The organism is Arthrobacter sp. Soil764 (assembly GCF_001428075.1).
Taxonomy (GTDB): Bacteria; Actinomycetota; Actinomycetes; order Actinomycetales; family Micrococcaceae; genus Arthrobacter.
This window is the reverse complement of the sequence record NZ_LMSI01000019.1, coordinates 115344-172745: the sequence shown is the minus strand read 5'-3', so window position 1 is coordinate 172745 and position 57402 is coordinate 115344. Positions and strand designations below refer to the sequence as shown.

Here is a 57402-nt window from a genome sequence, read left to right as displayed (position 1 = left end):
CGAGGCGGACCGTGAGGAGCAAAAGCTGCAGACAAGCATCCGGAAGCCTGCTGACGCGAAAGCCTATGCCAAGCGCACCGACGCCGAAGGCCAGAAGGCGGCGGACATCAGCGCGGCCGAGGCTTTGGCGCGGCGTACCGAGCTTGAGGCCCAGGCCAACGCCCGGCGCACGGAACTGCAGGCCCAGGCGAATGCCACCGCCGCTGCCGCCGCGGCCGGCGCAACCAAGGTCACCGGCGAGGCCGAAGCCGCAGCAACCAGGGCCAAGGGCGACGCCGCGGCGTCCGCCATCAAGGCCAAGGCGCTGGCCGAGGCGGACGGCATCAAGGCCCGGGCCGAGGCCCTGGGCACCAACCAGGACGCGGTCATCTCCCAGCAGCTTGCCGAGAACATGCCCGCGATCATCGCCGCGGCAGCTGAGCCCTTCTCCCACGTGGGCAACATGACCGTCCTCAACGGCGGCGAGGGCGTCAACAAGATGCTGGGCGGCATCCTGGCGCAGGCGGGCGACTACCTGCCGGCCCTCGCGTCCGCGCTCCGAAAAGGCGAGGACGTCAAGCACCCACCCAAGGCACCAGGTGCGTAGGGCTGCCGGTGCACAGGGACGTTGACCGGAGCCTGACCGGGAAGATCGGCCGGGTGACTGGCCGCATCGGCCCGGGCACCATCGGCGAAGTCATGCTGCCCTACCTGGGCGGCATCATGGCGTTCCACGCCCACCCGTACGACAAAACCAGTGAGTTCCCGGCGGGCACTGAGGTGCTGGTGATCTACTTCGAGCCGCCGCAAACGGTGTACGTGGACGAGCTTCCGGACGTGCTCAAGCACCAGGAGTAGACCCTTCCCCGGACCTCCCGGGAGGGAGCTACCGGCCGCCCTCCATTTTGCGGCTGCGCTGCTCCTGAGCCATCGGCCCATAGGGATAAACGCCCGTCTCCGGCTGGCTGGCCCGGGTGAGCCGGTCGACTTCAACGGCATCGAGCTGCAGGTCAGCGGCGGCGAGGTTGTCGGCGAGCTGTTCCTTGGTCCGCGCCCCCAGGATCACGGACGTCACGGCAGGGCGGTCCGCCAGCCAGGCCAGGGCCACTTGGGACGGGCTTACGCCGTGGGCGTCCGCGATGTCCTGGACAGCGTCGATGACAGCCCACGTCCGCGGGTTCTCGTTGCGCGCCTTCCAGGCCTCCATGCCACGTTCGGGGTTTTCGCCCAGGCGTGTTGCGCCGGAAGGGCGCTGGTCGCGCTTGTACTTGCCGGACAGCCAGCCGCCGCCCAGGGGCGACCATGGCAGCAGGCCGATTCCGGCGTCAAGCGCCGCCGGGACAATCTCGAATTCGATGTCCCGGACCAGCAGGCTGTACTGGGGCTGCAGGCTGACGGGCGGGTTCCACCCCTTGTTGCATGCCACGTGCACGGCTTTGGTGAGTTGCCAACCCAGGAAGTTCGAGAAGCCGTAGTAGGCGATCTTCCCGCGGGTCACCGCGTCATCCAGGAAACGGAGCGTTTCCTCCAGGGGTGTGATCGGGTCCCACGCGTGCATCTGGTACAGGTCGATCTGTTCCACGCCAAGACGGCGGAGGGAATCATCAAGGGCACGCGTCAGGCGCCGGCGGGACGTTCCGACGTCGTTCGGTGCCGTCCCCATGGGAAAGCGCCCCTTGGTGGCGATCACCGCTTTGTCCCTCACCTCGGGCCGGCTGGCCAGCCAGCGGCCGATGATTTCTTCAGAGGCTCCAGCGCTGTAGACGTCAGCGGTGTCAATGAAGTTCCCGCCGGCTTCGAAGTAGCTGTCCAGGATAGCGTGGGAAGCTTCCTCCGTCGCCTCCGCGCCGAACGTCATGGTGCCCAGCGCATAGCTGGTGACGACAGCGCCGCTGTGGCCCAGGGTTCGATACTGCATGGTTGTCCTCGCAATCAGGGGTGGATAGGCGGAAAGCTGCGCGCGGCCGCGTCCTTGGTGCTGGTGCGGATCCGGTACAGGCTGGTGGTTGCGGTGATGTACAGGTCGTGGCCGTCCAACCCACCAAAGCACAGGTTCGAAACGGTCTCGGGCACGGCAACGGAGTCCAGAAGCTCAAAGGACGGTGAGTAGATCCTTATGGACGGGCCCGCGGAAGTCCAGATCCTGCCCTCGACGTCGACCCGCAGTCCGTCGGCCGGAAAACCCTCTTCCAACTCCAGCACCCCTGTCCTGCTGCTGCAGCGGCCCTCATGCACGCTGTAGGTGGCGATCCGCAGGGGTACGCCATAACGGGAGCCGGCGGTATCGGCGACATAGAGGAGGGATTCGTCAGGCGAGAAGGCGAGCCCGTTGGGGTGCACCAGGTCGGTAACTTCCGCCGTCATTGATCCCGTGGCGGGCTCGTAGCGGAACACATGGCAGCCGCCGTACTCCTGCTCACCTTCGTGGCCTTCCTTTGTCCCCGGAAGGATTCCGTACGGCGGGTCGGTGAACCAGATGCTGCCGTCACGGGCAATGACCACGTCGTTGGGTGAATTCAGCCTGCGGCCCTGGAAGGAATCCACCAGCCCGGTTACTGTTCCTTCGCGGTCGCGCTCCACCCGACGGAGGCAGTGGCTGCACTGGACCACGCTGCCGTCGGCATCCAGGGTGCGGCCGTTGGTGAATTCGACGCCAACTGCGTATTCCCGGGTGGCACCGGTGGCCGGGTCAAACTCGAGGATGCGGTTGTTGGGGATGTCACTCCATCGCACTGTCTGCGACGACGGTACCCACAACGGTCCCTCGGCCCATACGGAGCCCGTGAACAAGCACTCCAGCGGGCCAGTCGTCAGATCCATGCGTCCGAACTTACCCTAGGCCGGGTTTTGGGTCTGCGTGACGCGCAGGCTGCCGTACCTTTCCATCCGATACATCAGCTGCCGGTAGACGAACTGCTGGAGGGGCAACGTCCACAACGGGCCAAGCCGTTCCTTGTCGAGCCGGAAGGCGTATGCAACCATGAGGACCCCGCCACAGTAGGTGCTTCAGGCGTACAGCTGCTTTCGGCCAGGAACTACCAGGGCCCTCGACGTCGGGACTAATGACCCACGCGCAGGCTTTGGTTAAGATCAAGGTTCCACGCTCAATCATTGACGGGTATGGCGTATTTAAGGGCATGGCGGCCCGTCGTGCCGGCAGAGCGCCACGGAGGCAGAGAGGCCATCATGGACATCACACAGCTCGCCGGATATTCGCTTGACCCTTTTCCCCTTTATGAACGGATGCGGGCAACAGCCCCGGTCTTTCAGGATGACCGATCGGGGAGCTGGCACGTTTTCCGGTACGACGATGTCCAGCGCGTGCTGTCCGAGCACGCAACCTTCTCGTCCCGCATGGGCGGTGATGATCCATCCGGTTCCGGACAGCTCTTCGCCGCAAGCCTCATCACCACCGATCCCCCACGGCACCGCCAGTTGCGCTCCCTGGTCACTCAGGCGTTCACGCCAAAAGCCGTTGACGCGCTGGCTCCACGCATCGCCGAACTCACGGACGAGCTTGTGGAAGGGATCGCTGCCCGTGGCGGGGCAGACCTGATCAAGGAACTGGCATATCCGTTGCCGGTCATCGTGATTTCCGAGCTCATGGGCATCCCGGCGGAGGACCGCGAGCGTTTCAAACAATGGTCGGACGTGATCGTCAGCCAGACCCGGACTGGGCCTGCAGGCGGCGGAGATGATGCCACCGCCGCAGAGATGATCGGGTACTTCCTGGCCCTCATCGACCAGCGCCGGAGCAGGCCCGGCGAGGACCTGATCAGCACCTTGCTGGCCGCCGAAATAGACGGCCAAAAACTGACGGTGCCTGAACTGCTCGGCTTCTGCAGTCTGCTGCTCGTCGCCGGCAATGAGACCACCACCAACCTGATCGGCAACGCCGTTTTATGTTTGGCAGAGTCGCCTGGCACACTCGAGCGTGTCCTTGAAGAGCCCGCCCTGCTGCCCCAGACCCTCGAAGAGGTGCTGCGCTTCCGGTCGCCGGTCCAGTCGATGTACCGGGTAAGCGTGGCGGAGACAGTCCTGGGTGAGCAGCGTATCCCGGCAGGGGCACCGATCGTGGCCTGGATCGGCTCCGCCAACCGGGACGGGCAGCAATTCCAGCGGCCGGCTGAGTTCGACATTGACCGCAGCCCGAACCGGCATCTGGCCTTTGGGCACGGAATCCACTTTTGCCTCGGCGCGCCACTGGCCCGGCTGGAGGCCAGGATTACCCTGGAGGCGCTGCTGGCCCGCTTGCCCGGGCTTTCCCTGGCACCCGAAGCGCAGCTGGAACGAATGGAGAGCACCATTGTTTACGGGCTGAAGGCACTTCCCGTCAGGTGGCAGCCCGCCTGACCGGCAGATGGGGCCCCGCCTATTCCGGAGTGTCCGTTTTGGCGGCATAGTCGGCGGCCTGGGCCTGCACCTGGCGCATATAGGCATCGGACTGGTTGTAGGAGTGGACGGCGTCTGTCCAACCCCGCGCGGTTGTCAGGTTCCGGCCGTGGCCGCACAAATACGTGGCGGCGCTGAGGGCAGCGTCGTCAATGTTGGAGGGATCCGCGGTTCCGTCGCCGTTGCCGTCCCTTCCTGCAAGCCGCCACGTGGACGGAATGAACTGCATCGGCCCCACGGCGTGGTCCCAAAGGGCGTCATCGTCCAACGCACCCCCATCGGTGTCCGCGATGGCAGCGAATCCATCGCCGTTGAGGCTTGGACCCACGATGGGGCCGCTCGCCTGCCCGTCGGCGCCAAGCCTGCCGCCGCCATAAGTTCCGTGGGCTGATTCGACGAAGCCCACCGCGGCAAGCGTATTCCAGCCAATTCCGCACCCCGGGGTGGAACGATTGGCCGTGTCTGCGGCAGCAACGTAGGCCCGCAGCGCGCGGGCAGGGATCCCTGTCTGTGCCGTGGACCGCATCAGCCACTCGGCGTCCGGGCTCCGCGTTACGTTCACGGCGGTATCCATGCCGGTGGGCCGGGCCTCGAAGACCACCCGGGCCTGCGGCGGTGCGGAGAAGGCGATCCGGGCGTCCGCACCGGGCTGCCGCAGGAACCAGAAGGAGAATGCCGTGCTGACGCAAACCACGAACAGGCCAAAGACCGCAAAGCGTTTTACACGGAGCACTGACTAATCAAACCATCAAGCTTCCACGCCCGGTGACCGGAACGGTTTCCAACACCCCATCTGGCGTCCGCGGACATGATTAATTCCACGGCACCTGGAATCGTTAGCATCAGGCATGGGCAGAAAGAACTACCTCATCGAGGGCGGCTCCGGAACCGGCAAGACCGCGGTCTGCAACGAATTGCGGCGGCGGGGCTATCAGGCCATCAATGGTGACCGCGAACTGGCCTATCAAGGCGATCCGGAATCCGGTGAACCGTTGGCCGGCATTACAGGCGTCTCCGTGCACCACCACCACATCTGGCGGGTGGACAAGGTGAAGGCCCTGATCGCGGACCAACGGGAGGGGTTGACGTTCTTCTGTGGCGGCTCCAGAAACCTCTCGAAGTTCATTGGCCTGTTTGACGCGGTATTCGTTCTTGAGGTGGACCTCGCCACGCTGCATCAACGGCTTGACGGGCGCCCGGAGGATGAATGGGGAAGACGCCAAGAGGAACGGGAGTTGATCGAGCGCCTGCATCTGACACGGGAAGAAATCCCACCAGGCGGCATCACCATCGACGCCACCGAGCCGCTTGAGCGCGTCGTGGACGACATCCTGCGTCAGGTTGACATGGGACGGTCGGCATGATTTCCGGTGGACACCGGCCGCGCGGTCAGCGCACCACCATGCGGTGGCCCGCATCCAGCCGCTGGGTCCAGCCGCGGGAATCGAGATGTTCCAGCAGCGGAATGGCAATCCGTCGTGTCGTGTCGAGTGCCTGGCGCGCCTGGCTTGTGGTGAAGGGCTGGTCCAGGCGGGCCAGGGTGCGCATCGCCAGGGCTGGCGCCGTGGGCAGCAGCACCACGCCGTCGCGCAGCCGCAGCAGCCGTCCCGTGCGTTCGGCGGCGGCCAGTTCCCGGGCGCCGAGGCCCAGGGCAGCCAGCTCGTCGGCTTCCGGGGCATGGAACGCGTCCGCCCTGAGTCTGCGCTCCAATTCGGCGATGGCCGGCTCCACGGGGCCAAGGTTTCCCTGGCTGCCTGGCAGCCGGATATGGCCGCTGTCCTGTTCAAGGGTTGCCCCACGGATGACCTGGGGAAGAAGCCGTTCCTCGGGCAGCCTCAGCAGGTCCCGCGCCGCGCCCATGGAAAGGCCCGGGGCCAGGGGGTCGCGCTCCTGCAGCGTCTCGACCGCAGCCCGCAACCGCTGCTGCCATGCCTCAAGGACAGGGGCATGCACCCACCAATCCCCCAAAGCCCGTACCCCCGACGGCGTCTCCGCGTCCTGCCCGGACAGCAGACCGAGCCTGCGCAGATGCTGCACCTGGACGGCTCCGCGGGCTGCTACTTCTCCCAGCACATCTCCGGCGGGGTCCATGGCTGCAAGACGCTTCGCCCAGCGGGCGCCATCACCGCGCCGCTCCAAGGCAGGAGGGTCGGCATCGAGGACACGTGCCCCACCCAGCACTGCGCGGCTTCCGGGGTCACGCAGCACCATCCGGTCTCCGAGGACAAGCGGCAGGGGTCTGTCAAGGACGAGCCGGGCGTAATCGGTTCCGAAGGGTCGCAGCCGGGCAGGCACGGAGGCCGTGCCAACATGCACAGTGAGTTGTTCCGGCACCTCTGAATAGGCGACGCCGGTGGTCCGCTGGATGCCGACCACGCCGGTGGCCGGCCATGCATCGGGAGTAAGCAGCGCATCCCCGCGCCGGATATCCGTTGGGGCAACGTCCCGCAGGTTCAACGCAACCCGGCTGACCGGCTCCACTGAGGCGTGGAAGGTATCCCGGCTTTGCAGGCCGCGGACTGTGACGGTGCGGGAACCGGCGTGGCCCAGCAGCTCCAGCCGGTCACCCTGGACGACCGTTCCTGCTGCCAGCGTTCCGGTCACCACCGTGCCGGAACCGGTGATCGTGAACGAGCGGTCCACCCACAACCGGACCCGCCCATCGATGGCGGGACGCGGCACGCTGGCCAGGACGCCGTCGAGCGCTGAACGCAGGTCGGCCAGGCCGGTACCGTCGATGGCGGAGACGGCAACCGCCGGCGCGTCCCTCAGTCCGGTCCCGGCCAACTCCACGCGGGTCCGTGCCAGCACGTCGGCCACCCGTTGGCTGGACGCCCGGTCCGCGCGGCTCAGGACCAGCACGCCGTGTTCAATCCCAAGCGCAGCGACGGCGTCCCGGTGATCGCTTGACTGGGCCTGCCAGCCCTCATCGGCGGCTACGACAAAGCAGACCACCGGCGCCGGTCCGATTCCGGCAAGCATGTTGCCGAGGAACCGTTCGTGGCCCGGTACGTCAACGAACGCAACATCCTGTCCGGACGGCAGGGTTGTCCAGGCATAGCCCAGGTCAATGGTCAGCCCGCGGCGCCGTTCTTCCTCCCAACGGTCCGGCTCCATGCCGGTGAGGGCGCGGACCAGGGTGCTTTTACCGGAATCGACATGTCCGGCGGTGGCAACGACGTGCACTGATCAGCCTGCCCTGCCTGCAGCCGCGCCCTCACGGGTTGCCAATGCTTGCCGTACCGCATCGAGAATCGTGTCGTCGTCCGCTGCCGGCACGCAGCGCAGGTCGATCAGGCAGGAACCGTCATTGACGCGCGGCAGCACGGCGGGGTCGCCTGTGCGCAGTCGGCCTGCAATTTTCTCAGGGAGCCGGAGGGCCCATCCGGGCAGGGGAACTCCGGGGGCACCCCCGCCGCCCACCCTCCCATCATGGGCCACAACGGGCACATCGAGGGCCTGCGCCAGCCGCTCCGTACGTTGGCGCAACTGTTCGACGTCGGCGTGCAGGGCCTGGACAACCGGCGGCGCTGCGCCCGCGACGGTCGCCTCCAGGGCGGCGAGGGCAAGTTTGTCGGCGCGGACCGCACGGGCGAGCGGGTGGCGGGCCAAGCGCGTGATGATCTCCTTGCGGCCAAGCAGCAGGCCCGCCTGGGGGCCGCCCAGCAGTTTGTCACCGCTGGCTATGACGACGTCGGCCCCGCTCGCCAGGGCGGACGCAACATCCGGCTCGTCCGGCAGGTAAGGATCGGGAGCCAGCAGCCCGCTGCCCAGGTCAGCCACGAGTGGTACCCCGTGTGCCACCGTAAGCCGGCTCAGTTCGTCGAGCGGAACGGCGGACGTGAATCCGTCCACGCGGAAGTTGCTGGGGTGGACCTTGAGTACGCAGCCGGTGTCCGGTCCCAGGGCGCCGGCGTAATCATGCAGGTGTGTCCGGTTGGTGGTGCCCACCTCGTGCAGCCTGGCACCGGTCGACTCCATTAGATCGGTCAACCGAAAGCCGGCACCGATCTCCACGAGTTCGCCGCGGCTCACCACCACCTCCCGGCCGGCGGCCAGGGCTGTGGTGGCCAACACCAGCGCCGCAGCTCCGTTGTTGACCACCAGGGCGTCCTCGGCGGCGGGACAGGCGGCGAGCAATGCAGCCCGGGCGCCGGCGCCGCGTCGGGAGCGGCTGCCGTCTGCCAGGTCCAGCTCCACGTCGACGTAGCCGCTGGCCGTGACCAGTGCGTCAACGGCGCCTGCAGAAAGGGGCGCACGCCCCAGGTTCGTGTGGACGATGACGCCGGTGGCGTTGAGCACCGGCCGCAGGGTCGTGGCGGTCCGTGAGGCCAGCGCGGCGAGCAGGGCTGGTTCCACATCGCCGGAAGGGAGATCGCCGCACCGGGCCTGCTCCTGGACGTGCCGGACCAGTTCGCGGATGACGCGCTCGTGCAGCCTTGTCCGGGCCTCGTGAACGGCCGGTAGTGCCAGCAGGTCGTTCGTGCGGGGAATCAGGCGCCGGGGATCGACCTGGTCCACAGCCCTCCTCATGTCGCGGCATTCACTGCCGAAAGTTGGCGGTGGCGGACGGGAATCGAACCCGCCAGGCCGAGATGCTCAGCCGCACCGGTTTTGAAGACCGGGGGGCCCACCAGGACCCGGACGCCACCGCGCCTCAATATAGCAGGTTGTCCTGCGGGGTAGGCTGGGCGGGTGAATGAGGCTCAGATGTCAGTTCAGCAACTCGATCATGCTGCCGCCGGGGCGCTCCGGCTCACCGACTATGCCCACGGCGGGGGCTGTGCCTGCAAAATTCCGCCCGGCGAGCTCGAAGATGCGGTCCGCGGGCTGATCGGCCACCAGGGCGCAGAGGTCCTGGTTGGCCTTGACAGCGGAGACGACGCGGCGGCCGTCCTGGTGCGCGACGATCTGGCGGTCCTTACCACCGCCGACTTCTTCACTCCCGTCGTCAACGATGCGTTTGACTGGGGCCGCATCGCCGCCGCCAATGCCCTCTCGGACATCTACGCGATGGGCGGCCGGCCGGTCACCGCGATCAACCTCGTTGGCTGGCCCCGCGGAGTCCTGCCGCTGGAGTTGATGACGGAGGTGCTCCGCGGCGGCCTGGCCGTCGCTTCTGAAGCAGGGTGCCCCGTGCTCGGTGGGCACTCCATCGACGATCCGGAGCCAAAGTACGGCATGGCCGTAACCGGTGTCGCCCACCCCGACCACCTGCTCCGCAATGATGCCGCCCAGCCGGGGATGCCCATCACGCTGACCAAGCCACTCGGCGTCGGGCTTCTCAACAACCGGCACAAGCAGACCGGCGAGGTGTTCGCCGAAGCCGTAGAGACGATGGCGTCGCTGAACCGCGACGCAGCCGAGGCCGCGGTGGCTGCCGGCGTCCGGGCAGCGACAGACGTGACGGGTTTTGGCCTGCTGGGACACCTGTACAAAATGGTCCGTGCCTCGGAAGTGGGCGCCGTGATCGACCGCTCAGCGGTACCGCTGATCGAAGGGGCCCGTGAGGCGCTGCGGGATGGCTTCGTCTCCGGCGGGACCCGCCGCAACCTCGACTGGGTGCGGCCGCACGTGGAGGCCGGTCCCGGCGTTACCGAGGACGATCTGCTGGTCCTGGCGGATGCCCAGACGTCCGGCGGCCTGCTGGTGGTCGGCGAACTGCCCGGTCACCCCGTGATTGGCCACACCACCGCGGGTCAGGGCATCCAGGTCCGCTGAAGCCCGGCAGCGCGCTCAGCCGGCAGTAGTGATCGCATCGCCGGTGACGCCCGCGGCACGGCGGGCCGCGAGCCGGTTCTTTTGCGGTTCTATGGTGTAGCGGGGATCCCTGGCAGAGGCGAGCCCCGCTTCGAATACCCCGAAGCGGGTCAGGGCCGACGCCGAGAGCAACGCCAGGCCCGAAGCCGCCGCCACCACACGGTTACGTCCGCCCAGCAGTGTCCCCAAGCCACCGGCCACAGCCAGCCGCTCGCTCCACTTCAGCATGGCACCTGCCTTGCCCTGGTGGAGGGGCTCGGCTGCTATCGGATCCATCCGGCGTTCCATCACCTTCATGGCAGCGACGTCACCCAGGACGCCCAGCACGGCGAGTTTGCGTGCAGGCCCGGTCTCCCGGACCGGTGTGGTGACCATGGCGAGCCCGGCAGATGCGAGGCAGGCCGAACTCACGAAGACAAATGGCAGTTCCTCGTGCGCGGCATTCCATGTAGGTGTGGCGGTGTCGCCAAGCAGGACCGCCGTGTAGGCCGCCAGCGGCCCGGCGAAGACCGCAGCTTCGAATCCGGCCGGTCCCTCAACGGCCTGCAGCACCTTCCGCAACACACCCAGCGGAAGCCGCGTTCCGCTCATCCGGTCGATTTCCGCCACGGCAGTAACGGCGGTGCCGGCGCTGAACGCACTGAGAATCCAGGAGCCCACGCTCATGGGCGAGGTCACCTTGAAGGTCCGCAACATGTGCAGGAAACGCTCCGGCCTGCCCAGGTCCTTCACCAAGGCAACGGCACCGGCGCTCACCGCAGTCAACGCGCTGAGCCGGGCATTGCGGCAGAGGATCGGCCGTCCGGTCAGTTGACCGCCGAGGCCGAGCAGGGCGGACCCTGCAGCAACGCCGCCCAGGAACAGGTAGATGGCGACGTCATCGCCCCATGGCGCCGGCTTGACCACCGGGCGGCCGTAGTAGGAGGTGAAGTCCGGCTCCGGCACCATGGGCATTTCGCGGGAGCCGTCACTGTTGTCCCGACGGCGGCCCGTGCCGCGCTTGACGCCCTGCCGGCGGCGGCGGGCAGGCTCGGATGGCCGGAAGCTGTCGAACTCTGAGAGGGTCACGCACGTCCTCCCAGGAAAGCCAGGGCAGCTGCCGCTGCCATGCCCGCTACTGCCATGCCGGCCCGGCGGTACATCCGGGGCAGATCGGCAGTGGGCACCCGGGGGTCCGGCGGCAGTCCATAGACTTCGGGTTCGTCCAGCAGCAGGAAGACAGATCCGGTACCGCCGACGCCGTCGTTCTCGTTGGCGCCGTAGAGCCTCGCTTCGGTCATGCCCTGCGCATGCAGCGTGGCGACGCGTTCCCGGGCCGTGTCCACCATGTCGTCGTGGTCGCCGAACTTGATGGACGTCGTCGGGCATGCCTTGGCGCAGGCAGGCGTCTCGTCTGCCACCAGCCGGTCGTAGCACAGCGTGCACTTTTGGGCGATGCCCTCGTTTGGCACCGTGGGATGCTTTGCGTGCTGTTCTTCCCTGCTGGTGGCGACCTTGACTGTGCCGTTGCTGCGGCGCTCGATCACGCCGAAGGGGCAGCCGGCCACGCAGGTTCCACAGCCGTTGCAGACATCGTCCTGGACCACCACGGTGCCGAATTCGGTGCGGAACAGCGCCCCGGTGGGGCAGACGTCCAGGCATCCGGCGTGGGTGCAATGCTTACAGACGTCAGAGGACATCAGCCACCGGAAGTCTGCCGTATCCGGCGGCGTGGTGTCCGCGTCCGCCAAATCAGTCCCTGCGAGTGCCGCCTGGGGCGGACCGATGCGCGGCATGCCCAGGCTGACCAAGGCCCGGCCTGATTCCCGCGCCTCCTCGATGCGTTCCTGGCCCTGCTCAATGAACGCCACATGCCGCCAGGTGCTGGCACCCAGGGACCCAGTGTTGTCGTAGGAGGACCCAAGCAATTCCAGGTTGCCGTCCTGCGGGTTATGGTTCCACTCCTTGCAGGCAACTTCACACGCCTTGCAGCCAATGCAGATTGAGGTGTCGGTGAAGAACCCCTTGCGCGGGTGGTTGTGCTCCCAATGGGCATCGGCGGTAGGGTCGGTCGGTCCGGTCAGTTGGCCCATCTAGTCCTCCATCGTCGGATCGGTGACGGCGCGGTTACCGGTCTCGGTGGTCAGTCCGGCGCGCGCCTGGTACTCGGCAACCAAGGCAAGCAGTTGCTCGCCCCGGGGCCGGCGGCCCGGCCGGATGTCGCAGGAGGCCACCTTGGATTCCTGGATCTGGACGTTTGGGTCCAGAGTCACACCCAGCAAATCGTTGGCCGCATCGCCACTGACCACGGCATTGCTGCCGACACCCCAGTGGTAGGGCAGCCCGATCTGGTGCACGGTGTGCCCGCCGACGGCCAGGGGCCTCATCCGGTCGGTTACAAGCACCTTCGCCTCGATGGCGGAGCGGGGCGAAATGATGGTGGCCCACCCGTAGGGCTCAAGTCCGCGCTCAGCGGCCAGTTCGGGCGAGACCTCGCAGAACATTTCGGGTTGCAGCTCCGACAGATACGGCAGCCAGCGGCTCATCCCGCCCGCTGTATGGTGCTCGGTGAGGCGGTAGGTGGTGAAGACGTACGGGTACACATCCGCGCCAGGGGTTCCGGCACTCGGCGCACTGAGGTTATCCGCGCGTGGGAACACCAGCCGCGCCGGACTCTGCTGTTGCGGGTACAGCGCGTTGGCCACTGGCGATTCCTGAGCCTCGTAGTGGGTGGGCAGGGGCCCGTCCATGAGTCCCTTCGGCGCGAACAGCCAGCCCTTGCCGTCAGCCTGCATGATGAAGGGATCATCACCGCTGAGTGCGGCTGCACCACCAACGGAGGGGTCCGGGTGGCTGCCTGGTGCCCGGTCCAGCGGGAAGTCGGGCACGTCGTCCCCGATCCATTTACCCTGCTCCTGGTCCCACCAGATGTACTTCTTCCGCTCGCTCCAGGGTTTACCTGCGGGGTCGGCCGACGCCCGGTTGTAGAGGATCCTGCGGTTGGCCGGCCAAGCCCAGCCCCATTCCGACGCCGCCGGCCCCTGTTCCTGGCCCGGCTTGCGGTTTGCGGCGTGGTTAAAGCCGTCGGCGTAGACCCCGGTGTAGATCCAGCAGCCGGCCGACGTGGAACCGTCAGCGCGGAGTTCGGTGTATGCGGAGAGCGGTTCTCCGGCGTCCGGGCCCGCCAGGTGACGGCCGTTGATTTCGGCAAGCACCGCCTCGGCATCCGGATCCCCGTGCTCGTCCACGGGATAGTCCCACGTCAGGTCCAGCAGCGGACGGTCGCGCTCGTCCTGTGAATCGGCCAGCTTCTCACGGATCCGTTGGCCCAGCTCGAAGAAGAACTGCAGTTCGCTTTGGCACTCCCCCGGCGGTGCCACCGCCTGGTGCCGCCACTGCAGCAGCCGCTGGGTTTGCGTGAACGAGCCCGCTTTCTCCACATGCGTTGCTGCCGGAAGGAAGAACACCTCAGTCTCGATGTCCTCTGTGCGCAGCTCGCCGGATTCGATTTCCGGACCGTCCTTCCACCAGGTTGCCGACTCGATGAGATTCAGGTCCCGCACCACGAGCCACTTCAAATGCGACATGCCCAGCCGTTGCATGCGGCCATGGGCAGAGCCCACAGCAGGGTTCTGTCCGAGCAGGAAGTAGCCCTCCACCTCGTCCTCGAGCATGCCCATGACCGTCTCGTAGGTACCGTGGGCACCGGTGAGCCTGGGCAGGTAGTCGTAGGCCCAATCGTTGTCCTCGTTGGCGGCGTCGCCCCACCAGGCCTTGAGCAGGCTGATGGTGTAGGCGTCGGCATCAGCCCAGTAGCCCTTTTGTTGTTTCGACCCCACAGCTTCCAGGTATTCGCCAAGGCTGTCATGGCGGCCGGCACTGGGCATCGGAAGGTATCCGGGCAGCAGGTTGAACAGAGTGGGGATGTCGGTGGAGCCCTGGATACTCGCGTGGCCCCGCAGGGCCATGATTCCGCCGCCGGGGCGTCCCATATTTCCCAGCAGAAGCTGCAGGATGGCTGCAGCCCGGATGAACTGGGCACCCAGGGAGTGCTGGGTCCATCCGACAGCGTAGGCGAAACAGGTAGTCCGGTCGCGTCCCGAGTTTTCAGTAATGGCACGGGCCAGGTACTCGAAGTCAGCGACGTCGATACCGCACATGTCCCTGACCATCTCCGCCGTGTAGCGGGCGTAGTGCCGCTTTACGATCTGGAAAACCGTCCGGGGGTCCTGCAGCGAATCGTCACGCTGTACTTCGGCATGCTCCAAGGGCGGGCCGCCGCTGCCGTAGGCGTGGCCGGCAGCACGGGCCGTGGCATCCTCGCCGTGTTCCGAGCCGGGCCCGGGATCATCAATCGTGCCGTCCTCTGCTTCCGCGTAAGACCAGGACGACGTGTCGTACGCCCTCTTCTCCGGATCGAAGCCGGAGAAGAGGCCGCCCAGGTCCTCGGCATCGCGGTAGTCGTCGTGAACCAGGGTGGCTGCGTTGGTGTACGCGCCGACGTACTCCTTGAACCAGAGGTCGTTGGTAATGACGTAGTTAATCAGGGCGCCCAGGAGCACAACATCAGAGCCTGCACGGATGGGAATGTGCTTATCCGAAACCGCCGACGTGCGCGTGAACCGCGGATCGATGTGGATAACCTTCGCGCCACGGGCCTTCGCTTCCGCCACCCACTGGTACCCCACCGGGTGGCACTCGGCCATGTTGGAACCCTGAATGATGATGCAGTCAGCGTTAGCCATGTCCTGCAGTGATTGCGTTGCACCACCGCGTCCAAACGAGGCTCCCAAACTGGGAACCGTGGCGGAGTGTCATATGCGGGCCTGGTTCTCGGTCTGCACCGCCCCTGCAGCTGTGAAGAGTTTCTTGATCAGGTAGTTTTCTTCGTTGTCCAGGGTGGCCCCGCCCAGCGAGGCTATGCCCATGGTGCGGCGCAGAAGCCTCCCTTGGTCGTCTTCCTGCTGCCACGTCCTGCGGCGGGTTTCGATGAAGCGGTCCGCCACCATCTCAACTGCCGTCGCCAGGTCCAGACGTTCCCACTCAGTGGAGCGCGGTGCGCGGTAAAGCACCTTTGTTTGCCGGCCCGGCGAATTGACCAACTGCTCGCTGGCAGAGCCCTTGGGGCACAGGCGACCGCGTGAGATGGGTGAATCCGGATCTCCCTCGATCTGGATGACTTTTTCGTCCTTGACGTAAACCCGCTGCCCGCAGCCGACGGCACAATACGGGCAGACGCTTTGCACAACGCGGTCTGCGGTGGCCGTCCGTGGAGCTATTGCCTGCGTTCGGGGCGAGGTGACAGATGGACCACGCCCCAGTAGGTCGCCCGTGGTCAGTTGACGGACGACCGGCCATTGAAGAAAACTTCGCGGTGCCATTTCAGGAGCATAACCCAAAGGACAGCGGCAGCGACAGAACAAAGCAGGGCGCGTCTTCCCCCGCTTCGCCGTCCAGTTGCAACGCCCTCACGAAGCCTGCGGGCGATCCCGGGCGGCAAGGACGGCGAGGTCACGGATCAGGCGCTGCACCTCATGCTCGCGCCCCCGGGACGGCGAAGTTTGATAACCGACAGTGGTTGTTACCAAATTCTGTTGGGGCGGTGCGGGTACAGGAGATACTCCCTTTCCCGGCGCCGCAGCACGGGCTTCCTTGGGTGTCAGCGGCTTGCTTGTGCTCATGGCCCCCCTTGACCTGCTTTTTCGGGGAACATCCCCGACGTAATGCGTGTACGGACACTCTAAAAAGCACTACGGGCAGACGGAAGGTATTTCGTCCAGCATCGGGACTTATTGCTTCAATCTTGAGGTTGGGCTTATTGTCGACCGTCGACCAGCGCTCGGCAGGGCCTTCCGGCGGGCAGAGCCCGCACGGCGGGAACCTGAGGAATGACGTTATTCGAAGAGCTCGATGCGTGGTTCGCCCTGGACGCCGCTGCGGTGCATGGCGTCACGCAGATCGCTTCTACCGAGGAACGCCCTTGCGGTTTCCACGGTGTCGAAATGATGAATGACGAGGACGTTGTTCGGATCATCGACCACGCGGTGGACCGATTCCTGGGTAACCCCGCCGTCTTTCTGCATGTCGCCGACCGAGTCGTAGACTTTGCGCCACGCGTCGTAGTCGGCAACACGGTGAAGGATGTGGGCAACGGTCATGGCGCTTCTCCTTTGAAGCGTGCCGCACCGTTGGCCTGGGCCCGGTGCTCCCCTGGCGGACGGCACCTCTGCCCTGACGGTGCATGCACATTTTTCTGCGGCGGCCCGGGATTGGTCCCACCATTGGCCGTGTTACTCCGGTCCGGGGGTGCTGTCAATGGCGGACCGTTGCCTTAGCCCCCGGGGCGTGTTCAGATGGAAATGTGGGATGGAAAGACAGGCCACCTGAACTTGCCTTCGCCTTGTGCATGCTGGTTGCCCTTGGCGGAGCCGCGGGGTGCTCTTAGGAATACAAGGAGCCCGTTGACAGTCCCACAACCGGCCCGGCGCCGTCGGCGGTGTCGCCTGTTCCTTACATTGACCCGCTGATCCTGGAGCGCGAGGTTAGGAACTACGCCGAGCTGGATGGGCTCCTTGGGGCGGCCCCGGGGCCCGTGGTCCTTCTTGAGGAAGGACCCCTGGACGGCCCAGCGAGGGGCTTTGGGGCGATGCCGGTTCCGGGCGACACGTCATGGACAGGCGCAGTGGGCGGAGTACTCGTAACCGGTTGAGGCCTAACTCGGCCGCAGAGCCGGTCAACTTCTGGACTCTTCGGCCCGGAATAGAATCTGACTATGCTCAGTTATGATCAGTGTCAGTCTCTTGCATCGGCACCATCCGGCGTAACCGGAGCCCCATCAGAAGAAGGTTTACGCAATGTCCTCATTCATCCGAGCAGTTGTTCTGGTCACCGGTGCAAACGGCGGCATCGGAACCCGCTTCGTCCGCGACGCCCTCGAGAGGGGCGCGAGCAAGGTCTACGCCACCGCCCGTAACCCCCGCGACTGGGAGGACGACCGCATCGTCCCGCTTGCACTGGACGTCACCGACCCCTCTTCCATCCAGGCCGCCGTCCAGGCAGCCGGCGATGTGACGGTGTTGATCAACAATGCCGGAGCCGGCGTGGTAACTCCGGGCATCCTTAGCCACACCGACGCGGAAATCCGGAACAACGTCGAGACAAACTTCCTCGGACCGCTGTTCCTCGCCCGAGCATTCGCGCCGATCCTTTCCGCAAAGGCCAACGCCGTGATCATCGACATCCACTCGGCAATGAGCTGGTACGCGGTGGGCGGCATTTACAGCGCAACCAAGGCCGCGCTCTGGTCCGCAACCAACTCGCTGCGCCTGGAACTCGCACCCAAGGGGGTCCATGTGGTGGGCGTCCATGTTGGATACGTCGATACGGCCATGGCCGCTCACGCCACTGATCCCAAAATGGATCCGGCCGACTTGGTACGGACCGTCATGGATGCGGTTGAAGCCGGCGAGTACGAGGTTCTTGCCGACGAAACCTCCGTGCAGCTCAAGGCGGGACTTAGCGCCCCCATCGAGGCAATGTACCCACAGCTGGCGAACCACAGGGCCTAAGACTTCCGGATATCGCTGCACCAACGCCAGCAACTAATCAACAGCTTGACCCAAAAGGAGCGGTAAGGCATGCGCGCATTCATCATCAACAAGTACAGGGAGCCGCTGCGCGAAGCGGACATCGCTGAGCCGATCGTCGGAGACCGGGATGTCCTGGTCCGTGTGGAGGCGGCGGGCTTAAACCAGTTGGACGACAAGATCCGGGCAGGCGAGTTCAAGCAGGTCCTCCCTTATAAGCTCCCGCTGGTCCTCGGCCACGATCTCGCCGGTACCGTCATCCGCACCGGATCCAAGGTGCGGGATTTCAAGCCTGGCGATGAGGTCTATGCCCGCCCCTCCACGGACCGGATCGGCACTTTCGCCCAGCGCATCGCCGTCGCTGAGGATGACCTGGCGCTGAAACCCGCCACCGCCAGCATGGAGGAGGCCGGCTCACTGCCGCTCGTTGCGCTCACGGCCTGGCAGGCCCTGGTCGAGCAGGGCAACGTGCAGCCCGGGCAGAAAGTGCTCATTCATGCCGGAGCCGGCGGAGTGGGGTCGATCGCCATCCAACTCGCAAAGTACCTTGGCGCAACCGTCGCAACCACCGCCAGCGGCTCCAACGCCGACTTCGTCCGCGGTCTCGGAGCGGACATCGTGATCGACTACCGCAACCAAGACTTCGAACAGCTCCTGACCGGCTACGACCTCGCGCTGGACAGCATCGGCGGGGAGAACCTCGAGAAGTCACTCCGCATCCTCAAGCCCGGAGGCAAGGCCATCGGGATCTCCGGACCACCGGACCCCGCGTTTGCCCGCAAAGCCGGCCTGAACCCCGTGCTGCGGCTGGCGGTCGCCGTGCTCAGCGGCAAGGTTCGGCGGCAGGTCAGGAAGCTCGGCGTCAGCTATGAGTTCCTTTTCATGCGGGCCAGCGGCGACCAGCTGCGCAGGATCAGCGCCCTGGTTGATGCCGGCGTACTGCGCCCCGTGGTTGGCGAAGTCTTCGATTTCAACCACACGCCCCAGGCACTCGAATCCCTCGGCAAGGGCGGAATCCGCGGCAAAGCCGTGATCACCATCGCCGGCTGACCGCCGTCGACCATTCACCCAGACACATCAGGAGAAAACCGCCATGGACAGCACCGGCACCCCGCACGACTCAACCGTCACCTCGTACGTTAAAGCACCTGCCAAAACCATTACTGCAGACGGCAACACCTACTCCTACCGGGAGTTGGGACCAAAGGGCGGCATCCCTGTCGTGTTCTTCGTGCACCTCGCGGCAACGATGGACAACTGGGATCCACGAATCATCGATCCCATTGCCCGGTACCGCCACGTCATCACCTTTGACCAACCCGGTGTCGGCGCCTCGAGCGGGCGGGTTCCGGACAGCATCGAGGCAATGGCCGACGACGCCTACAGCTTTCTCACGGCGCTTCGCTTGAGCAGGATCGACGTCTTTTCGTTTTCGATGGGTGGCATGATCGCCCAGGACCTGGCCCTCAAGCATCCCCACCTGGTCCGCAGGCTTGTGCTGGCGGGGACGGGCCCACGCGGCGGCAAGGATATGGACAAGGTGGTGTTCACCACCTACTGGGACATCTTCCGAGCCACCCTGACGCGGTCAGACCCCAAGGAGTTCCTGTTCTTCAACCGCAACGCCACCGGCAAGGCCGCCGCGAGGGCTTTCATTAACCGGCTGAAGGAACGCACCGAGGACCGTGACAAGCCGGTCAGCACCAGCGCATTCCAGACCCAGCTGAAGGCAATCCAAAAGTTTGGCCGCTCCGCGCCGTCGGACCTGTCCGCGCTTGCCCTTCCCACCCTTATCGCCAACGGTGACAACGACCGCATGGTGCCATCCGTCCTCTCCAATGACCTTCACCGCCGGATCGAAGGATCCGAGCTGATCATCTACCCCGACTCCGGCCATGGCGGCATCTTCCAGCACCATGCTGCATTCGCCCGTACCGCCGTCGAATTCCTTGGCAACTGATCCAGCGCACCCGCGCCCTATACTCCTAACTGAGCCCGGTCAGTTAATCGCCCAAGGAGTCCCCATGCCTGTCGCTTCCCGGTCCACCGGGCGGCGCGAGCGGAACAAGCAGCAGAAGCTGGACCGCATCACCGCCGCAGCCAGTGAACTGTTCTCCGAACATGGCGTGGAGGAAGTGACAACCCAGCAGATCGCCGACAAGGCCGATATCGGCACCGGCACCCTGTTCCTCTACGCGAAGTCCAAAGGCGAGCTCCTTCTGCTGGTCCAGAATGCCCACTACGCCGAAGCGCTGGAGCGGGGCCGCGCCGCCGCTGAAACCATTCCGGATCAACTCGATGCCGTGATGGCCATCCTGCAGCCGATCGTGGAGTGCAACCGGTTCCAGGTGGAGAACGGGCGCACCTACCTGAAGGAGATGGTCTTCGGCGATTCCATGGAGCCACGCCATCGGGAAGCCCTGCACATCGTCGCGCAAACTGAGGAGGCCATCGCTGCCGTCCTGGCACGCAGGGGCAGGCTCAGCGCTGCTGACGCTGCCACCACAGCCCACATCGTCTCGGCGATCATGTTCCTCGGCATGGCGGGAAGCCCCGATCCCGCCACCCGTATCGAGGACATCGTGCAGGACATCAGGACCCAGGTCCGGCTGCTTGTTCCCGGAGACGCAGGACAGTCCTGAGCCGGTTCTGTGGTGGAGCCCTTCGGTGGGCAAATCCCTTGGTTCTTTGTTGAACCCCTCCAAAACAGGGTCGCCGAAGGAGAACTAGCGTCTGCTCTGAGGGATATTCCAAGCAGACGTGAAGGACCACTTGAAGATGAACCAGGCAGACTTTTCCACCGATGCGGCCTCCGGGACCGTCACAGGGTATGAGATCCTCGAGACCGCCCGCGTGCAGGTCCTCGAGGACGGCGTCGGCCTGAGCCAGACACAGCTCAAAGAGGTCCTCCGCCTTCCGGACGAAGCGCTTCCCGCGGCGCTGGAACTGGCGCACCAGGTCCGGCTCCGGCACTGCGGCGAGGACGTGGAGGTGGAAGGCATCATCTCCATCAAGACCGGTGGCTGCCCCGAGGATTGCCACTTCTGCAGCCAGTCGGGCCTCTTCGACTCCCCCGTCCGCGGTGTCTGGCTGGATATCCCGGAACTGGTCAAGGCCGCCAAGGAAACAGCTGCCACCGGAGCCACCGAGTTCTGCATCGTCGCAGCCGTCCGCGGACCCGACATCAAGCTGATGAACCAGATCAAGTTCGCCATCGAACGCATCACAGCAGAGGTGGACATCAACATCGCGTGCTCGCTGGGCATGCTCACCCAGCGCCAGGTGGACCAGCTCAAGGACTGGGGTGTCCACCGCTACAACCACAACCTGGAAACAGCGCGCAGCTACTTCCCGGAAGTGGTCACCACCCACACCTATGAGGAACGGCTGGAGACCTGCGCCATGGTCAAGGAAGCGGGCATGGAACTGTGCTGCGGCGCCCTGATCGGCATGGGCGAAAGCCTGGAGCAGCGGGCCGAACTCGCCGCCCAGCTCGCGGCACTGGAGCCCCACGAGGTACCGCTCAACTTCCTCAATCCCCGGCCCGGAACACCACTGGAAAACCAGGGCATCATGGACGGCAAGGATGCCCTCCGCGCCACCGCCGCCTTCCGCCTGGCCATGCCCCGCACCGTGCTGAGGTACGCGGGCGGCCGCGAGCTCACCTTGGGTGACCTCGGGACCCGCGATGGCCTGCTCGGCGGAATCAACGCCGTCATCGTGGGCAATTACCTCACCACGCTGGGCCGCCCTGCCACCGCAGACCTGAACCTGCTCGTGGACCTCAACATGCCCATCAAGGAACTCCAGAAGACGCTGTGATCCCCAACCGCTCCCTAACCTCGCAAGCTCGGCCAGGGAACCCTGCGGTCGTGGCCCCAGGCGTGACGAGGTCAGCCGCGGGAAACTTTTGCGGGCACTGCGGCGAGGCGTACGACGGCGGCGACGGGCCGCCGTCGTACGTTCACCACCGCTGCGGCGAGCGCCTGACGATGGAGCCGCCGCGCTACTGCGCGGCCTGCGGGCGCCGGATGAAGGTACAGGTGACACCGCTGGGCTGGACGGCGGAGTGCTCCCGCCACGGAGTGCGTACGTCATGAGCGGCGTGGGCCTGATGCAGGGGACCATCTTGGGTTTTGGCGGTCGGCCCCTGGCACAGCAGCGGCGAGTGAAGAAATAGCCTTGGCCGGCCTCGCGTTAGGCTGGCTGGGTAGCAAGCTCGTCATTGCCGGGCCCAGGGCGCCGCAACGCTCAATCGCACACTGCATAAGTAGCCATCAGTGAGCCTTCCGAAGGAACCCACTTCATGAACAAGAACCGGCTCGAAGCATTCAGCGACGGCGTCCTGGCAATCATCATCACCATCATGGTGCTGGAACTTCACGTCCCCGAGGAGCCAACGTGGGAGGGTGTGGCGGGTATCCTGCCCACCTTGTTCAGTTACTTGCTGAGTTTCGTGTACGTGGGCATCTACTGGAACAACCACCACCACATGATCCACCTGGCGAGCCGAGTGAACGGCGGGATCCTATGGGCCAACCTTCACCTTTTGTTCTGGCTGTCGCTGTTTCCGTTCACCACACGGTGGATGGATGAATCCGGCTTCATGCAGGTCCCTGTCCTGCTTTACGGCATCAATCTGCTGTTAGCCGCGATCGCCTACTTCATCCTCGAACGCCGGCTGATCGCCGTGCAGGGCAGGAACGGGGCCCTCGCCAAGGCTGTCGGCCGGGACTGGAAAGGCAAAGCTTCCCCGCTGATCTATCTCCTTGGCATCGGGCTTACCCTTGTCCAGCCCCTGCTCGGGATTGCCGTCTATACAGTCGTGGCGCTGATCTGGCTGGTGCCGGACCGGCGCGTGGAACATTTCGTCGCTTCGACCCACGACAGTGACTTCAGAAACGGCTAGGGCGGCACGGGCAGGCCAAAGAAATTCCCGCCCACGTTCTGCTTTAGCCCCTGAGGTCGATGTAGGCGTGCCAGTACCGGGCGTTGTTTCTCGCGGATGCCAACACCACCAGGCCGGTCTGGCTGGTGACGTTTTGTTTGGTTGACGTGGGGTCGTTGATGTCTGTGTCGGTACTGCTGCTGATAATCGGTGTGCCGGCGCCGGGCGCGAAGGAAACGTTGTTAAGCGGCGATTTCTTGTAATAGATGGTGCCGCCCACCTCGGGTGCGACCGCGAACATCCAGACCTGGCCGTGTTCCTCGTCGATCATGACCATGGGCCGGGTATGGAGGTCCTGCACCTCACCGAATTCAGCGCTGGTCCAGTCGCCTTTGCCGTCGCGCACCAGGAGCGCCACCAACGTCTGGCCTGCGTTTCGATTGGCTGTCTTGATTGCAGCGTAAAGACGCCCGCTGCCGTCGCTTGTCAGCTGCCTGAGGTTCAGATGGTCGTTTGCGCATCCGCCTTTGCAGTTCTTTCCTCCGCCGTAGGCCACCTCCGTCTGCCACGACTTGTCCGGCTGGCCGTCCTGATGAACGGCAAAGTAGAACTTCTTTTGCCCGGGCTTCTGGTTACTCCACATGATGCCAATCTTGTCCCCCTGGAAGGACGTGACTGCGGAGATGTCGTCGTAGTGCACCTGGGCGTTGGTTGTGGGCAGGACGAAGGGAGTGGCCCACTCCGTGTCGCTGGTGGTCGAGTGGTTGACGTAGACACGGTTGCTGTTGTCGGACGAAACGGTGGTGTAGGTCACCCATAGCTTGCCGAGGGAGTCTTTGGCGACTGTTATCGATTCCGTACTCCCCTTGTGAAGGGTGACGGGGAACCCGGCGTCTTCTGAGTAGGTCTTCGTCGCTGAGTTGTAGCTGAAGCGGTGAAGCATTGCGGACCCGGAGGTCACCGCGTCCTTGGATGGTGGCGAGCTCCACTCCGAGCGCACAGTGGTGCCGGACACGACATAGAGCTTGCCGTCCTTTGCGTCCCATAGCGCGTCACCGCGCGCATTCGGCCGTGCGTCAACAACCGTTCCCGTATCCTGCCACGCCTGTGTTGCGACGTCGAGCCTGTGAATTGTCGTGGCATGTGCTGACGGGCTCCACAGCAGCCCCCACCAGCTCCCGTCCTGGAACCAAAGCTTGCTTTGGGCCTTGTCAGCGGTCGGGGTTTTCACGCCGTCCCCTGCGTAGGACGGCCCGGGAATTCCGATGTCGGCGGCCTGGGCGGGCACGGGGAGTGCGACAGCGCCGGCCGCCGCGACTAACAGAGCGATGAAAAGGCGTAGCAGACGCATAACGGTCCCCTCAGAGTTATGTCGGTGGACTAATTCTTTTTGTTGATTAATTCCTTCAGGTGCAACGGCTGTACCCATGAATTGCCGGTGCCAGTTCGTGGCGATGGGAATGCCGCCAGTGGACGACGACGGGGAGGCCACTTCATCACCTCCAGGCAGGAACACTGTACGTCCGCCATTCGTCCGCCCGGCATACCCTGAATGGCAGCGGAGCAAAAAAGGGGAGGCTGAAGGGGGCCCGTTAGGTAGCCACGTTCCAACTCCCCTTTCCGCCGACGAGCAGGCGCTGGGCGAGGTGTGAATATCAACGGGAGGCGACAACAGGACCATGCATGGCCTTTATCTCCTTACTGGCGCACGTTGCCCCGATTCTCTCCATACCCTTGTAATGGGGACAAAGAGCTAGTCCTCGTTCACTTCAGGGTGGAACGATGGAGCGATCAGCAGAAGGCGGGCAAAACCGTGAAGCAGTTTGATATTCCCGGCGACGGCGCAGGCGTTGGTCAGCCCCGTTCAGATCCGAGCGATTCCCCTGCGGCTCTGACCATCGATCAATTACTAATCGAGAGCCGGGTCGGGCTCGAACGCGTTCACCCTTCGGATCTCGAGCGGGAGATGGCAGCGGGCGCCTTTGTTGTGGACACACGCCCTGTCGATCAGCGGGACCGCGACGGTGACCTTCCCGGAGCTGTCGTCATTGACCGAAATGTCGTCGAGTGGCGGCTCGATCCTTCCAGCCCCCACCGGCTCCCGATCGCGGACGATCCCGGCCGCCGGGTCATCCTTGTCTGCAACGAGGGCTACAGCTCCAGCCTCGCCGCGCACACGCTGCAACGGCTGGGGCTGAAACGTGCCACCGACCTGATCGGCGGTTTCCAGGCCTGGGCAGCGCTGCGCAAGCAGTCCGACTAAAACCCGCGCCGGATACGCCCAGCACAGGTACGCCGTCTTCCAGGTCTTGGACGGGAGGATCGAGTACCAGGTACTCGTGTGCTTCAAGCCGCAATAGCTTCTACTGGTATCTGTACTGGAAGGAGAACGTCAACATGACCCCTCGCGAACCACAGGCCCTCAACTTCCGGCACGGAGGGCACGCCTACGAGCCCACCCAGGACGAAGCGGGAGAGCGGTTGAAGCCGCGGCTGTGGCCTGTTGGCCCGAGTGAGAGCTACGGGAAAGTGGACTTTGACGACGGCGAGGGAAAGACCGTCCTTACCCTTTATGTTCAGCGCGGGTCCGAAGAAGAGTACGTCCTGCACGTCGAGCACCTGGCCGCACCGCTGCGGATAGGTGGTACGGTCCTCCGTCTGAGTCCGGCACCGCACCTGGAGAGAGACGCCGCTGGCTTCCGCCGGATCACCACTGCCCGTTCCGCCGCCGTGAAGGCCCAGGCCGAGCTGGACGCCGCTGTCAGCGCCGCCCGCGCAAACGGGGACTCCTGGGAGGTTATCGGTGCTGCCCTCGGCACGTCCGCCAGAATTGCCCGGGAGCGGTTCGGACACGCTGGGACGACGACGAAATAGGCCACCGGCAAGCGCCGGACGTTCCCCTGGTTGCCCGGCCCCAACGGACAGGGCATCAGAACGTTCCTTTACCCTGCAGGCCCCCCTCATCGTGGCCTAAGCCAAGGCGGCCTGGCCTCACACGAGTTAGGTATGCTAAGCCCAAAGGCAGGGGATGGATCAGCATGGCCAAACGCAAAGCAACGGCACTGGATGTGGCACGACGGGCGGGGGTGTCCCGCAGTGCGGTGTCACTGGTACTAAACGGCAGGGCGGACGGCAACGTCACTGCCGAACGTCAGGAGAGGGTGCTCCGCGCTGCGGCGGAGCTAAATTACACGCCCAACTCCGTTGCCGTCAGCCTGCGCAACCAGCAGACCTCAACGATCGGCATCATCACGGATGACATCGTCACCAGCCCCTTCGCCGGCCGGCTGATCAGCGGCGCGTCGCGCACAGCCTTGGCCCGCGGATACATGGTCCTGGTGGTGGACACAGAACATGACACGGCCCGCGATGGCGCTGCGGCGCAGCAACTCGTGCACCGGCAGGTCGACGGAATCATGTACGCCACCGGCAGCCTGCGCGAAATTACCGCCCCGCCGGCGATGCTCACCCTGCCAGCCATTCTGGCCAATTGCACCGATGCCGGCTCGCGGCTCCAGTCGGTAATACCGGGAGAGATCGACGGCGGACGCGCTGCGGCACGGTTGCTTCTTGACCTGGGCCACCGCCGCATCACCCTGTTGACCGGAACACTCAGCTCGCCCGCTGCTCCGCAGCGCGAGCAGGGTTACCGTGAGGCCATGGAAGAGGCGGGGCTGGCCCGTGAACAACAGCACGTCCACCTGACCGGATGGGACATCGATGAGGGCTATCGGGCCGCTTCCTCCGTCCTGGGCGGCAGAGACCGGCCGACGGCGGTCATTTGCTCCAACGACAGGGTTGCCACCGGCGTTTTGCTTTACGCGGCGGCCGCCGGACTCCGTGTACCCGAGGATCTGTCCGTGGTGGGCTACGACGACCAGCAGAACCTCGCTGCCAACCTTGTTCCCGCCCTCACCACGGTGGCACTTCCGCACGCCGAAATCGGAGCAGCGGCCATGTCCCTGCTGTTGGATGCCGTGGAAGGAAAAGCACCGGCAGCTGAGCAAGTGGAAGCAGGCATTCTCTACATGCCCTGCCGGATCATCCCGCGGGCGTCCACTGCAGCGGTCCCGGCGGGCTAACCTGGCGGACCGTTTCCGCATTGCTTCGCTGCTGAAGATGTTCGGCCAAGGATGACCTGCCCCGCCTCCGGCCGGAGCCCGCTGTGCGCGCTCGGCCAGGTACCTGGCGCACGTAATTCGCCTTCACTAAAGCACCAGTACAAAACCTTACTTGACACGTGTTAGGAGCCATACCTACTCTACTTAACACGTGTTAGGAGGAGCCGACAATGACGTCTGAAAAGACACCGGGACAAACAAGTCCCCCACATGCACCGTCGTCCGGCAGCGGACTTTCACAGCTCACGCGGCGTTCCATGCTGGGCCTTACCGGCCTGGCTGTTGCGGGGGCCACCGTCGGCGCCTGGCCCCGACTGACCGGGAGTGACATTCCGGGCCGCGGGAGCAAGGCCCTGAACATCGCCATCCTTGGCACCTCGGCCGACGCAGCAGCCCGGCAGGGCCTGGTTAACGCCTTTACCTCCGCCCACCCCGACATTCCGGTGCAGCTGCAGGCCATCCAGGGCGCAGACTGGAAGGACTTCTTTTCCAAAATCCTCACCATGGTGGCCGCCGGAACACCGCCTGACGTCGTCTACGTGGCCACCGAGGGCGCCCAGCTGTTCGCGGACAAGCTTGCCGAGCCGCTGGATGATTATGTCCGCCGGGACGCTGCGGACATGAGGGACTACTTCGACGACGTCCATCCGAGCCTGTTGGAAGCCTTCATGTACCAAGGCAGTCTGTACCAGCTTCCGCTGGACTGGAACGCGGCGAACATGTATTTGAACACCACCACCTTTGCCCAGGCAGGCCTTGACCGCCCCAGAGACGATTGGACCCAGGACGACTTCAGCGCAACCCTCCGCGCCCTGCGGAGAGCACGCCCGGCCGACTTCACGCCGTACTACTGGACCAACCGGCTTTTCGGCGGAGTAGTGCCGTGGCTCTACGCAAACGACACCAGCTTCCTCACCGAAACCAAGGCTCCCGGCGGGGACTGGCTTTGGGACCGTTTCTACCCGAACGACCCAGCCCGGTCCACACGCGGCGGCGGCTACCTGTGGCAGGCTCCCAACGCCGAGGACGGGCGGGTTATCGAAACCTTCGACTACCTCCGCGAACTCGTGTCCGAAGGACTGGGCGTACGGCCTGAATCCGGGGGCGGAAACGCCCTGGTGGGCCTGTTCGGCAACAACCGCATCGGCGCAACGCCGGCAGGGGGTTACTGGGCGCAGGGCCTGCACGAAGCAGGGATGACTGCCGACCAGTTCGATGTGCAGTTCTTCCCCCGCTGGCGGACGCAACGGCATCAGTTCGGCGCTGCCGGCTATGCGATCATGCGGACGGCCAAAGACAAGGACGCGGCCTGGGAATGGGTTAAGTTCTGCTCCAGCCGGGAGGCGATGCAGTTGGCCATTCCCAAGCCGAACACCACTCCCACCCGCCGTTCGATGGTCAATGAGTCCTTTTACGCGGCCACCGGACCCAGGCATTGGAAAGTCTTCTACGACACCCTCGACAAATTCCCCACCTCCGGCCCCATCCCGGCTCCGCCCCAGCAGGCCGCCGTCGAAACTGCCCTTATGAAGAACGTTTCCACCGCTGTCAGCGGCAGCTCCGCTGATGTGCGGGCCGCGATGGGTACCCTGCAGCGCGATCTCGAGCTGGCTCTGAGGAGGAACTCATGACCACAACGTCCACCGGCCCACGCCACACCTTTAAACCGCCGGCAGCGCGCCGCTCATTCGTTGAGCGATGGCTGGCAATGATTTTCCTTGCGCCCACGCTGCTGGGGATGGCCCTGTTCACTTTCCTGCCGATCATCGGATCGCTGGTTCTGGCTTTCTTCCGCTGGGACATCATTTCCGCACCCCAGTTCGTCGGTTTCGCCAATTTCGCCTCCCTGGCACAGGACCCCACCGTTCGCGTGTCGTTCCTGAACACCATCGTGTTCGTCGTCGTCGCGGTCATCCTGCAACTCGGCATCGCGCTCAGTCTTGCTTCCATGCTGCAGGCCAGAATGCCGTCCTGGCTCAGGGTGTTCCTCCGGTCCACCTTCTTCTTTCCCCTGGTCCTTTCCGCCGCGTCGGTGTCCATCTTCATGCGGTACATGTTCAACGAACAGTTCGGCGTGGTGAACTGGCTCCTGTCGCTCGTCGGCATTCCCGCAGTGCCGTGGCTGACCAGCCCCGCGGCCTCCGCCGCCGTCGTTGTCCTGGTCTATGTCTGGCAAAACTTCGGATTCTCCTTCCTGCTCTTCCTCGGCGCGCTGACCAACATCCCCAAGGAACTGCACGAGGCAGCGAACCTGGACGGTGCCACAGGCTGGAAACAGTTCAGCAATGTCACCCTTCCGCTGATCAGCCCCACGGTGCTCGTCGCCTCCGTCATGGCCATCATCAGTGCCCTGCAGGTCTTCGACCAGCCCTACGTCCTGACCAACGGCGGTCCCGGCGATTCCACCCGCACCGCCGTCATGGTGATCTTCGAATCCGCCTTCCAGCAACTGGAATTCGGCGAAGCCTCGGCTATTGGCCTGGTACTGACCGTGCTGATCCTGGCCGTCACCGCCCTGCAATTCCGGCTCAGCCGCCGCTTCGTCTTCTACCAGTGAGGTCCCTCATGTCCAGCCAGACCCTGCATACCGGGACCAAGGAGCATACGGGTTCCACCACCGGCACACCGGCCACCCGCAAGCACTACCGCAACCGCCGCCTCCCGGCTGCCGCAACCGTCGGGAGGTACACGGCCCTGGCCGTGGCTGCCGCGCTGACCCTCGGCCCTGTCCTGTGGACGCTGTCCACTTCGCTGCGGACGCCGTCGGAATCATTCAACCTGCCGCCGTCCTTCCTGCCCATCAACCCGGACTTCACGGCTTATCAAGAGGTGTTCAAGCAGATCAACGTTGGCCTCCTCGTCCTGAACAGCGCGCTGGTGACCGGCCTGATCGCACTTGGCCAGATGGCTTCCGCCACCCTGGCCGGCTACGCCTTCGCCCGCCTGGACTTCCGCGGAAAGAACGCCATCTTCTCGCTGGTGCTGGCCACCATGATGGTCCCTGTGCAGGTCACGATCGTCCCCGTATTTATGCTCATTCGAGGGATGGGCCTGTCCGACACCCTGCTGGCCCTGATCCTGCCGGCCATTCCCACCGCCTTCGGCACGTTCCTGATGCGCCAATACTTCCTGGGCCTGCCAAACGACTTTGCGGAAGCAGCCGCCCTGGATGGTGCCGGACCATGGCGGATCTTTCGTTCTGTCTATGTCCCCCTTGCGGTCCCCGGCATGGCAATCGTCGGGATCCTGGCCTTCAATTTCCACTGGAACGAGTTCTTCCGGCCACTGATCCTGACCATCAGCGAACAGAACTTCACCCTCCCCCTCGGCCTGGTAACGCTCCAAGGCAACCTCGGCACGGGGAGCATATCGGTGGTCCTCGCCGGCGTGATCCTGTCCATGCTGCCCGCACTGGTGGTCTTCATCTTCGGCCAGCGCACCCTGCGCGAGGGCCTCACGGCCGGCGCGAGCAAATAACACCAAACCTCAAAAGGAACCTCGTGGACACACTTACTTCGACTCACACCGCAGCCACAGCAGGCAGCTACCGTCCGGCCCTGCACTACACGGCAAAAGACACCTGGCTCAATGATCCCAACGGCCTGATCTTTCATGACGGCGTCTACCACCTGTACTACCAGAACAACCCGCTGGGAAATGTCTGGGGAAACATGTCATGGGGTCACGCCACCTCCACCGATTTGCTGACCTGGACTGAACACCCAGTGGCCATCGCGTGTGATGACAACGAAGACATCTTTTCCGGCAGCATCGTCTACGACCGCCACAACACCAGTGGATTCGGCAGCGGGTCCGTAGCCCCGCTCGTGGCCATCTACACCAGCGCTTTCAAACCGGGCTCCGTACACGAGGGCGTCCAGGCCCAGTCCCTGGCCTACAGCCTGGACGGGGGCTATACGTGGACGAAACATGGAGGCAACCCTGTGCTTGACCGCGGGTCCGCCGAGTTCCGCGACCCCAAGGTCATAAGGTACGACGGCGGTGCGGGCAGCTACTGGGTGATGGTCGCCGTCGAAGCCACGGACTTCCAGGTGGTGCTCTACAAGTCAGACGACCTGAAGAGCTGGGAACTGCTGAGCACTTTCGGCCCCGCAAACGCCACAGGCGGCGTCTGGGAATGCCCTGACCTGTTTCCCCTGCCGGTGGACGACGACCCTGAAAACCTCAAGTGGGTCCTCACCGTCAACCTCAACCCCGGTGGTCCCAACGGCGGCTCAGCCGGCCAGTACTTTATCGGCGACTTCGACGGGACCACGTTCACCTCCGACAGCACCGTAACCGAAGGCCTCCAGGACCCTGGCCGGCTGGGAGATTACCGGTGGCTGGACTGGGGCCGGGACTACTACGCCGCTGTCTCCTTCAGCGACGCCCCGGACAACCGCCGGCTCATGATCGCCTGGATGAACAACTGGGAATACGCCAACCACATCCCCACCTCGCCCTGGCGCAGCCCCATGAGCCTCGCCCGCGAAATTTCGCTCCGGACCAGCGGTGGAGAGCTGTGCCTGGTCCAGCAGCCGGCCGGTGACTGGGGCGGCCTGGCCGATCCGGAAGCGTTCTGCCTTTCTGGAACCACCATCCACGATGGCGTGCAGGTTCTGCCCGGCGCCGCCGGCACGGTCCAGCGCATTGACGTCAGCTTCACCTCCGGAAGTGCAGAGGAATTCGGTCTCATCCTGCGTGGAGACGGCGCGAAGGGAACCCGCGTGGGCATCCGCCCTGATGAAGGCACCCTGTTTGTTGACCGGCGGGAATCCGGGCAGACAGGCTTCCACGATTCCTTCCCCTCCATCGATACCGCTCCGGTACGGGGAAAGCAGGGCTCCTACGACCTCACCATCTTCGTGGACCGCTGCTCTGTTGAAGTGTTCGCCCAAGACGGCCAGGTCACCATGACCGAACTGATCTTCCCGGCCGAAACATGCACCAGCCTCGCCGTCTACGCCGTCGGCGGTGCTGCAACCATCCGCAGCCTCCAGGTCAAGCAGCTCGCGTAGCGCGGCACCCACAGCAAGGAACAACGAAAATGGATAACAGCGGCAAACCGCACTCTTCGCGGCAGGTATTGGACGTCGTCGTTGTCGGGGAAGCCCTAACCGACGTCGTCACCACTCCGGCGGGGACGCATGAGTATCCCGGCGGGTCGCCGGCCAATGTCGCCTACGGCCTGGCCCGTCTTGGAGTCAGCACGGGGCTGCTCACTTCCATGGGCGCTGACCGCCGTGGTGATGCGCTCGAGGAGCACCTCACCGGCGCCGGCGTGATGATCCTGCCCGGCGCCCGGTCGTTGGAGAGAACGTCGACGGCGACCGCCACGATCGCCCGCGATGGTTCGGCCAGCTACGCCTTCGACATCAGCTGGGACGTGGAACCGCTGGACCTGGCACCCGCCCCGCCCAAGGTCCTTCACACCGGTTCGATCGCAAGTTTCCTCTCACCGGGTGCCGGCGCGGTCAAGGCAATCCTCCAGCAGCTCCGCGGCCAGTGCACCATCACGTACGACCCCAACATCAGGCCGGACCTGCTCGGAACCCACGCCCAAGCACGGCACACTTTCGAGGACCTGGTACACCTGACGGACGTCGTCAAACTCAGCGATGAGGATGCCCAGTGGCTTTACCCGGAAAAGACCCTGGAGGAAACTGCAACACACATCCTGGGCTTGGGAGCAGACCTGGCTGTCATCACCAAGGGATCATCAGGCTCATTGCTCGCGACCCCCACCACGAGCCTCAGCATCCCTGCAGTAAAGACCTCTGTTGCTGACACCATCGGCGCCGGCGATTCCTATACGTCAGCCCTGATCCTGGGACTCCTCACCCGCGGCACCGGCGGCCTCGCGCCCGCTGTCCTCGACCAGCTGGGACGCACGGCGGCCGCTGCGGCCGCGATCACCGTATCCCGGGCCGGTGCCCGGCCTCCAACTGAAGATGAACTCCGCACAAAGCTTCAGCCCCAGCTTTCGTTCTAGCAGGCCCCTCCCCGCCAAGAACCTGCCTTGGCCGCGGCGCCTATAGGTCACCGCGGCCGCCGGCCTAAACCCGCTCCGGAAATGACTCGACCTTCGCAGGGTCGCGCTCCACAACATCGCCAAGGGCATCGTCGATCAGTTCAAGCGTTTCGGGTCCCAGGACCAATTCGGCAGCCTTGACTGTGTCGTCGAGTTGTTCGGGGCGGCTGGCGCCGACAATCGCTGCGGAAACGTTTGGGTTGGCCAACACCCAGGCCACGGCCAGGGTGGCTAAGGGCACGCCCAGATCCTGGGCTATGGGCTTGAGCTTTTCAACACGTTCCAGCACTTCCGGCTGCATGAACCTGTGTACGGTCTTCAGTCCCCCGTCTTCGTCGCTGAAACGGCTGCCGGCCGGCGCCTTCGAAGCGCCGTATTTGCCGCTCAGCACGCCTTGGGCCAGCGGCGACCAGCAGACCTGGGTAATCCCCAGCTCTTCGCAGACCGGCACCACCTCCGGCTCGATCACGCGCCACAGCATGTTGTACTGCGGTTGGCTCGACACCAGCCGGATGCCCAGTTCGGCCGCCAGCGCTGCGCCGGCACGGATCTCTTCGACGGTCCATTCGGACACGCCGATGTAGTGGGCTTTGCCGGCATGCACGATGTCCGCGAAGGCCCCCATGGTTTCCTCCAGCGGGGTTTCGTAGTCGTAGCGATGAGCCTGGTAAACGTCCACGTAATCCATCTGCAGCCGCCTCAGTGAACCGTTGATCGATTCCATCACGTGCTTGCGGGACAGCCCGCGGTCGTTCTTGCCCGGCCCCGTGGGGAAGAACGCCTTGGTCATGATTTCCACGCCTTCGCGGCGGACTCCCTTCAGGGCCTCGCCGAGCATGGATTCGGCCTTGGTGCCTGCATAGGCATCCGCGGTATCAAAAGTGGTGATGCCCAGATCCAACGCTTTGCGGACGCATTCCGTGGCGAGGTCCTGCTCCACCGTTTCGCCGTGCGTAGCCCAGTTACCCAGCGCTATGGCGCTGACGTACATGCCGCTGGTGCCGAGTTTGCGGTATTGCATGAAGTTTCCTTTCAAGGGGTGCCGGGGTGTCCGGCGGAATGGGAAGAATCCGGGGTGCCGGCAGCTAAGCGCAGTGCACGGGGAGGTGCAGTGGTCTCCCGCACAACCAGGCGCGCGGGACGCACGATGGCAGCAGGGGACCGTCCATCCAGGACGTCCAGGAGGATCCGGGCGGCGTCCCGTCCCTGTTCGGCTACTTCGTGGTCCATGGTTGTCAGGTCCACGACGTCGCCGAGCTCATGATTGTCGAACCCCAGCACGGAGAAATCGCGCGGAACATCCAGGCCTGCCTTGCGGAGGACTTTCAGAACACCGAAAGCCATCTCATCGGAAGCAACAAAAGCCGCTGTCGGGACATGCTCCGAAACCAACAGCCGCGACATGGCAAGGGCACCCCCGGCAACACTGTTCTCATCAAACTGTTCAAGCGTGACGTCCTGGGGCAGACCGGCCGTGGAGAGGGCCTCCCGATAGCCCATGAGCCGCTGCAAGGGAGGGACACCGCCGAGGTTGCTGCCGTCGTCATCACGGATGCCGATGAACGCGATCCGTTCGTGGCCCAGATTCAGCAGGTGCCTCACGGCTGCCTGCCCTGCGCCGGCGTTGTCCACTGATACCGATCCGATGCCCGGTGCTTCCGCACCAAGCAACGCCACTGCCTGGCCTTGGGAAGCGAGCAATTCCAACTCGTCTCCGGTGGGCTGCAGCGCGATGATGATGACGCCGTCGGTCCGGCCATGCAGATGCGCACCGCCGAAGAACCGCTCCCGCTGCGCAAGGGTGGCCAGCTCAAAAAGGAGCACGTCAAACCCGGCTTCACGGAGCGTTTGCGCTGCTTCACCGATGACCTTTCCGAAAAACCACTTTGCCAGGACCGGCACCACAATGCCGACGGCGCGGGTCCTGCCCGTCGCAAGCCGGGAAGCAGCCGGAGACGCCGAGTAGCCCAGTTCCCGCGCTGCCTCTTGCACGCGCTTGCGAGTGGCCGACGATACGCCAGGAATGTCGCGAAGGGCACGAGAGACCGTTGATACCGAGACGCCTGCCATCTCAGCGACCGATTCCACGCTGGCTGTCATGCGCCCATGCTAGGCCGCCGCTGACCGCCACCGCAAGCGCTTGCAACAGGTCACGCCATCCAGTCTTTGCCAGCAATGAGGTTCTCCATCCTGGAGGGACGGAGTCAATGCGGGCACTCCAAGTGAAGTCCAGGAGCAACCCCTTGACACCGTTCCAGTAACGCGCGTAACCTCTATCACACGCACCAAGTAACGCGCGTTACCTATCCTGGCAGCATCACCACCACCACGGAGCATTCAATGGCGAAGACCACTACCTCGAAACCTGCCGCGGCTGCACGGCAGCGGGGTGTCACCATGAATGATGTTGCCAAGCACGCCGGGGTTTCCCGGACTGCGGTTTCGTTCGTGCTGAGCAACCGCGAAAATGCCAGCATCTCCGAGGAAACCCGCGCCCGGATCAACGAAGCCGTTCAGGCCTTGGGCTACCGCCCGAACGCCGGAGCACGTGCGCTGGCATCCCAGCGCAGTGACTGGTACGGGATTGTCACCGAGATCGTGACGGCACCGTTCGCCGTCGACATCATCAAAGGTGCACAAGACCAGGCCTGGCTGGACCGCAAGTTCCTGCTCATCGCGCCCTCCGACCAGGCCGATGCCGTAGGACCCAACCAGGGCCTGGAGGACGCAGCAACCGAGAAGCTGCTGGAGCAGCGGGTGGAAGGACTTCTCTACGCAGCCACGTTCCACCGTGGCGTGCACGTGCCGGAAAGCACCAAGGAAGTACCCACCGTCCTGATCAACTGCTTCGACGCCGACGGGAAGCTTCCCTCGATCGTCCCGGACGAGCGTGCGGGGGGCCGCGTCGCCGTCGAACGCTTGCTCCAGGCCGGCCACCGCAGGATCGGAGTCATCAACCTGGATCCGGACATTCCCGCGGCAATCGGGCGTTTGGCGGGTGCACGCGAAGCACTCGCCGAAGCCGGACTGGAGCTGGACCCCGGGCTCGTGGTGCCCGGATATGCAACGGCGGACGGCGGGTATGAGGCCGCGTGCCGCATCCTGGACCGCTACCCGCAGGAGGACAGGCCAACCGCGCTGTTCTGCCTCAATGACCGCATGGCGATGGGCGCTTACGACGCCATCAAAGAACGGGGCCTGACCATCCCCGGAGACATCGCCGTGATTGGCTTCGACAACCAGGAACTGATTGCGGCCTACCTCAGGCCCAAGCTGACCACGGTTGCGTTGCCGTTCGAAAAAATGGGCGCCCTGGGAGTCCAGACGCTCGCAGCCCTGACAGCAGGACAGCCGATAATTGCCGACCAGCAATTAGTCGGCTGTCCGCTGCTAGAACGCTCTTCGGTCTGACCGCGAAATCAATAGCGAAGAGCAACCCTCCCCCACCCCTTCACCTTGCTGATGAAGATAGGAAAGAGATACCCATCATGACACAACCCCGATTCCTGAGGGCTGCCCGCGTAACGGCAGCCGGACTTGCCGTAGGCGCACTCCTGCTGACCGGCTGTGCAGCCAACAAGCCTGCCGGCACCGACGCCGCGGCGAACGCCAGTGCCTTTCTCACCATCCCGCGTGAGGACATGGGCACGTTCGTCCAAAACTTCAACCCGTTCGCGCCCACCGTCAACCCGATGGTCCAGCAGTCCATCTACGAGTCGCTGCTGATCTTCAACCCCGCCAAGGGAGACACGGTGCCGTGGCTCGCCACTGAATGGAAGGCCGCCGACGACGGCAAGTCCATCAGTTTCACCCTCCGGGACGGCGTGAAGTGGTCCGACGGACAACCGTTGGTTGCCGACGACGTCGCGTACACCTTCGAGCTTCAGAAAAAACTCAAGGGCGGCTACGAGTACCTTGACGGCGTGGCCGCAGAAGGCAACAAAGTCACGTTCAACTTCAACAAGCCCTGGTCCCCCGCCCTCTACGACGTCGGTCAGCTGAGCATCCTGCCCAAGCACATCTGGTCCGCGCTGGCCGATCCGGAAAAGGACGCCAACGCCAAACCGGTCGGCACAGGCCCTTACACCGAGGTGGACAGCTTTCAGGCCCAGTCCTTCGTGCTGAAGAAGAACCCCAACTACTGGCAGCCGGAAAAGCAGAAGATCGCCGGTATAAAGATGCTTGCCTTTGCAGGTAACGACGGCGCCAACCTCGCCGCCGCGAACGGCGACGTGGACTGGGCTCCGCAGTACATCCCGAACATCGAAAAGACGTTCGTTTCCAAGGACAAGGAGCACCGGCAGTACTGGTTCCCGGCCACGGGTGCCATGATCAACTGGCAGCTCAACACCACCAAGGCCCCCTTCAACGATGTTGATGTCCGCAAGGCCCTGAGCATGGCCGTTGACCGGGAGCAGGTGACCAAGATCGGCATGAGCGGCTACGCCAAGCCTGCAGACTGCACCGGACTCTCCGGCAACTACGAGACCTGGAAGAACACCGAGGTCAAGGACAACTGCACCTGGACCAACCATGACGTCCAGAAAGCCAATGACCTGCTGGACAAAGCGGGTTACCCCAAGGGTGCCGGCGGCAAACGCACCCTCAAGGACGGCAAGCCCTTCGAATTCAAGATCTCCGTGGGCGCGACTTCTTCCGACTGGCTGTCGGTTGCCAACGTGATCTCCCAAAACCTGGCAGAGGTTGGCGTTACGGCCAAGGTGGAATCCCCCGACTGGGCCGCCGTGGTTGCCGGCTACGAGACCGGCGACTTCGACTCCGGCATCGTTTGGAGCGCCAACGACCCGAGCCCGTACAAGTACTTCAACGCCTCCATGGGCACAGCCACAGTGAAGCCGGTGGGCACCAAGGCGTTCGACAACTACCACCGCTTCGGCGACCCCAAAGCTGACGCCCTGCTGGCGGAATTCGCTGCAGAGGCCGACGAGTCCAAGCAAAAGGACATCGCCAACAAGCTGCAGGAAGAGTACAACGACGCCGCACCGCTGGTGCCGCTGTTCTCCGGCCCGGAATGGGGCGCCTTCAACGACACCCGCTTCACCGGCTGGCCCACCGAGGGCAACCCCTACGCAACCCTCTCGGTGAAGTCGCCCACCACGGTGCTGGTGCTGACCACGCTGGAACCGCGCAAGTAATCCCCACCGCCTCCCTGGCCTCGCTCCGCTTCGGCTAGCGAACCCTGGCGGCGTGGGCCCACCCGCCCACACCAGCTGGCCGCCGGCATCCCCGGCGGCCAGCCCTGAACTGCACGCCCGGCGGCACCTCGCCGTATGGACGGACATCCCCGCCGGGCGTGCAACCAAAACTTTCCGCAATTCCCGAATGGAGGGAAACCGTGCGCTTCATCCTGCGCCGCCTGGGTTTCTACCTGATCGCCTTCTGGGCATCCATCACCCTGAATTTCCTGCTCCCGCGCTTCATGCCGGGGGATCCCGTCTCCCGCATGTTTGCCCGTTCCCAGGACAGAATGCAGCCTGAACAGATCGAGGCCCTGCGCAAGCTGCTCGGCGTTGACGACCGGCCCCTCTGGGAGCAGTACATCGGCTACCTGACCAACATCTTCACCGGGCAAATGGGCGTTTCCATCTCCCGGTTCCCCACCCCGGTCACCGAGGTCATTTCGTCCCAGATCGGCTGGACCCTCCTGCTCGGCGGAACCGCCCTGGTGATTGCCGCCGTCGTGGGTAACCTGCTGGGCGTCCTGGCAGCCTGGCGCCGCGGCGGCGCGGTCGACTCCGCACTTCCACCGCTGCTGGTATTCATTGGCTCGTTCCCCTACTTCTGGCTCGCGATGGGTGCCCTGTACCTGTTCGGCGTAGTACTGAACTGGTTCCCCATCCGGCACGCCTTCACCGCCGGCCTGGAGCCCGGGTTCACCTGGGAGTTCATCGGCGACGTCGGCGCCCACCTGGTGCTACCGGCACTGACCATCGTGCTGGTTTCCATCGGCGGCTGGATGTTGGGCATGCGGAACACCATGATCGCCACCAATTCCGAGGACTACATCACCATGGCCGAAGCCAAGGGACTCCGTCCGGGCCGCATCATGCTCCGGTATGCGGCGCGAAACGCCATGCTCCCGTCAGTCACAAGCTTCGGCATGGGACTGGGATTCGTGGTGGGCGGTGCGCTGCTCACCGAGGTGGTGTTCGCCTACCCCGGCGTCGGCTACCAACTCCTCAACGCCGTCCAGGGCCTCGACTACCCGCTCATGCAGGGCCTGTTCCTGACCATCACCGCCGCCGTTCTGCTGGCGAACTTCCTGGTGGACATCCTCTACGTCCGCCTCGACCCGCGCGTGCGCAGCAACTAGGGGAACACATCATGACAACCGCAATCCTGCAGCAACCCGGCAAAACAGCCGACAAGACCCCGGCGGCCCGCAAGCCCAACCGCAGCTTCGTCCACGGCCTCATCACCAACAAAAAAGCCCTGACAGGCATGGCCGTGATGCTCGTCTTCATCGCACTGGCCCTGCTGGCACCGCTGCTTTTCCCCGGCGACCCGTCGCGGATCACCGCCATGGCCTCGCTGGAACCGTCAGCCGAGCACTGGCTGGGAACGACGGCCAAGGGACAGGATGTGCTCGCACTGACGATCCACGGCTCCCGGAGTTCGCTGTTCGTGGGGCTGACCGTGGGCTTCGCGTCCACCTTCATCGGCATCCTGGTGGGACTTGCCTCGGCGTACTTCGGGAAGTTCATCGACGAAGCGCTGTCCCTGGTAACCAACGTCTTCCTGCTCCTTCCCGGCCTGCCGCTGCTGGTCATCCTGGCCGCGTTCCTGCCTCCGGGGCTGGGCACGGTGATTCTTGTGCTCGTGGTTACCGGCTGGGCAGGCTCAGCCCGCGTCCTGCGCTCACAGGCCCTCTCCATCCGTTCCAAGGACTTTGTGGCTGCGGCCGTGGTGTCCGGCGAACGGGCCGGAAGGATCATGTTCCGCGAAATCCTGCCCAACATGGCCTCGATCGTCATGGGCACCCTGCTGGCCTGCGTCATCTACGGCATCGGCGCGCAGGCCGGCTTGGAGTTCCTGGGCCTGGGCGATGCCAGCACGGTCTCCTGGGGAAACAACCTCTTCTGGGCAGGCAACGAAGGCGCCCTGCTGACCGGCAGCTGGTGGGTGTTCGTGCCCTCGGGCGTCTGCATCGCACTGGTCGCCTTCGCCCTTGCCCTCATCAACTATGCAGTGGACGAGGTCACCAACCCGCGGCTGCGGAAAATCAAAACCCCGAAAGACACCGAAAGGAGCGCCGCCAAATGACCATCTCCCAAATATCCTTCGGCTCCCACGAACCCGTCCTGGACGTCAAGGACCTCACCGTCAAGTACATCGGCGACACCCGCTCCACCACCGCCGTCGACCGCGTTTCCTTCAGCATCGGCACCGGTGAGGTGTTCGGCCTCGCAGGAGAGTCCGGCTGCGGGAAGTCCACCATCGCCAACTCGATCATGAGGCTCCTGAAGGATCCCGCGAAGATCGCCGGCGGCAGCATCTCCTTCGGCGGCAAGGACGTCCTGGCCATGAACCCCGAGGAGCTGCGGCGCTTCCGCTGGCAGGACGTGGCCATGGTCTTCCAGTCAGCCATGAACTCGCTCAATCCGGTGTTGACCATCGGCGAACAAATCGTGGACATCTTCACCACCCACGCCGGCTACACCCGCAAGGAATCCCTGCGCCGGGCGGGTGAACTGCTTGAACTCGTGAGGATCGATCCCGCGCGCCTCAAGTCCTACCCACACCAGCTCTCAGGCGGCATGCGTCAACGCGCTGTGATAGCCATGGCCGTGGCGCTCAAGCCGTCGCTGCTGATCCTTGACGAACCCACCACCGCGCTGGACGTGGTGGTGCAGCAGGAGATCATGGCACAGATCAGGGAGCTTCAGCGCGAACTCGGCTTCTCCGTCCTGTTCATCACGCACGACATGTCGCTCATGGTGGAACTCTCGCACCGGATGGCCGTGATGTACGGCGGCAGGATCGTGGAGACCGCGAAGGCCCAGGACGTCTACGCCAACCCCCGCCACCCCTACACCCAGGCTCTGATGGGCGCGTTTCCACCCCTCACCGGCCCGCGCGTTCCGCTGACGGGACTGCCCGACGGCGTGAAGTTCCGGAACATAGCGGACCTCACCGAGGCGGCACCCGGTCATTTCGTGGCCCCGCTTGGTGCCGACGCGTCAGTGATTAATTCCGCAGACCTGGCAGGAGCCGCACGATGAGCCACTCCCTGACGTCCCCGGCCGCTGGTTCCCCCGCGGCCGATTCCACCACCCCCACCCCCGCCCTTGAAATCCGTGGTCTGGGCAAGTCCTTCCCTATTGGCGGGCTGTTCTCCCGGGGATCGGTCCGCGCCCTGCACGGCGTGGACCTGACTATAAACCGCGGCGAGATCGTGGCGCTCGTGGGGGAATCCGGTTCCGGCAAGAGCACCCTGGCGCGCTGTGTTGCCCGGCTCGAGAAGCCGAGCTCCGGCGCGATCCTGATCGACGGCGTCGACATCCTCAAACGCGACCGTTTCCAAGCCTCCCGGGCCTTCCGTTCCCAGCTGCAGATGGTCTTCCAGGACCCCTTCGGTTCCCTGAACCCGGCCCACAGGATCGAGCATTTCCTGCGCCGTTCCCTGGCGATCCACGGCAAGGGTGGCGGTTCCGGGGAGGAGACCCGGCTCCGGCTCGAAGAGCTCATGACCACTGTTGGCCTGCAGGCTGACATGCTGGACTCGTATCCGCACGAGCTCTCCGGCGGCCAGCGCCAGCGGGTTGCGATTGCCCGGGCCCTCGCCGTTGAACCCCAGGTCATCCTGGCCGACGAGCCCACCTCCATGCTGGATGTTTCCGTCCGGATCGGCGTGCTGAACCTGATGCGCAAGCTCCGCGACGAGCAGGGCATCTCCATGCTCTATATCACCCACGACCTCGCGTCCGCCCGCTACCTGGCGGACCGCACGGCGGTCATGTTCGCCGGTGAACTGGTTGAGGAAGGCGAGTCCCTGGACTTGCTGTCCAACCCGGCGCACCCCTACACGCAGCTACTGGTTTCGGCTGTCCCGGATCCCGCCCGGGCGGGCTCGTATGATCCTGTCCGCCGGGCCGAACTGCGGCAAGCGGTCATGGCTTCGACGAGCTGCGCTTACGACGGCGACCCGGACCAGCGCTGTTCTGCCGAAGAACCCGTGCGGCATCAGGTTGGAAACCCTGGAAACCGCCATTGGGTGCGCTGCCACCTTTACCGGCCGTGGGCCGGCGCCTCCGGCCATGCCCTGGCGGGCGAACCGGCGCAACCCAACCTCCCGGCGTCGAACGCTCAAGAAAAGGCTTCCGCATGACTGACCTGACGCACCCGCTCGCAACCGTTCCCCAGGATGAGCTGGTTGCCAGGGCCGAAGCCGATCCGCTGCGGCCGCGCTTCCATTTCGTGTCACCGGCCGGTTGGCTTAATGATCCCAACGGCGTCAGCCACTGGAACGGCACGTACCACCTCTTTTACCAATATAACCCGGAGGGCGCGTTCCACCACCGCATTCAGTGGGGCCACGCCACCAGCACTGATCTCGTCACCTGGACGGACCAGCCTGTTGCCCTGGAACCGTCCGAAGGGCCGGACGCCGAGGGCTGCTGGTCCGGAGTATTGGTGAACGACGGCGGCACGCCCACCCTGGTGTATTCGGGGCGGTTCGAGGGCAAGGAGCTGCCCTGCGTCGCCGTGGGATCCCCGGACCTTTTGAGCTGGACCAAGGACCCCGGAAACCCCGTGATTGCAGCACCGCCGGTTGGCGTGGACATTACGGCCTACCGCGATCACTGCGTTTGGCGTGAAGGGTCCAAGTGGCGGCAGCTGGTGGGTTCGGGCATTCGTGGGCGCGGCGGAACGGCGTTCCTGTACGAGTCGACTGATCTGCGGGCGTGGAACTACGTCGGGCCATTGTTCATCGGCGATGCTTCCCAGGGAGATCCTGCAGGCACTGACTGGACGGGGACCATGTGGGAATGCGTGGACCTTTTCCGGGCCGGACAGGGTTCGCTGGGGTCTGCACCGTCCGACGGTTCACCGGACGTGCTGGTCTTCTCGGCCTGGAACGACGGCGACACCCGCCACCCGCTGTACTGGACCGGCCGGTACGCCGGGGATACCTTCGAGCCTGCGGCGCTGCACCGGCTCGACTACGGAGGCCGCTTTTTCTACGCACCGCAATCGTTCCAGGATGAGTCCGGCCGGCGTGTCATGTTCGGCTGGATGCAGGAAGGCCGAAGTGATGCCACCATGGTGGAGGCCGGCTGGTCCGGCGTCATGAGCCTGCCGCGGACCGTCACGGCGGCGGACGACGGCTCTCTCCGCTTCGCACCCGTCCCGGAAATCGAGAAGCTGCGCCGTGACCACGTGCGTTTGCCCGGCCAGATGCTGTGCGGTTTGCTGGAACCCTTGGAAACCGGCCTGTCCGGCAAGCAACTTGACCTGGAGCTGGAGCTCCAACTGGCACCGGGCGCACTGCTGCGGCTTGGTGTCCTGGGCTCCAAGGACGGGGGCACCTCCGGCCGCCCCGCCGAGGAAACGGTCATTGAGCTGCGCAGGTCGGCTGACGGCGCCGGCGATGGCACGCTCCGCTTGGACCGCACCCAAAGCAGCCTCGATCCAGCCGTTGATGTGGAAGAAAAGTCCGGGCCCGTACCCATGCCCGAAGGCCGGGTGCACCTGCGCGTCATCCTGGACCGGTCCGCCGTCGAAATTTTCGCCAACGGAGTACCGCTGACAGCGCGCGTCTACCCCACACTGGGTGGGGAACACGTCAGCCTTGCCGCCGAGGGCACGGCCCAAATACTGTCCCTGGACGCATGGACCATGGCCGGCATCTTTGACGGTAACCGGAGCCTCTTTCCCTGACCACGTCGGGCTGTACATCAAAAACCACCCACACCGCAGCATCGACGCTGCCCAAAAACAAGAAGGAACTCATGGAAGGTTCACCCACGGTCTCTCGTCGGTCACTCATTACCGGAAGCGGGGCGGCTGCGCTCAGCGGCTCGCTCGCACTGTCAGCAACGTTCGCCGGGCCCGCCGCTGCCGTAACGGCCAAGACACCTGACCCCGGCTCAAAAGGCCCAATGTCAAAAGGATCACGCCGGATGCGCCCGACCTATCACTTCAACGTCCCCGACAACTGGAAGAACGACCCCCAGCGACCCATCTACATCGACGGGGAATACCACTACTACTACCTGTACAACGGCGACTACCTGCAGGGCGGCGGAGGCACATCGTGGCGCCGCGCGACCACCACGGATCACGTCACGTTCACTGACCGCGGCGTCGCGATCCCGAAATTCAGCAACAACAACGGCGACTGCTGGTCGGGATCCCTTGTGGTCGACGAGCGGAACACTGCCGGGTTCGGCGAGGGTGCGGTGATCGCCCTGGTCACGCAGGCACCCGAAGGCCGTCAAGCGCAGTACCTCTGGTACTCAACCGACCGCGGGCGTTCGTTCCAGGCGGCCAGTTCAGCCCCGGTGCTGCCGAACCCCGGGGTGCAGGACTTCCGCGATCCCAAAGTGATCTGGGACGCTGACCGGGGGCGGTGGTTCATGGCGAACGCCGAGGGGCAGAAGCTCGGCTTCTACACCTCCGCGGACCTGCGGTCCTGGCAGCGCGTCGGCGAGTTCGTGCGCACGGATCTGGGGCTGCTGGAATGCCCTGATATCTTCCGGATGACCGCTGACGACGGCACCTCCCACTGGATCCTCGGCACGAGTGCCAACGGCAAAGGCCGCGGCCTGCCCGCAACCTACGCCTACTGGACGGGCGCCTTCGACGGAACGTCATTCACGCCGGACCGGGCCGAGCCCGAATGGCTCGATTACGGCTATGACTTTTATGGAGCAGTCACCTATCCGCATCACGACACCTCAGGTGCGGAAGACGGCAGGCTCCGCCGGGCAATTGGCTGGGCGAACTTTTGGGACTACCCCCACAACACGCCCACCCTGGAGACGGACGCCTACAACGGCGATGACATGATCGTGCGCGACCTCCGCCTCAAACAGACGGACGGTGTTTATCACCTCGTTTCCGCCCCCACCTCAGCGCTGGAAAACTATGTGAAGCGCGACCACGTCCTGGGTGATGTAGTTGTACGGGGCACCCGCGACCTCGACGTCCGCGCAGCCGCTTATGACCTGACCTGTGAGCTCGTGTGGGACCCGTCTTCCCCACCTGCCAACGTAGGTCTTGAGCTGTGCCGCGCACCAGGCGGCGGCAGGCACGTGGCCGCCGGAGCATACTTGCGGGGCCCCTTCGTGTATGTCAACAGACGGCCGACCGTCAACCCAACCGGCGGCGAAACCCAGACTCCCATCGACCCCTCGACAGGACGTCTCAGCGTCCGCATCCTCGTGGACCTTACGAGCGTGGAAATGTTCGTCGGAGATGGTCGGGTGGTGCACTCGCACCGGGTGTTCCCGCTTGAAGGCGACAACGGAATCCGCCTCTACGCCCATGAAGGAACCGCCACCTTCCGGAACCTGACCATTCGCGAAATCACGGAGATACGTTAGCCCACGCCCTGACTGTCCGGGCAGGCCTTTCTGCAGACCAGGAGTATGGTCCGCAGAAAGGCCTGCCGGGCGAGACAGCCAGGACCTACCTCGCTCGGCCGAAGTGCCCGGGCCAATCCTTTGCCCGGATCCGGCGGAGCTCCTGGATCTCACCGAGCGTTCCCCACTCATTGCGCCCCAAACGGGACAAGGGTTCCAAAAGGTCGATCTGCGGATGATCACCGTCGAGCACCTTTGTAGACACAACCGCGTAAACCACCCTGCCCAACACCAGCGTGCAGTTACCCACCTCCAAGATGCTATGCAATTGGCACTCCAATGCCACAGGCGAATCCTTTACCCGTGGAGGACTCACCACTGTGCTCGATTCCCGGGACAGTCCCACTGCATCGAACTCGCTCACAGCCGCCGGAAAGTCCGTCCCTGTGGCATTGACCTCTTCAAACAGCGAAGCCGGGGTGAGATTCACGACGAATTCACCTCGCGCCTGGATGTTGCGCAACGAGTCCTTCTCACCCACGGAAGTGAACTGAACAATCGGCGGATCCACGGACGCGACCGTGTAGAAAGAGTGCGGCGCAAGGTTGTCCACACCCTCCGCGGATGTAGTGGACACCCAGGCGATGGGTCTCGGCACAATCACCGCCGTCAACAACTGATAAAAATCCCTCGACGGCATCTGGGCCGGATCAAAATCCTTCCGCGCCATATACCCTCCCGGCCCTCTCGATACCCATATCAACCACCTCAGGGGATGATCCCTACTCGCCCGGGACACGCAAGTTCCGGAACGTCACGTGCTTCAGACAAGTACTGGCGCCTTAGGCGGCCGCGGGGAACACTCCTGCCCCTGCCAGTCCGGAACGCGGATTCGTACCGACCAGTCCGCAAATCCAGCGCCCCAGTTCCGTTGCCTTCTGCACGTCGATGCCCGTCAGGAAGCCGGCACGCCCGAGCATCCATGCAAGGTCCTCCGTGGAGATGTTTCCCGCTGCTCCGGGAGCAAAGGGGCATCCGCCGAGGCCACCGACGCTGCTGTCGAACACATCGACACCCGATGCCATCGCCGCATACGTGTTGGCCAGCGCAGTGTGGCGGGTCTCGTGAAGGTGAGCCCTCAACTGCAGGTCGGTTTCCCCGCGCAGCCTGGCGAAAGCCTCGCCCACCTGCCACGGCACGGCGCAGCCGATCGTATCCGCCAGCGCTACCTCCGCCAGGTTCGCACGGCCCATGGCACTGCGGACGACGTCGAGGGTCTGGTCGAGGGGAACGTCACCCTGGTAGGGGCAGCCGAAAGCGACAGCCGCCGTGACGCTGAGGGGAATGGATGCCGAGGCAGCGATGTCCGAGACTTCCTCCAGGGCCGCGAGGGCCGCATCAACCGTGGTGTTCTGGTTGGCTGCGGCGAACGCGTTGGTCACCGGGAGCACGTAGTTCATCTCGTCCACCCCGGCGTCGACGGCGCGTTGGGCACCCCTGGTGTTCAGCACCAGGCCGATGTAGCTAACGGCGTCGGTGCGCGGGACCGCGGCCATCACGGCGTCGGCGTCGGCCATCTGGGGAACCGCTTTGGGATTCACGAAGCTAACGGCTTCGATGCGCTTCGCACCCAACCCGATCAGCTCTTCGATGAGCCGGACCTTGTCCTCCGTACTCACGGGAGTCTTCTCGTTCTGCAGGCCGTCGCGCGGGCTGACGTCCACGATCGAGACGGGCCTGGTTCCCTGGGCAAACGCCATCAGATTGCTCCTTCGTTACGCGCGTTCTGCAACTCTTCTTCGGTGAGGTTCAGGAGGCCCTGGTACACATCACCATTGTGGGATCCATGCACCAGGGGCCCGTTCCAGCCGATCCGGCCGGTGGAGCGCGTGAGCTTGGGGACGATTCCCGGCTGGACCACGGTGCCCAACTCGTCGTCAGCCACTTCCACGAGCATGTCCCGGGCTTTGAGCTGGGGATCCTCGAAAATGTCTTCAACCGTGCTCACCGTGCTGTTAGGAACACCATGTTCATCCAGCAGGCTGACCAGCTCGCCGGCGGAGTAGTGCACCGCCCAATCGGCGATGATGCCTTCAAGCTCCTCCTGGTTGCGGCCCCGCTGCGCATGATCACGGTATTTCGGGTCCTCGGCGATGCCGGGCATGCCCATCGCCCTGGCCAGGCGGACGAAGACCGAGTCCTGGTTTGCCGCTATGACCACCCACTTGCCATCGCTCGACCGGAAGATGTTCGACGGCGCGATCCCCTTGAGTCCCGATCCGCTGGGTCCGGGAACAATACCGGTGGCGGCGTAGTCCGGCACCGTACTCTCCAGCAGCGAGAAGCACGCCTCAACGAGCGATACATCCACCACTTGGCCGGTGCCGCCGCGGGCATCCCGCCAGTACAGCGCCAGCAGGATCCCCTGCAGCGCATACAGCGAGCCGAGGCTGTCCCCCAGGGAGATACCTGTACGGGGTGGCGGCTGATCCGGGTAGCCGTTCAGGTGCCGCAATCCGCTCCGCGCCTCGGCGACGGAGGCATACCCCGGTTTTGACGCTTCCGGACCGGTCTGCCCGTAGCCGGAGACCCGGGCGATGATGAGGCCGGGGTTGATCTTCCACAGCTCTTCAGGGCCCAGGCCAAGCTTTTCCATGGTGCCCGGCCGGAAGTTCTCCAGGATGACGTCCGCTTCCTTGCAGAGTTCAAGAAAGAGCTCCCGGCCGCGCGGGGCTTTCAGGTCCAAGGTGACGCACTTCTTGCCGCGGGACTGCACCGACCACCACAGGGTGTGGTCATTGACCCTCGCGCGGCCCCATTCGCGCATGGGGTCCGGCCTGTTGGGCGATTCCACCTTGATGACTTCGGCACCGAAGTCTGCCATCTGCCGTCCCGCGAAAGGGCCCGCGATCAGTGATCCCAATTCGAGGACGCGCACTCCGGACAGCGGACCGGTACCCTGGCCCGCGGTTTCGTGACGGTTTGCAGTGTCCGATCGCCTTTCTTCAGCGATCCCGTGGCCGCCCTCGTCCGCGGCGTCCTTGCCGCTCCTCGCTGTGCCGGTTTCGAAAACCTTCATCAAATCTCAACTCCTGATTCCTGATGCGGACCCAGTGGGCGCCGTACACACGTGAAGCTCCGTGAGCCCCCCGTCGTACAGAAACCAGTATGCACAGAACTCTTCATATTGTGAACATAAAATCACGATATGGGCACAACCTCCGACGGAAGGCTTCCACCGATCAGCCGGGTTCCTTCAGCTGCCGCGGCGATGACCGGCTCTATCCAGGAAGCACACACGTCGTAGGGCATCCTCATGGTGGGACCCATGACGGTAAGGGCACCGTAGAGCTCAGCCTGCGGGCCGAAGATCGGAACCGACAACCCGCTGGCGCCGGAAACCCGCTCCCCGGTGGTGATGGCAAAACCGTCCGCACGGGTCTTCGCGACGGCGGCATCAAGGCTGGCTGCATCCGTGATGGTCTGGTCGGTGATGGACCGGAGCCCTGAGCCGTAGACCCTTTCCGCCAGTTCGGGGTTCCAGGCGAGCAATACACGGCCTGCCGAACCGGCGTGAATCGGCATGATGGTGCCAACGTCCACCGCCCTTCGAAGAACCCGCCGGGTCTCGGCCAATGCGACACAGACCCTGCTTCCCTGCGATTCCCTGAAGATGCACACGGTTTCACCCAGCTCATCCCGCAACCGCCGAATCACGGGTGTCAGCAGTTCCAGGAAGTCCAGGCCCTGACGTGCGGGCGCCGCCCAGTGGGTCATGCGTATCCCTATCCGGAACTGGTCCTCACGCCGGTCCAGCAGTCCCTCATTCACCATGTTGGTGACCAGGCGCTGCACCGTGGAGTGCGGAAGCCCGGTCTCAGCCCGTATTTCGGCGAGGCTCATTTCAGGCCGCACCAGCGAGAAGGCATCCAGGATGGACGTGATCTTCTTCAGCACCAGCAACGGGGAGGCGGCGTTTTCGATTGCGCTCATGCTCGATTCCGGATTCCTTCTGTTCTCAGGGCGGGGGCCGGCGGCTCTTCAAGCTCCCCTTGTAGTGTGACAGACGTTACTGTTAGCGTAGTGTCCACTATATGACCATCAACCCACAATGTGGTGAGCGGGAGAATAGCAATGACGCAACCCTCACAGCCTGAATCTTCGACGTACGCGGTTGAACTCAACGGGTGCACCAAGGAGTTCGCAACTCCCGGCGGTGGATCGTACTTCGCTGTCCGGGACATCGACCTCAAGGTTGAGCCCGGACGGTTCGTCTCTATCGTTGGGCCCACGGGATCGGGTAAGTCCACCATCCTCAACATGGCAGCGGGACTGTTGAATCCGTCGTCGGGCACTGTCCATAGCTTCGGCGAGCCCGTCCTCGGGGTGAACCGCGGCGCGTCCTATATGTTCCAGCAGGACGCCCTGCTCCCGTGGAAGTCCGTCATCGACAACGTCAGCCTCGGACTCACCATGGCCGGTGTTTCCAAGGCCGAGGCCTACGACGAGTCACGCCGCTGGCTCGAGAAGGTGGGATTGAAGAACTTTGCCGACCGGTACCCCCACCAGCTCTCCGGTGGCATGCGCAAGCGCACCGCAGTTGCCCAGGCATGGATCGTCAACCCGGACATCCTGCTAATGGACGAGCCGTTCTCCGCGCTCGACGTACAGACCCGGCAAATCATGGAGAACGAACTCCTCCAGCTCTGGCAGGAATCGAACAAGGCCGTGGTGTTCATCACCCACGACCTGGACGAGGCAATTGCGCTGTCCGACGAGGTGGTCATCCTGGGGGCCGGACCGGGCAGCACGGTCGTGGGCAGCTACGAAATCGACATCCCCCGCCCCCGGGACCTCCTCGATATCCGGGACGATCCCAAGTTCGTGGAGCTCCACAGGGAAATCTGGGGGCGCCTCAAGGTTGAGGTTTCCAAGACCTACGAATCCGCGCGGGAAGAGGAAGAGAGCGACGCAGCATGACCGTGGCACCAGTTTCCAAGAAAACACAACGCTTTCCCCTCGGGAAGGAGCGGAGCCAGGCGGCGGTCCAGCGACCCAGGCGCAAGCGGGGTGAAGCCTCCAACTTCTCCATCCGGATGGGACAGCTGGCCCTCGCCGTCATTGTCCTCGGCGCATGGGAAATGCTGGGACGCATTGGCGTGATCGACCCGTTCTTCTTCCCCCTCCCCTCCGACATCCTGATGACGGTGTGGCTCTGGGTCTCCAGCGGCTTCGTCTTCCCGCACCTGTGGATCACCCTGCAGGAATCGATCCTCGCATTCCTGACCGGTGCGGCGGCCGGCCTGGTCCTGGGCTTCCTCCTGGCCAGGGTCCGTTTCCTGGAACGGCTCCTGGACCCGTTCCTGCAGATGTTCAACGCACTTCCCCGCGTGGTGCTGGCCCCGATCTTCCTGCTGTGGTTCGGCCTGGGAATCTGGTCGAAGGTTGCCTTCGGTTTCACGCTGGTGTTTTTCATTGTCTTCTTCAACACCCTCGAGGGCGTCAAGAGCGTGGACCGGGTCCTTGTGGACAACGCACGCATGCTGGGCGCGTCGGAGAAGCAGCTCCTCCGCCACGTTTTCATTCCGAGCGCCCTGACCTGGATCTTCTCCAGCCTGCACATCAGCGTAGGTTTTGCCATCACCGGCGCAGTAGTGGGTGAGTACCTCGGAGCTTCCGCCGGTGTGGGCTATGCCATCGCCCAGGCCCAGGGTGTTTTCGATACCAAGGGGGTCTTCGCCGGCATGTTCATCCTGATGTTCGTGGTTCTGATCATCGACCTCCTCGTCAACCGCCTCGAACGGCACCTCCTCAGGTGGCGCCCGGTCCGGTCCTCGTAACCCATCACCATCACCTCCTGAAAGGGAATTCCCATGACCCAGAACGAAACCCGGCACCGGCGCCGGGGCCCCTTCCGCCCGCTGACCCTGCTTGCCTCCGTTGCCCTGGCCCTCTCCGCCTGCGGCGCCCCTTCGGCTGCACCTCCCGGCCAGACCGGGACAGGTGCTGCCGGCGGCGGCGGCACCAAGGTGATCATCGGCGTCGGCGGCCAGACACTCCTGACCTACCTTCCAACCACGCTGGCCCAGGAACTGGGCTACTACAAGGACGAAGGCCTGAACGTCGAGCTCCAGGACCTGCAGGGCGGCTCAAAAGCGCTCACTGCAATGATCGGCGGCAGCACGAATGTCACCAGCGGGTACTACGAGCACACCATCCAGATGCAGGCCAAGAACCAGCCCATTAAGGCGTTCGTTGACATGGGCCAGTCGTCAGGGCTTGCCCTCCTCGTGGCGCCCAAGAATGAGGGCCAGATCAAGTCCATTGCGGACCTCAAGGGCAAGAACGTCGGCGTGACCTCACCGGGGTCCTCCACGGACATGTTCGTTAAGTTCCTGCTGGCCAAGAACGGCATGCAGCAGACAGATGCCGCCGTATCAGCCATCGGCGCCGGGTCCTCTGCCGTTGCCGCAGTAGAGCAGAACCAGGTGGACGCCGCGGTGATGCTCGAACCTGACGTCTCCGTACTCGCAAAACGCCTTGGCCACGATCCGGTGGTGCTGGAAGACGTCCGGACCGTGGAGGGGCTGAAGGAAGTGTTCGACACCGGCTCATGGCCGTCCGCCTCCCTCTACGCCAAGACTGAATGGCTGGACCAGAACAAGGAAACCGCAGGCAAGCTCGCCAAGGCGATCAAGCGCACCCTTGAATTCATCAACGGCCATTCCGGTGAGGAGATTGCCGCGAAAATGCCTGAGAAGTTCGCCGGCGGGGACAAGGTCCTTTACGCCAAGGTCATTGAGGACCTGAAGAAGACGATCAGCAAGGACGGATCCTTTACCGAGGACGGCGTCAAGGCAGTCCTGAAGACACAGCAGGTGGCCAACCCGGAGGTCGGGAACAAGGACATCAAGCTGGCCGACACCTACACGAACGAATTTGTAAAATAATGCACCTCCCTGCGGCCCGCCGATCTCCTTCGGCGGGCCGCAGTTGTCTGCAGCCCCCAGCGTCCAAGGATTCCCGTGGCCCAGAACCTGACCCAGAAGCTCCTCGCCAGCCATCTCACTTCCGGCGAACCGACCCCCGGCTCCGATGCCACCATCGCCGTCGACCAAATCCTCATTGAGGACGCTACCGGAACCATGACCGCCATGCAGTTCGAAATGCTCGGCGTGGATTCCATCGCGGTGCCGCTGGCAGTCATGTATGTCGATCACAATGTTCTGCAGATCGATGACAAGAATATGCAGGACCACCACTACCTCCGGACCTTCTCCGCCCGCTACGGGCTGCGCTACTCCCCTGCCGGGCACGGCATCTCCCATTACATCCACCTGGAGCACTTCTCCCGGCCGGGCCAGGTCCTGGTGGGCGCGGATTCCCACACCTCCACGGCGGGCGCCCTGGGCATGTTCGCCCTCGGTGCCGGCGGGCTGGAGGTGGCCGTGGCGATGGCCGGCTACGGGTTCGACTTTGTGTGCCCCGCCGTCGTGGGTGTGGAATTGACCGGCACACCCGGGCCCAACGCAGAAGCGAAGGACGTGGTGCTGGAGCTGCTGCGCCGCCACGGCGTGCGGGGCGGCCGCGGGAAGGTCTTCGAGTTCTACGGCGAGGGCGTGGCGTCCCTGTCAGTCCCGGCGCGCGCCACTATCTGCAACATGATCATCGAAACAGGTGCCGCCACCGCCATCTTTCCCTCCGATGACCAGACCCGCGCGTGGCTGCGGGCCCAGCGCCGCGAGGACCAGTTTGTCCCGCTGGCGGCCGACGCCGGCGCCACGTACGACGACGACGAGCAGCTTGATCTCTCAAGCATCGTTCCGCTTGTGGCGCTGCCGCACTCGCCGGGCAACGTCCGTCCCGTGTCCGAACTGCCGCGCACCGAGGTGGTCCAGGTCTGCGTCGGTTCCTCCGTGAACAGTTCCTACGAGGACCTGGCCACCGTGGCTGCCATCCTCAAGGGACACACCGTCCATCCGTCCGTCCAGCTCACGGTGACGCCGGGATCACGGCAGATCCTGCAGACGATCATCGCCTCCGGTGTCTATGAGGACCTCATGGAGGCAGGGGCGCGGATGCTCGAGCCGGTATGCGGCCCCTGCGTGGGCATCGGGCAGGCACCCACGGAGGGTGCGCCGTCGTTACGCACGTTCAACCGCAACTTCCCGGGCCGCAGCGGTACCGCGGAGGACTCCGTGTACCTGTGTTCGCCGTCGACCGCTGCTGCCAGCGCACTGGAAGGCGCCATCGTGGACGCCTCCACCGTCAGCCGCGGTGAGCTCCGCCCTGCCACTCCCCCGCATCCGGAAGTCCACGACCTGCACATCGCCGGCGTCCTGCCCCTCGAGACCCGCCGCACCATCGAGATCGAGCGGGGCAGCAACCTCGTCCCGCCGCCACAGCCAACCGCGTTGCCGGCTGACCTGGACGCGAGGGTGCTGATCGCCGTCGGGGATGACATCTCCACCGGTGACATGGCTCCAGACGGCGCCATCGCCATGTCCGTCTGGTCCAACATCGCTGTCTGTGCGCGCTTCATGTTCCGCCGCCTGGACCCCGGTTTTCACGATCGTGCCCTCGAATGGGGCGGCGGGATCATTGTGGGCGGGGAAAACTACGGGCAGGGTTCGTCACGGGAGCACGCCGCCCTGATCCCGCTGTACCTGGGGATCCGGGTGGTGGCTGCCCGCAGCTACGCCCGGATCCACCGCCGCAACCTCATCGCGGCCGGAATCGTGCCCCTGATCCTCCCCGCCGACGCGCAAAGCTCAACCGGGCAGCGGTGGGTCATTGAGGGGCTTGCCGACGCCCTGACCAAGGGGCACCGCTCCATCACCGCCCGCGTGGACGGGGACTTTGAGCTGACACTCGGGCTCGACTTCTCCCCGGCCGAACGCGCCGTCCTCACTGCCGGCGGCCTGCTGGCGCAGGTGCGGAGCGGCGGGCGCTCCATGTTGGTGGGCGACGCCGTCGTTCAGGACGACGCTGCAGGCGTTTCACAGAGCCGATCCGCACGGTGAGGCCGGCCGCCGTGGGACCCGTCCGAACACTGCCGCGCCGGCCCGGACAGCGGGCCACCGCCATCGCGGCGCTGACAACGGTGGTGGCCGTGCTGCCGGTCTTCCTGGTGGGCGGGCTGGCTGTCCAGCTCGAGCAGGACCTGGGCATGACGCCGTCAGCACTCGGCGTGGCGGTGGCCGCCTTCTGGGCTGTCTCAGCACTGCTGTCCGCCCCGGCCGGGTATGTGGCGAGCGGACTGGGGCTCCGCCGCGGGGTTCCGCTCGCCGTCGGGCTGGGCTTTGTTGCACTGGCCGGCATCGCCTTTGTCACCCCGCACTGGGCGTGGCTGATCGTGTGGCTCAGTTTCGCCGGTGCCGCGAACGCCCTGATCCACCCGCTCTCCAACGGCCTGATCATGGACCAGGTGGCGGTCCGCAACCGCGCCTTCTCGTTTGGCCTCAAGCAGGCGGCCATTCCGACGGCGACACTCACCGCGGGCCTGTCCGTTCCGGTATTCGCCCTCACCGTGGGGTGGAACTGGACCTTTGCCGTAGCTGCACTGCTGGCGGCCGCCCTGATTCCGGCGCTCCTTAGCACCCTCCCGCGCACCGCTCCCCTCCATCGGCGCTCAGGTAAGGCTGCCGGGGAGCCGCTCCCCAGGAGGCTGAAACACTTCCTTTTTGCCACCGCCGTGGCCAGCGCCCTGGGAGCCGGGCAGGCCAATGTGGTAGGTGCTTTCACTGTCGCGATGGCTGTGCAGGCGGGGTTTTCTGCCGCCGGCGCGGGCCTGCTGCTGGGCGCTGCCAGTGTGGCCGGGATCCTGGCCCGCCCGCTGGTGGGTATTGCCGCGGACCGCGGGATCGGGGGCTCGATGGCCACAGTTGCCCTGATGATGGGGGCCGGGAGCCTGGGGCTGCTGGGCATGGCGTCCGGTTTCCCCATCGCCTATGCAGCCGGAGCCGTGGTTGCGTTCGGCCTGGGCTGGGGGTGGAACGGCCTGGCCCATTACGTGGTCTCACGCACGGCGCATCGGTTCACCATCCAGGCCACAGGCATCACCCAGAGCGGAACCTACATCGGCGGAACCCTGGGGCCGCTGCTGTTTGGGATCGTTTTCTCCCGGTTCAGTCCGGCCGTTGGGTGGACGCTTGCAGCGGTGGTGGCAGCAGCCGGGGCGGCGGCCTCGCTGGTGGCGTTCCGTCTGGAGAAGCGTTTGCGCGACAGTTAGCTGCCGCCCGGGCTGGTCGCCGAGGACTAGTTGCCTAGGACAGGCGCGACAGCACTGCGGCGGCAAACTCAGTTGTGGTCGCGGTGCCCTTCAGGTCCGGCGTCGCAGTACCGTCCGCGAGTGCGCCCTCGAAGGCAAGGGTCAGGGACCGGGCGGCCTCCGTCTCACCGAGATGGTCCAGCATCATTGCCGCGGCCCACAGGGCGCCGACCGGGTTGGCGATACCCTTGCCCGCAATATCCGGAGCAGAGCCGTGCACGGGTTCGAACATCGAGGGGTGCCGCCGCTCGGGGTTGAGGTTGGCGCTGGGGGCAATGCCGATGGACCCGGCAATACCGGCTACCAGGTCCGAGAGAATGTCCCCGAACAGGTTGGACGCGACGATGGTCCGGATGCTCGTCGGCTTCATCACCAGCCGGGCCGCCAGCGCGTCAATGAGCACCTTTTCGACGACGACGCCGGGGAATGCCTTGACCGTCTCCGCCACCACTTCATCCCAGAACGGCATGGTGTGGATGATGCCGTTGGACTTTGTTGCGGAGACCAGCCTTCCGTCGCGGCCGGTGGCAACATTGGCGGCATAGCGCGCGGCCCTGGCGATACCGCTCCTGGTGAAGACGCTCTCCTGGACCGCGAACTCGCCGTCGGTTCCGGTGCCGAACCTTCCGCCGATCTGGGAGTACTCCCCTTCGACGTTCTCCCGCACCACCACGATGTCCAGGTCCTCGATGCCGGGCATGGCACCGACCACGCCGGGCAGCAAGCGCATGGGCCGGAGGTTGATGTACTGGTCGAACTCCCGGCGGATGGGGATGAGGAGCCCCCAGAGGGTGACGTCGTCGGGCACATCGGGTGTCCCGACGGCTCCCAGGTAGATGCCGTCGCCGCTGCCCAGCTGCTCGATGCCGTCGACGGGCATCATGCGGCCCGCCTTGCGGTAAAGGTCGCTGTTCCAGTCCCGGACCCGCCACTGGACGCCGAAGTCGTAGATTCCGGCGACGGCGTCAACGCACTGCATCGCGACGTCGGTGACATCCACGCCAATGCCGTCGCCGGGAATCGCATCGATGACATAACTGCGGCCCATGCGCATCCAATCTCTCGTGGTATTCGACGATCATATGCGGACGGTCAGGAAATCTCGGCGGCAGAGTCCAGCAAGTCGACAGTGCCCGCGGCGACTCCGACGACGAGGTCGAAGCCCTCATCCGTGGTGAAGCCATGCCGGTAACCGTTGATCCACAGGCAGCAGCACCATGAGCGTCCCGGCTCAGTACTTGTAGAAGCCCTCCCCCGAGGCGACGCCCAGCTTGCCCTGGTCGATGTAGTGCTCCTTCAGGTACTGGGCGAACACCTGGGAACCGGCATCCGGCGAGGCCGAGGCGATGTTGTACGCCGTGGTGAGACCGACGACGTCGTAGATCTGGAACGGTCCGCTCGGGGCCCCCGTGGCGATGCGCCAGGTCTTGTCAATGGTGTGCGGGTCGGCGACGCCCTGCAGCAGCAGTCCGGCGGCCGCGTTCAGCAGCGGAACCAGCAGCGAGTTCAGGACGTAGCCGGCCTTCTCCTTCTTGATCTCGATCGGTTCCAGTCCGCTGTTCCGGGCAAAGTCGACGACAGCGGCGTACACCGCCGGGTCCGTCTCCGCGGTGCCCATGACCTCGGAGATGTTCTGCGCCCAGATGTTGTTGGCGTAATGGAGCGCGAGGAAGCGGTCCGGGCGTCCGGTGAAGTCTTTCAGGTCACTGGGCAGCAGGGTGGACGAGTTGGTCGCGAAGATGGCCTTGGCCGGCGCCAGCTCCGCGAGCTTGCGGTAGACATCGCGTTTGAGTTCCAGCAGTTCGGGAACGGCTTCGATCACGAGGTCCGCGTCGACGACGGCGTCCC

At 64.7% G+C, this 57402-nt stretch carries 52 protein-coding genes and 1 tRNA gene (2 of these 53 running past the window's edge); 33 read left to right on the top strand and 20 right to left on the bottom strand.

The annotated features are described in order from the left end of the window. Positions 1 to 586, top strand: partial view of a flotillin family protein gene (locus ASG86_RS10500; RefSeq protein ID WP_056333566.1) — the 3' end only. Its footprint begins 848 nt before the window's first position; the window shows 586 of its 1434 coding nt (coding positions 849-1434); its start codon lies beyond the left edge, outside the window; the stop codon is at positions 584 to 586. An 8-nt stretch (positions 587 to 594) separates the two neighbouring features. Continuing rightward, entirely contained in the window at positions 595 to 837 is a 243-nt protein-coding gene (locus ASG86_RS10495; protein ID WP_156386172.1) for a hypothetical protein, read from the top strand. Between the two features lie 28 nt (positions 838 to 865). On the opposite strand, the gene ASG86_RS10490 is transcribed toward ASG86_RS10495, so the two are convergent. Genes ASG86_RS10490 through ASG86_RS20190 form a run of 3 tightly spaced genes read right to left on the bottom strand, consistent with a single transcriptional unit; the run spans position 866 to position 2961 of the window. After that, entirely contained in the window at positions 866 to 1897 is a 1032-nt protein-coding gene (locus ASG86_RS10490; RefSeq protein ID WP_056333563.1) for an aldo/keto reductase, read from the bottom strand. A gap of 14 nt (positions 1898 to 1911) precedes the next feature. Then, complete coding sequence (locus tag ASG86_RS10485; protein ID WP_056333560.1) at positions 1912 to 2799, bottom strand: SMP-30/gluconolactonase/LRE family protein; 888 nt, start codon at positions 2797 to 2799, stop codon at positions 1912 to 1914. A 15-nt stretch (positions 2800 to 2814) separates the two neighbouring features. Further along, complete coding sequence (locus ASG86_RS20190; protein WP_200946242.1) at positions 2815 to 2961, bottom strand: hypothetical protein; 147 nt, start codon at positions 2959 to 2961, stop codon at positions 2815 to 2817. Positions 2962 to 3165: 204 nt separating this feature from the next. Between ASG86_RS20190 and ASG86_RS10480 the strand changes: the two genes are divergently transcribed. Then, the gene (locus tag ASG86_RS10480; protein ID WP_056333557.1) at positions 3166 to 4332 is read left to right on the top strand and encodes a cytochrome P450; all 1167 of its coding nucleotides are present in this window, start codon (positions 3166 to 3168) and stop codon (positions 4330 to 4332) included. Positions 4333 to 4351: 19 nt separating this feature from the next. Here ASG86_RS10480 and ASG86_RS10475 read toward each other — a convergent pair whose 3' ends face one another. Next, positions 4352 to 5104, bottom strand: a complete 753-nt coding sequence (locus ASG86_RS10475; protein ID WP_056333556.1) for a lytic transglycosylase domain-containing protein — start codon at positions 5102 to 5104, stop codon at positions 4352 to 4354. A gap of 115 nt (positions 5105 to 5219) precedes the next feature. Between ASG86_RS10475 and ASG86_RS10470 the strand changes: the two genes are divergently transcribed. Continuing rightward, entirely contained in the window at positions 5220 to 5735 is a 516-nt protein-coding gene (locus tag ASG86_RS10470) for a hypothetical protein (protein WP_056333553.1), read from the top strand. 25 nt (positions 5736 to 5760) lie between these two features. On the opposite strand, the gene selB is transcribed toward ASG86_RS10470, so the two are convergent. The 3 genes from selB to ASG86_RS10455 form a co-directional block, all read right to left on the bottom strand. Continuing rightward, a complete protein-coding gene (gene selB / locus ASG86_RS10465) occupies positions 5761 to 7557 on the bottom strand; it encodes a selenocysteine-specific translation elongation factor (protein WP_056333550.1) in 1797 nt (598 codons plus the stop codon). A gap of 3 nt (positions 7558 to 7560) precedes the next feature. Then, positions 7561 to 8892, bottom strand: a complete 1332-nt coding sequence (selA, locus tag ASG86_RS10460) for an L-seryl-tRNA(Sec) selenium transferase (protein ID WP_056333547.1) — start codon at positions 8890 to 8892, stop codon at positions 7561 to 7563. A gap of 36 nt (positions 8893 to 8928) precedes the next feature. Beyond that, a tRNA-Sec gene (locus ASG86_RS10455) sits at positions 8929 to 9023 on the bottom strand. A 58-nt stretch (positions 9024 to 9081) separates the two neighbouring features. On the opposite strand from ASG86_RS10455, the gene selD reads away from it, so the two are divergent. Beyond that, complete coding sequence (selD, locus tag ASG86_RS10450) at positions 9082 to 10092, top strand: selenide, water dikinase SelD (RefSeq protein ID WP_056333544.1); 1011 nt, start codon at positions 9082 to 9084, stop codon at positions 10090 to 10092. A 15-nt stretch (positions 10093 to 10107) separates the two neighbouring features. Here selD and nrfD read toward each other — a convergent pair whose 3' ends face one another. The 4 genes from nrfD to ASG86_RS10425 all read right to left on the bottom strand — a co-directional run bounded on the left by nrfD (position 10108) and on the right by ASG86_RS10425 (position 16268). Further along, on the bottom strand, positions 10108 to 11199 hold the full coding sequence (nrfD, locus tag ASG86_RS10445) for an NrfD/PsrC family molybdoenzyme membrane anchor subunit (RefSeq protein WP_056333542.1): 1092 nt from the start codon (positions 11197 to 11199) through the stop codon (positions 10108 to 10110). Next, positions 11196 to 12203 carry a 4Fe-4S dicluster domain-containing protein gene (locus tag ASG86_RS10440; protein WP_056333540.1) on the bottom strand — a complete coding sequence of 336 codons (1008 nt, stop codon included), beginning with the start codon at positions 12201 to 12203 and terminating at the stop codon, positions 11196 to 11198. Before ASG86_RS10440 ends, nrfD begins: the two co-directional genes overlap by 4 nt. Continuing rightward, positions 12204 to 15491 (bottom strand): formate dehydrogenase, encoded by a 3288-nt coding sequence (gene fdh / locus ASG86_RS10435; protein WP_235565159.1) that lies wholly within the window; start codon positions 15489 to 15491, stop codon positions 12204 to 12206. Between the two features lie 513 nt (positions 15492 to 16004). Further along, positions 16005 to 16268 carry a hypothetical protein gene (locus tag ASG86_RS10425; RefSeq protein ID WP_056333533.1) on the bottom strand — a complete coding sequence of 88 codons (264 nt, stop codon included), beginning with the start codon at positions 16266 to 16268 and terminating at the stop codon, positions 16005 to 16007. Positions 16269 to 16964: 696 nt separating this feature from the next. On the opposite strand from ASG86_RS10425, the gene ASG86_RS10420 reads away from it, so the two are divergent. From ASG86_RS10420 to ASG86_RS10395, 7 genes are all read left to right on the top strand, one after another. Continuing rightward, complete coding sequence (locus ASG86_RS10420) at positions 16965 to 17678, top strand: SDR family oxidoreductase (protein WP_056333531.1); 714 nt, start codon at positions 16965 to 16967, stop codon at positions 17676 to 17678. A 69-nt stretch (positions 17679 to 17747) separates the two neighbouring features. Beyond that, entirely contained in the window at positions 17748 to 18746 is a 999-nt protein-coding gene (locus ASG86_RS10415) for an NADP-dependent oxidoreductase (protein WP_056333527.1), read from the top strand. A 43-nt stretch (positions 18747 to 18789) separates the two neighbouring features. Beyond that, positions 18790 to 19656 (top strand): alpha/beta fold hydrolase, encoded by an 867-nt coding sequence (locus ASG86_RS10410; protein ID WP_056333524.1) that lies wholly within the window; start codon positions 18790 to 18792, stop codon positions 19654 to 19656. Positions 19657 to 19720: 64 nt separating this feature from the next. Beyond that, positions 19721 to 20338, top strand: a complete 618-nt coding sequence (locus tag ASG86_RS10405) for a TetR/AcrR family transcriptional regulator (protein ID WP_056333521.1) — start codon at positions 19721 to 19723, stop codon at positions 20336 to 20338. Between the two features lie 136 nt (positions 20339 to 20474). After that, positions 20475 to 21518, top strand: coding sequence for a biotin synthase BioB (gene bioB / locus ASG86_RS10400; RefSeq protein WP_056333517.1), 1044 nt, complete (start codon positions 20475 to 20477; stop codon positions 21516 to 21518). Further along, positions 21515 to 21796, top strand: a complete 282-nt coding sequence (gene bsaP / locus ASG86_RS21205) for a biotin synthase auxiliary protein BsaP (RefSeq protein ID WP_442854298.1) — start codon at positions 21515 to 21517, stop codon at positions 21794 to 21796. The genes bioB and bsaP overlap by 4 nt, the downstream gene beginning before the upstream one ends. A 206-nt stretch (positions 21797 to 22002) precedes the next feature. Further along, positions 22003 to 22605 carry a TMEM175 family protein gene (locus ASG86_RS10395; protein ID WP_056333514.1) on the top strand — a complete coding sequence of 201 codons (603 nt, stop codon included), beginning with the start codon at positions 22003 to 22005 and terminating at the stop codon, positions 22603 to 22605. A gap of 43 nt (positions 22606 to 22648) precedes the next feature. On the opposite strand, the gene ASG86_RS10390 is transcribed toward ASG86_RS10395, so the two are convergent. Continuing rightward, the gene (locus ASG86_RS10390; RefSeq protein WP_156386171.1) at positions 22649 to 23815 is read right to left on the bottom strand and encodes a hypothetical protein; all 1167 of its coding nucleotides are present in this window, start codon (positions 23813 to 23815) and stop codon (positions 22649 to 22651) included. Positions 23816 to 24397: 582 nt separating this feature from the next. Here ASG86_RS10390 and ASG86_RS10385 point away from each other — a divergent pair. The 8 genes from ASG86_RS10385 to ASG86_RS10350 all read left to right on the top strand — a co-directional run bounded on the left by ASG86_RS10385 (position 24398) and on the right by ASG86_RS10350 (position 32697). After that, positions 24398 to 24847 (top strand): rhodanese-like domain-containing protein, encoded by a 450-nt coding sequence (locus ASG86_RS10385; RefSeq protein ID WP_082566755.1) that lies wholly within the window; start codon positions 24398 to 24400, stop codon positions 24845 to 24847. A gap of 134 nt (positions 24848 to 24981) precedes the next feature. Then, entirely contained in the window at positions 24982 to 25458 is a 477-nt protein-coding gene (locus ASG86_RS10380) for a hypothetical protein (RefSeq protein ID WP_056333507.1), read from the top strand. Between the two features lie 164 nt (positions 25459 to 25622). Further along, positions 25623 to 26666 (top strand): LacI family DNA-binding transcriptional regulator, encoded by a 1044-nt coding sequence (locus ASG86_RS10375; RefSeq protein ID WP_056333504.1) that lies wholly within the window; start codon positions 25623 to 25625, stop codon positions 26664 to 26666. A gap of 209 nt (positions 26667 to 26875) precedes the next feature. After that, positions 26876 to 28336, top strand: coding sequence for an extracellular solute-binding protein (locus ASG86_RS10370; protein WP_056333502.1), 1461 nt, complete (start codon positions 26876 to 26878; stop codon positions 28334 to 28336). Further along, positions 28333 to 29262, top strand: a complete 930-nt coding sequence (locus tag ASG86_RS10365) for a carbohydrate ABC transporter permease (RefSeq protein ID WP_056333499.1) — start codon at positions 28333 to 28335, stop codon at positions 29260 to 29262. Before ASG86_RS10370 ends, ASG86_RS10365 begins: the two co-directional genes overlap by 4 nt. Before the next feature lie 8 nt (positions 29263 to 29270). After that, positions 29271 to 30182, top strand: coding sequence for a carbohydrate ABC transporter permease (locus tag ASG86_RS10360; protein WP_056333496.1), 912 nt, complete (start codon positions 29271 to 29273; stop codon positions 30180 to 30182). 23 nt (positions 30183 to 30205) lie between these two features. Continuing rightward, the gene (locus ASG86_RS10355; RefSeq protein WP_056333493.1) at positions 30206 to 31723 is read left to right on the top strand and encodes a glycoside hydrolase family 32 protein; all 1518 of its coding nucleotides are present in this window, start codon (positions 30206 to 30208) and stop codon (positions 31721 to 31723) included. A 29-nt stretch (positions 31724 to 31752) separates the two neighbouring features. Beyond that, on the top strand, positions 31753 to 32697 hold the full coding sequence (locus ASG86_RS10350) for a carbohydrate kinase family protein (RefSeq protein ID WP_056333490.1): 945 nt from the start codon (positions 31753 to 31755) through the stop codon (positions 32695 to 32697). 64 nt (positions 32698 to 32761) lie between these two features. On the opposite strand, the gene ASG86_RS10345 is transcribed toward ASG86_RS10350, so the two are convergent. Both ASG86_RS10345 and ASG86_RS10340 read right to left on the bottom strand, forming a co-directional pair. Further along, a complete protein-coding gene (locus ASG86_RS10345; RefSeq protein WP_056333486.1) occupies positions 32762 to 33757 on the bottom strand; it encodes an aldo/keto reductase family protein in 996 nt (331 codons plus the stop codon). An 11-nt stretch (positions 33758 to 33768) separates the two neighbouring features. After that, positions 33769 to 34836 (bottom strand): LacI family DNA-binding transcriptional regulator, encoded by a 1068-nt coding sequence (locus ASG86_RS10340; protein WP_082566754.1) that lies wholly within the window; start codon positions 34834 to 34836, stop codon positions 33769 to 33771. 240 nt (positions 34837 to 35076) lie between these two features. Between ASG86_RS10340 and ASG86_RS10335 the strand changes: the two genes are divergently transcribed. From ASG86_RS10335 to ASG86_RS10300, 8 genes are all read left to right on the top strand, one after another. Continuing rightward, on the top strand, positions 35077 to 36147 hold the full coding sequence (locus ASG86_RS10335) for a LacI family DNA-binding transcriptional regulator (protein ID WP_056333481.1): 1071 nt from the start codon (positions 35077 to 35079) through the stop codon (positions 36145 to 36147). 77 nt (positions 36148 to 36224) lie between these two features. Continuing rightward, complete coding sequence (locus ASG86_RS10330; protein ID WP_056333476.1) at positions 36225 to 37892, top strand: ABC transporter substrate-binding protein; 1668 nt, start codon at positions 36225 to 36227, stop codon at positions 37890 to 37892. A gap of 200 nt (positions 37893 to 38092) precedes the next feature. Then, the gene (locus tag ASG86_RS10325) at positions 38093 to 39070 is read left to right on the top strand and encodes an ABC transporter permease (RefSeq protein ID WP_056333473.1); all 978 of its coding nucleotides are present in this window, start codon (positions 38093 to 38095) and stop codon (positions 39068 to 39070) included. A gap of 11 nt (positions 39071 to 39081) precedes the next feature. Next, positions 39082 to 40020: an ABC transporter permease gene (locus ASG86_RS10320; RefSeq protein ID WP_056333470.1), complete on the top strand. Its 939-nt coding sequence runs from the start codon at positions 39082 to 39084 to the stop codon at positions 40018 to 40020. Then, complete coding sequence (locus ASG86_RS10315; RefSeq protein WP_056333467.1) at positions 40017 to 40979, top strand: ABC transporter ATP-binding protein; 963 nt, start codon at positions 40017 to 40019, stop codon at positions 40977 to 40979. The genes ASG86_RS10320 and ASG86_RS10315 overlap by 4 nt, the downstream gene beginning before the upstream one ends. Beyond that, a complete protein-coding gene (locus ASG86_RS10310) occupies positions 40976 to 42085 on the top strand; it encodes an ATP-binding cassette domain-containing protein (protein WP_056333464.1) in 1110 nt (369 codons plus the stop codon). The genes ASG86_RS10315 and ASG86_RS10310 overlap by 4 nt, the downstream gene beginning before the upstream one ends. Continuing rightward, a complete protein-coding gene (locus ASG86_RS10305; RefSeq protein ID WP_056333461.1) occupies positions 42082 to 43638 on the top strand; it encodes a glycoside hydrolase family 32 protein in 1557 nt (518 codons plus the stop codon). Before ASG86_RS10310 ends, ASG86_RS10305 begins: the two co-directional genes overlap by 4 nt. 242 nt (positions 43639 to 43880) lie before the next feature. Next, positions 43881 to 45305 (top strand): glycoside hydrolase family 32 protein, encoded by a 1425-nt coding sequence (locus ASG86_RS10300; protein ID WP_056333458.1) that lies wholly within the window; start codon positions 43881 to 43883, stop codon positions 45303 to 45305. A gap of 85 nt (positions 45306 to 45390) precedes the next feature. Here ASG86_RS10300 and ASG86_RS10295 read toward each other — a convergent pair whose 3' ends face one another. The 4 genes from ASG86_RS10295 to ASG86_RS10280 form a co-directional block, all read right to left on the bottom strand. Next, on the bottom strand, positions 45391 to 46014 hold the full coding sequence (locus tag ASG86_RS10295) for a flavin reductase family protein (RefSeq protein WP_056333455.1): 624 nt from the start codon (positions 46012 to 46014) through the stop codon (positions 45391 to 45393). 112 nt (positions 46015 to 46126) lie between these two features. Beyond that, positions 46127 to 47044: a hydroxymethylglutaryl-CoA lyase gene (locus ASG86_RS10290; protein WP_056333452.1), complete on the bottom strand. Its 918-nt coding sequence runs from the start codon at positions 47042 to 47044 to the stop codon at positions 46127 to 46129. After that, complete coding sequence (locus ASG86_RS10285; RefSeq protein WP_082566753.1) at positions 47044 to 48363, bottom strand: CaiB/BaiF CoA transferase family protein; 1320 nt, start codon at positions 48361 to 48363, stop codon at positions 47044 to 47046. Before ASG86_RS10285 ends, ASG86_RS10290 begins: the two co-directional genes overlap by 1 nt. 122 nt (positions 48364 to 48485) lie before the next feature. After that, the gene (locus tag ASG86_RS10280) at positions 48486 to 49277 is read right to left on the bottom strand and encodes an IclR family transcriptional regulator (RefSeq protein ID WP_056333450.1); all 792 of its coding nucleotides are present in this window, start codon (positions 49275 to 49277) and stop codon (positions 48486 to 48488) included. Positions 49278 to 49418: 141 nt separating this feature from the next. Between ASG86_RS10280 and ASG86_RS10275 the strand changes: the two genes are divergently transcribed. The 5 genes from ASG86_RS10275 to ASG86_RS10255 all read left to right on the top strand — a co-directional run bounded on the left by ASG86_RS10275 (position 49419) and on the right by ASG86_RS10255 (position 55515). Continuing rightward, positions 49419 to 50264: an ABC transporter ATP-binding protein gene (locus tag ASG86_RS10275; protein WP_056333448.1), complete on the top strand. Its 846-nt coding sequence runs from the start codon at positions 49419 to 49421 to the stop codon at positions 50262 to 50264. Beyond that, positions 50261 to 51124 (top strand): ABC transporter permease, encoded by an 864-nt coding sequence (locus ASG86_RS10270; protein ID WP_200946240.1) that lies wholly within the window; start codon positions 50261 to 50263, stop codon positions 51122 to 51124. Before ASG86_RS10275 ends, ASG86_RS10270 begins: the two co-directional genes overlap by 4 nt. 33 nt (positions 51125 to 51157) lie before the next feature. After that, entirely contained in the window at positions 51158 to 52234 is a 1077-nt protein-coding gene (locus ASG86_RS10265) for an ABC transporter substrate-binding protein (RefSeq protein ID WP_082566752.1), read from the top strand. A 75-nt stretch (positions 52235 to 52309) separates the two neighbouring features. Beyond that, positions 52310 to 54307: an aconitate hydratase gene (locus ASG86_RS10260; RefSeq protein WP_082566751.1), complete on the top strand. Its 1998-nt coding sequence runs from the start codon at positions 52310 to 52312 to the stop codon at positions 54305 to 54307. An 11-nt stretch (positions 54308 to 54318) separates the two neighbouring features. Continuing rightward, positions 54319 to 55515 carry an MFS transporter gene (locus ASG86_RS10255; protein WP_162253498.1) on the top strand — a complete coding sequence of 399 codons (1197 nt, stop codon included), beginning with the start codon at positions 54319 to 54321 and terminating at the stop codon, positions 55513 to 55515. A gap of 34 nt (positions 55516 to 55549) precedes the next feature. Here ASG86_RS10255 and ASG86_RS10250 read toward each other — a convergent pair whose 3' ends face one another. Continuing rightward, a complete protein-coding gene (locus ASG86_RS10250) occupies positions 55550 to 56602 on the bottom strand; it encodes an isocitrate/isopropylmalate family dehydrogenase (RefSeq protein ID WP_082566749.1) in 1053 nt (350 codons plus the stop codon). Between the two features lie 183 nt (positions 56603 to 56785). Beyond that, positions 56786 to 57402, bottom strand: the 3' portion of a protein-coding gene (locus ASG86_RS10245) for a 3-hydroxyacyl-CoA dehydrogenase (protein WP_056333439.1). 238 nt of this gene lie beyond the right edge of the window; 617 of the gene's 855 nt are visible here — the last part of the coding sequence; its start codon lies off the right edge, out of view; its stop codon occupies positions 56786 to 56788.

What these genes read in the sequence shown, in the direction of transcription:
- ASG86_RS10490 (WP_056333563.1), bottom strand. Translation starts at nt 1,897, where the DNA reads ATGCAGTATCGAACCCTGGGCCACAGCGGCGCTGTCGTCACCAGCTAT.
- ASG86_RS10485 (WP_056333560.1), bottom strand. Translation starts at nt 2,799, where the DNA reads ATGGATCTGACGACTGGCCCGCTGGAGTGCTTGTTCACGGGCTCCGTA.
- ASG86_RS20190 (WP_200946242.1), bottom strand. Translation starts at nt 2,961, where the DNA reads ATGGTTGCATACGCCTTCCGGCTCGACAAGGAACGGCTTGGCCCGTTG.
- ASG86_RS10480 (WP_056333557.1), top strand. Translation starts at nt 3,166, where the DNA reads ATGGACATCACACAGCTCGCCGGATATTCGCTTGACCCTTTTCCCCTT.
- ASG86_RS10470 (WP_056333553.1), top strand. Translation starts at nt 5,220, where the DNA reads ATGGGCAGAAAGAACTACCTCATCGAGGGCGGCTCCGGAACCGGCAAG.
- selD (WP_056333544.1), top strand. Translation starts at nt 9,082, where the DNA reads ATGTCAGTTCAGCAACTCGATCATGCTGCCGCCGGGGCGCTCCGGCTC.
- ASG86_RS10440 (WP_056333540.1), bottom strand. Translation starts at nt 12,203, where the DNA reads ATGGGCCAACTGACCGGACCGACCGACCCTACCGCCGATGCCCATTGG.
- ASG86_RS10425 (WP_056333533.1), bottom strand. Translation starts at nt 16,268, where the DNA reads ATGACCGTTGCCCACATCCTTCACCGTGTTGCCGACTACGACGCGTGG.
- ASG86_RS10420 (WP_056333531.1), top strand. Translation starts at nt 16,965, where the DNA reads ATGTCCTCATTCATCCGAGCAGTTGTTCTGGTCACCGGTGCAAACGGC.
- ASG86_RS10415 (WP_056333527.1), top strand. Translation starts at nt 17,748, where the DNA reads ATGCGCGCATTCATCATCAACAAGTACAGGGAGCCGCTGCGCGAAGCG.
- ASG86_RS10410 (WP_056333524.1), top strand. Translation starts at nt 18,790, where the DNA reads ATGGACAGCACCGGCACCCCGCACGACTCAACCGTCACCTCGTACGTT.
- ASG86_RS10405 (WP_056333521.1), top strand. Translation starts at nt 19,721, where the DNA reads ATGCCTGTCGCTTCCCGGTCCACCGGGCGGCGCGAGCGGAACAAGCAG.
- bioB (WP_056333517.1), top strand. Translation starts at nt 20,475, where the DNA reads ATGAACCAGGCAGACTTTTCCACCGATGCGGCCTCCGGGACCGTCACA.
- ASG86_RS10395 (WP_056333514.1), top strand. Translation starts at nt 22,003, where the DNA reads ATGAACAAGAACCGGCTCGAAGCATTCAGCGACGGCGTCCTGGCAATC.
- ASG86_RS10380 (WP_056333507.1), top strand. Translation starts at nt 24,982, where the DNA reads ATGACCCCTCGCGAACCACAGGCCCTCAACTTCCGGCACGGAGGGCAC.
- ASG86_RS10375 (WP_056333504.1), top strand. Translation starts at nt 25,623, where the DNA reads ATGGCCAAACGCAAAGCAACGGCACTGGATGTGGCACGACGGGCGGGG.
- ASG86_RS10370 (WP_056333502.1), top strand. Translation starts at nt 26,876, where the DNA reads ATGACGTCTGAAAAGACACCGGGACAAACAAGTCCCCCACATGCACCG.
- ASG86_RS10365 (WP_056333499.1), top strand. Translation starts at nt 28,333, where the DNA reads ATGACCACAACGTCCACCGGCCCACGCCACACCTTTAAACCGCCGGCA.
- ASG86_RS10360 (WP_056333496.1), top strand. Translation starts at nt 29,271, where the DNA reads ATGTCCAGCCAGACCCTGCATACCGGGACCAAGGAGCATACGGGTTCC.
- ASG86_RS10350 (WP_056333490.1), top strand. Translation starts at nt 31,753, where the DNA reads ATGGATAACAGCGGCAAACCGCACTCTTCGCGGCAGGTATTGGACGTC.
- ASG86_RS10345 (WP_056333486.1), bottom strand. Translation starts at nt 33,757, where the DNA reads ATGCAATACCGCAAACTCGGCACCAGCGGCATGTACGTCAGCGCCATA.
- ASG86_RS10340 (WP_082566754.1), bottom strand. Translation starts at nt 34,836, where the DNA reads ATGACAGCCAGCGTGGAATCGGTCGCTGAGATGGCAGGCGTCTCGGTA.
- ASG86_RS10335 (WP_056333481.1), top strand. Translation starts at nt 35,077, where the DNA reads ATGGCGAAGACCACTACCTCGAAACCTGCCGCGGCTGCACGGCAGCGG.
- ASG86_RS10330 (WP_056333476.1), top strand. Translation starts at nt 36,225, where the DNA reads ATGACACAACCCCGATTCCTGAGGGCTGCCCGCGTAACGGCAGCCGGA.
- ASG86_RS10320 (WP_056333470.1), top strand. Translation starts at nt 39,082, where the DNA reads ATGACAACCGCAATCCTGCAGCAACCCGGCAAAACAGCCGACAAGACC.
- ASG86_RS10315 (WP_056333467.1), top strand. Translation starts at nt 40,017, where the DNA reads ATGACCATCTCCCAAATATCCTTCGGCTCCCACGAACCCGTCCTGGAC.
- ASG86_RS10310 (WP_056333464.1), top strand. Translation starts at nt 40,976, where the DNA reads ATGAGCCACTCCCTGACGTCCCCGGCCGCTGGTTCCCCCGCGGCCGAT.
- ASG86_RS10305 (WP_056333461.1), top strand. Translation starts at nt 42,082, where the DNA reads ATGACTGACCTGACGCACCCGCTCGCAACCGTTCCCCAGGATGAGCTG.
- ASG86_RS10300 (WP_056333458.1), top strand. Translation starts at nt 43,881, where the DNA reads ATGCGCCCGACCTATCACTTCAACGTCCCCGACAACTGGAAGAACGAC.
- ASG86_RS10295 (WP_056333455.1), bottom strand. Translation starts at nt 46,014, where the DNA reads ATGGCGCGGAAGGATTTTGATCCGGCCCAGATGCCGTCGAGGGATTTT.
- ASG86_RS10290 (WP_056333452.1), bottom strand. Translation starts at nt 47,044, where the DNA reads ATGGCGTTTGCCCAGGGAACCAGGCCCGTCTCGATCGTGGACGTCAGC.
- ASG86_RS10285 (WP_082566753.1), bottom strand. Translation starts at nt 48,363, where the DNA reads ATGAAGGTTTTCGAAACCGGCACAGCGAGGAGCGGCAAGGACGCCGCG.
- ASG86_RS10280 (WP_056333450.1), bottom strand. Translation starts at nt 49,277, where the DNA reads ATGAGCGCAATCGAAAACGCCGCCTCCCCGTTGCTGGTGCTGAAGAAG.
- ASG86_RS10275 (WP_056333448.1), top strand. Translation starts at nt 49,419, where the DNA reads ATGACGCAACCCTCACAGCCTGAATCTTCGACGTACGCGGTTGAACTC.
- ASG86_RS10270 (WP_200946240.1), top strand. Translation starts at nt 50,261, where the DNA reads ATGACCGTGGCACCAGTTTCCAAGAAAACACAACGCTTTCCCCTCGGG.
- ASG86_RS10265 (WP_082566752.1), top strand. Translation starts at nt 51,158, where the DNA reads ATGACCCAGAACGAAACCCGGCACCGGCGCCGGGGCCCCTTCCGCCCG.
- ASG86_RS10250 (WP_082566749.1), bottom strand. Translation starts at nt 56,602, where the DNA reads ATGGGCCGCAGTTATGTCATCGATGCGATTCCCGGCGACGGCATTGGC.